Here is a 55,258-nt window from a genome sequence, read left to right as displayed (position 1 = left end):
ACTGCCCTGTTCAAACAACGTCACCTTTTTAGATCGATGGATGGCCCTCTTGCGAAAACCCAAGGCCTGTAAGAGCGCAATCAGCTCGACGGCCTCGTCTTCATCGGTGGCGAATTCAACAAAGCCAATACCCCTGACGACAGCACGTTCCGGCATGGGAACGCCGATCGGCGTCTGCACATTGCGGCGAACCTGGTCGGCCAGATAGATCAGCGAACGATGACCATCCGCGGCGATCGCCCGCGTGGAGCCGCCACGAAACTGGTCATTGAAGATCTCCAGCGAGAAATAGCCGTCATACCCGGTCGACGCCACGGCCTCGGTGAACGCGGTTACCGGCAGATCGCCCTCGCCTGGCATGTTGCGAAAATGGCGGCTCCAATAGAGCAGATCCATGTCGATCAGCGGCGCATCGGCCAATTGTACGATGAAGATCTTCTCCTTTGGAATCGACCGGATCGAGTTGATATCAATCTTGCGCGAGAGCGAATGGAAGCTGTCGAGGATAAGCCCGACGTTCGGATGATGAGCGCGACGCACGATCTCCCAGGCATCGCGGTGGTCGTTGACGTAACGGCCCCAGGCGAGCGCCTCATAACCCACCTTGAGGCCGCGTTTGGCCGCGCGCTCACCCAATTCGTGAAAGTCGGCAGCCGCGCGATCGATGCCTCCAAGCGCTGCCTGCGAGACGTTCGAGCAGACAAGCACCATGTCGGTTCCGAGTTCCTGCATGACGTCGAACTTGCGTTCAGCCCGGTCGAAGGTACGGCTTCGAAGCCCATCCGGCATGCCTTCGAAGTCGCGGAAGGGCTGGAAAAGCGTTATCTTGAGCCCGAGATCGGTCGCCATCGTGCCGACGTCGGCGGGGCTCCCGTCAAAGGCCAGAAAGTCGTTCTCGAAAATCTCGACACCGTCGAAGCCCGCGCGCGCAATGGCTTCAAGCTTGTCGGGTAATTCGCCGCTGAGCGTTACCGTCGCAATCGAGGTCTTCATAATTCAAAACCCTTTCCATCGTCGCACCGGAGCGCCGCCATGGGCCACTTTGCCTGACGCGCCAACTCTCGATCATGGTATTATGCCAAATGTCGTGAACATTTCAAATCAATTGGTCAAATCACAAATCTCATATGATTGTTAAAAACTCTGTTGATTTGTAACAGATCCTCTGGCAAGAGTTGGTCATGCAGTCGGGAGAGGATGACTGTTGGGTCCGAGCGACCGCCAAAAAGGAGGAGGAATCAATGTTCAAATCGCTGCTGACGCGCCGAAATGCGATGCTGGGTGCCGCTGCTGTCGTAGCTGCCATCGGGCTTGCCAATCCGGCTGAAGCCGTCACGCCCGAAGAAATCAAAGCCAGAGGAAAGCTTATCGTTGGCATCCAGGGCGACAACCCGCCGTGGGGCTTTGTGACGAGCGGCGGCAAGCAGGACGGGCTCGATGCCGATATTGCAACGCTTTACGCCAAGGAACTGGGCGTTTCCGTCGAATTCGTGCCGCTGGAAGTCAACAACCGCATTCCGGCCCTGACCACGGGCCGCGTCGACGTTCTCTTCGCAACGATGGCCATGCTGCCGGAGCGCGCCAAGGCCGTTCAGTTCAGCAAGCCTTACGTCGCCAACGCCATCGTGCTGATTGCGCCAAAGTCCATGTCGGTCAAAACGAATGACGACATGGCCAATCTTTCGATTGGTGTCGCGAAAGGTGCGGCTCAAGATACCCAGGTCACCAAGAACGCACCCCAGAGCGCTACGATCCGCCGCTTCGACGGCGATGCACCCAGCGTGCAGGCGCTGGTGTCCGGCCAGGTGCAGGCGCTCGGCGGCAACATCTTCTACATGGACCGTGTCGAGAAGGCCCGTCCGGGCGAATTCGAAAACAAGCTTGAGTTCCAGAAGCTCTACAATGGCGCTTGCACACGGCTTGGCGAGAAGGAGATCAATGCCTCGATCAACGCCTTCGTCGACAAGATCAAGGCCGATGGCGAGCTCAAAAAGATCTATGACAAGTGGATGAAAGTGCCGGTTCCCGAGTTCCCCGAGAGCCTGGACGGCATTCCGTTCAGCGCCAACTGAGCCAGTAACCGCTTGGCAAAAGCAAACGGGCGGGCGTTGCGATGCCCGCCGACGGTGTCGCGACGCCGAAAAGCACGGCTTTGCGCGTTTCGAGGAGCGCGATCATGAACAATACGATATTTGTGCTCAACGGGCCCAACCTGAACCTGCTTGGCCAGCGCGAGCCCGCCATCTACGGCGCGACAACACTCGCGCAGATCAAGGAAAAATGCCTCGCCAAGGCAAATAACCTTGGGTTCGACATCGACTTTCGCCAGACAAATTTCGAAGGTGAGCTTGTAGAGAGCGTGCACCAGGCACGCAACGAGGCCTGCGGCATCATCATCAACCCGGCCGGCTACACCTTCACGTCGATTGCACTCCTGGACGCGCTGAAGACTTTCGATCCGCCGAAAATCGAACTGCATATCTCCAACGTGCATGCGCGTGAGAGCATCTATCACAAGTCCCTTATCTCTCGTGCAGCAACGGCAATCATCATTGGGTTTGGCGCAGCTGGCTATGAATTGGCGATCCAAGCCATGGCCGGGATGGTCGAACGCGACTGAGGAGAGGTGATGAACTACACGTTGGATTTCACGCCGGTCATCGATGGCCTGCCGAGCCTGCTCCTCGGCTGTCTCGGCACGTTGCTGCTCGCCATTTGCGGCATGCTGCTGGCAATCGTGATTGGCATCGGCGGCGTCGCATTGCGCGATTCGCGCTACAAATCGCTGCGCTGGCTGGTGATCGGCTTTGTCGAGCTCATTCGCAACACGCCGTTCCTGGTTCAGATCTTCTTCCTGTATTTCGCCCTCCCCCTTGCCGGCATCCGGCTGGATCCGACGCCAACGGCGATCATCGCTCTTGGGATCAACGGCGGCGCCTACGCCATCGAGATTATCCGTGGCGGCGTCCAGTCCATCTCGAAAGGTCAGATGGAAGCCGGCCTCGCGCTCGGCCTGCACAAGGCGCAGGTTTTCCGCCTCATCATCCTCAAGCCGGCGCTGAGGGCGATCTATCCGTCGCTGACCAGCCAGTTCGTGCTGCTGACGCTATCGACCAGCATTGCCTCGGCCATCTCGGCCTATGAGCTCACCTCGGTTTCGCAGCGCATCGAGTCGGAGAGTTTCCGCAGCTTCGAGGTCTATTTCACTGTGACGGTTTTCTACCTCGTCATTTCCTGGCTGATGATGCGCCTCTTTGCGTTCTTCTCGGCACGTTATTTCGCCTATCCGGTCAAGTAGGAGCAATCGATGGGCAGCGAAGAATTCGTCTTCCTTCTGATCGGTCTGAAATGGACCGTCGTCTTGTCCGCGGTTGGCTTCGTCTGCGGATGCATTGCCGGGCTCGGTGTGGCGCTCGCGCGCACTTCGGAAATTCCGCTGCTGGAGCGACTGATGGCCGGCTACATCGCGGTCTTTCAGGGAACACCGCTGCTGATGCAGCTCTTCGTGGTCTATTACGGACTTGCCCTGATCGGTTTCAAGCTCGATGCCTGGGTGGCTGTTGCCATCGGCCTGACGCTGCATGCCAGCGCCTATCTGGGCGAAATCTGGCGTGGCTCGATCGAAGCGGTTCCGCACGGCCAGACCGAGGCCGCAAGAGCGCTCAGCCTCAAATATGTCTCGCGCATGAGGGACGTCATCCTGCCACAGGCTCTGCGCATCTCACTGCCGGCAACGATCGGCTTTCTCGTGCAGTTGATCAAGGGAACCTCGCTCGCCTCCATTGTCGGCTTCACGGAACTCACCCGCGCCGGCAACATCATTTCCAACCAGATCTTCGAGCCGCTGACGGTCTTCGGGATCGTGGGCGCGCTGTATTTCCTGATGTGCTGCCCGTTGACGATTTTCGGCGCCCGTCTTGAACGGAAGTTCGCCGCCGCATCGCGGTGATCTCCGGCGCCTGCCACGAAAGAGACGGAATTAAACTCATGAACAGTCCTTTGCCCGCATCGACCGCCGAAACCAATATCACCATGGACCACGTGGAGAAGTGGTATGGCGCCTTTCAGGCCTTACACGATATCAACCTGTCGGTTCGCAAGGGCGAGAGGATTGTGCTGTGCGGTCCGTCCGGCAGCGGAAAATCGACGCTGATCCGCTGCATCAATCATCTGGAAACCTATCAGAAGGGGGAAATCCGCGTCGGCGGCATCCTGCTCGCAAACCAAGCGAAGGCAGTCGACGCGATCCGCCGCGAAGTCGGCATGGTCTTCCAGCACTTCAATCTCTTTCCCCATCTGACCGTGTTGCAAAACTGCATGCTCGCGCCGATGCGCGCGCTTGGCGTTGGAAGGGCGGAGGCAGAAGACCGCGCACGTTCTCTGCTTGGCCGGGTCAAGATCCTTGAACAGGCAGGCAAATATCCTGTGCAGCTTTCCGGTGGCCAACAGCAGCGCGTCGCAATCGCACGGGCGCTCTGCATGCGCCCGAAGGTCATGCTCTTCGATGAGCCGACCTCTGCTCTGGATCCGGAGATGGTCAAGGAAGTGCTCGATACCATGATCAGTCTTGCCGACGAAGGCATGACGATGGTCTGCGTGACGCATGAAATGGGCTTCGCCCGACAGGTCGCAAACCGCGTGATCTTCATGGCGAGCGGCGCGATCGTCGAGGAGGCGCCTCCTGGGGAGTTCTTCACCAATCCCAGCCATGAGCGCACACGCAAATTCCTCGGCGAAATCCTGCGCAACTAGGACTTTTGAGGGAATTTTCATGTCAGCACCATCGCAGTCGGCTCCCTTGAAAATCGCGGTGATGGGCGCCGGTCTCATCGGTCAGCGCCATATCGAAGGCATTCTGGCCGAGCCGCGCACGATACTTTCCGCCGTCATCGATCCCTCTGATGCCGGGCGTGACTTTGCGGCAAGCAAGGGCGCTTCATGGTTTTCGACACTTGCCGAGGCGACAGCAGCCAAGCGCCCGGACGGCGTAATTGTTGCCACCCCGAACCAACTTCATGTCGATAACGCCCTGGAGGCCATTGCAACGGAAATTCCCGTCCTTGTCGAGAAGCCGATCGCCGATAATGCGCAAGCAGCGGCCCTTCTCGTTGCCGCCGGCGCAAGGGCAGGCATCCCCATCCTGGTTGGTCACCATCGCCGTCATAATCCCATGATACGGGCGGCAAAACGCGTTCTCGACAGCGGTCGGCTCGGTAAGATCCTGACTGTCCAGGCGACATTCTGGGTCGCCAAGCCGGACAGCTACTTCAATATCGGTTGGCGCCGACAGGAAGGTGCGGGGCCGACCTTCATCAACCTGATCCATGACGTTGATCTCTTCCGCTATTTCTTCGGCGAGGTCGAAGCCGTCCATGCAATGGAGTCAAATTCGGCCCGCCAGCACCTTGTCGAGGACACAGTCGTCATCCTGCTCCGTTTCGCGAGCGGTGTGCTCGCAACGTTGAATGCATCCGATGCTGTCGCCTCTCCCTGGAGCTGGGAGATGACGACTGGGGAGAACCCGGCGTTTCCGCACCAGGATCAATTTTGCTACCAGATCGGGGGGACGGGCGGATCGCTGGCCATTCCCCAACTCGCGCTTTGGACCAATGCGTCGAAGCCAGATTGGCTTGAACCGCTGGTCACGGAACACGTGCCCTTCACTCCGGCCGATCCACTGGCGCTGCAGCTTTTACACTTCTGCGATGTCATTCGTCGTGAAGCAGAGCCCCTTGTCAGCGGCAAGGAAGGTCTTGCGACCCTGCGCGTGATCGAGGCGATCAAGGCATCGGCGCGGTCAGGCGAGACGATCCACCTGGACAACGTCCAGGTTCGACGAGGTCATTGAAATGATTACTGGGACCACCCGGCTAATTGCTCATCTCGGCTATCCGACAGAGTCATTCAAGGCTCCCCTGATCTACAATCCCTATTTCGAAAAGAGTGGCATCGAAGCCGTCGTCGTACCAATGGGTTGCAAGCCCGAAGACTATCCGTCATTCCTCAAGCTCGTCTTCAGACTTTCGAATATTCACGGCGCCCTCGTCACGATGCCCCACAAGATTACGACAATGGGGTTGATTGACGAGGTGTCGACGAATGCGAAAGTGGCCGGCTCCTGCAACGCGGTCAGGCTCGCGCCGGACGGACGGTTGATGGGCGACATGTTCGACGGCGAGGGTTTCGTGAGGGGACTCTTGCGCAAGGGACAAACGATAACAGGGGCGCAGGTATTGATCGTCGGCGCTGGCGGTGTCGGGTCGGCGATCGCTGCGTCACTGGCAGGCGCTGGCGTGCGCCGGATTGCGCTTCATGATGACAACGCTGTCACGCTCAATGGGCTTAGAAGCCGTCTGACGACACACTATCCGACGACAGAAGTGACTGCTGGCTCGAATGACCCGACAGGTTTCGATATCGTCGTCAACGCGACACCGCTCGGAATGGGGAAAGACGATCCGTTGCCTCTTGATGTGTCTCGGCTCTCTGCGTCCACTTTCGTGGGCGAAGTCGTCATGAAGGAAGAAATCACGCCGCTGCTGGCCGCGGCACGCGCGCGTGGATGCCCATTTCAGATTGGCACGGATATGCTGTTCGAGCAGATCCCGGCCTATCTGGAATTCTTTGGATTCCCAACGACAACGGCAGATGACCTGCGGTCGATCGCAAGGCTTCGATGATCGCGCTCCGATCACTTGCGCAGCGCGCCAAGCCTTGCAAGAACCTCGTCGGGGATTTCGTAGCGCTTGATGACATCCCTCCCATTGTGGAGCCCGCAGATCTCGCGTTGAACAAACAACGCCCAAACGGCTTCGGAGGCGTCGTCGAGAAGGCTTTGCCGGTCAATTCTTCGGTCGTCTACTGACCACGCTGCAAGCCTCGCCAACGCGGCTTCCGCTTTCCTGCCCTGACGGCCCAGAGCGTCCGCTCGCGCTGAGGCAAGCTCATATTCCAATGGATTCAAGGCACTCGACTGGCCAGAGAGTGATCGTGGTGGCCTCAGACTCACAATGTCTTCCTTCCCGGATATCCGCTCCATTCTCGTCAGGCAGCGAAGTCGCCGCGTTGCCAACGGGCTTCCTAGATGTATCAACCAACTCGCTCAGTTGGTATGGCATGTTTCCTTCTTCCCATCACGCGTCAGCGTGGCTTCCCGGCCCTTGATCCAGAACTCCATATCACTGTTGGCGTAGCGGCCGCCGTCGGCCGAAACGACCTGCGGCAGATTGATCTTGCCCGATGAACCCGAGAAGACAAGCACCACACTTCCGGGCGAACCACTGGGTGACGAAAAGGCTGCATGGAGACGTGTGCCGGCGGTGCATTCGTATTGTGCCTCGATGGCAACCGTACTGTTTGCCGATACCGCAAGAGCAGCAAGCGCAAGCGTCACGATTGTTTTCGCAGTCATCACGGCCCCTTTGCCAAACTCGATAATCAGTCGGCTCGTTTCACGCCTTGCGCCAGCGTGTCAGCCGTCGGATGACGCCCTGGTCAACAACCAAGTCTAACCCTCAAGCGCTCTTGAAGAAAGGCATCGCGTCTTTGGCCCTGCTTCCAAAGCGTGCTCACGCTTCGTGAGCGGCGGCATGCTGCTTGACGTTCGCGCGTTTCAGAGGCGAGCGAAATTGAACCAGTGACACCGCTATGGCGTCGCCAACAAGCATTGCGATCCGAGCCTTCAAGGCGCGAGCCGCACGATGTTGCATTTGGGCGTGCAACGCACTATCCAGCCGGCTTCAGAATATGGAGAAGCCAAGTCATATTTTCTCCAATGCGGATTTTGGGCTGATTGGATCAGGCCGTCCCCTGTTCATTTCGAGTGCTTCAATGTTGCGTCGCTTCTTCTCCTATTATCGGCCGTATCGCGGCCTCTTCATTCTCGACTTTTCCTGCGCCATTCTGTCAGGCCTGTTGGAGCTTGGCTTTCCCATGGCCGTCAAGCTGTTCGTCGACAGGCTCCTGCTCAGCCATGAATGGCTGTTGATCCTGCTTGCGTCGGCAGCTTTGCTTGCAATCTATGTCGTCAATACCGGCCTGATGACGGTCGTCACCTATTGGGCCATATGCTTGGCATCAATATCGAGACAGACATGCGCCGCGCGGCGTTCAATCATCTGCAGAAGTTGTCTTTCAGCTATTTCGACAACCAGAAGACCGGACATATCGTCGGGCGGCTGACGAAGGATCTCGAAGAGATTGGCGAAGTCGCTCACCACGGCCCCGAGGACCTTTTCATCGCATTGATGACCTTTGCCGGCGCCTTGCTGCTGATGTTCTCGGTCAACTGGCAACTGGCGCTGATAACGGCTGTTGTCGTGCCCCTGGCAGCCTGGGTGACGAGCCATTTCGGGAGCCGCATGACGCAGAATTTCCGTCATCTCTTCGACCGGGTCGGCGACTTCAACACCCGCATTGAGGAAATGTCGGCGGCATCCGCGTTGTGCAAGCTTTCGCCAACGAGAACTACGAGCGCACGCTCTTCGAAAAGGACAATCAGAGCTATCGGCGCGTCAAGCTCGACGCCTACAAGCTCATGGCGGCAAGCAGCTCGCTGAGCTATATGAGCATGCGGCTGACGCAGATGGTCGTGATGATCGCCGGGGCTTATTTCGTACTCTCTGGCAACCTTACCGCCGGTGGCTTCATCGGTTTCCTGCTTCTGGTCGGCGTCTTTTCCGTCCTGTCGAAAAGATCAACTCCGTCATTGAAACCTACCCCAAGGGCATTGCCGGCTTCCGACGCTTCACCGAGCTTATCGATACCGAGCCAGATATCGCCGATGCACCTGATGCCGTCACGGTCGATCATCTCAACGGCGAAATCGCCTATGAGGACGTTTCCTTTGGATACAGTTCGTCAGCGGCGGTTTTCGAGCATGTCAATGTGACGATCCGCGCCGGGGAAACGATCGCATTTGTCGGCCCTTCGGGCGCCGGCAAGACGACGATCTGTTCGCTCCTGCCGCGCTTCTACGAGGTTCGCGGTGGCCGCATCACGATTGACGGCCTCGACATCCGCGACATGGCCAAGGTGTCACTGCGCCAACAGATCGGCATTGTGCAGCAGGACGTCTTCCTGTTCGGCGGCACGATCCGCGAGAATATCGCCTACGGTCGATTGGGTGCCAGCGAGGGCGAGATCGTCGAGGCAGCCCATAGGGCACGCCTGGAAGAGATGCTTGCGGGTCTGCCCGCAGGTCTCGATACCGTCATCGGCGAGCGCGGCGTCAAGCTTTCCGGCGGACAGAAGCAGCGTGTTGCCATTGCGCGCATGTTCCTGAAGAACCCTCCGATCCTGATCCTCGACGAAGCGACATCGGCGCTCGACACCGAGACGGAGCGCGCAATCCAGCGCTCACTTGGCGAACTGTCGCAAGGACGCACGACCCTCGTCATTGCCCATCGGCTCGCGACCATCCAGGGAGCGGATCGGATTGTCGTCGTGGACGGCAAGGGCATCGTTGAGCAGGGCACGCATCAGGACCTCATCGCCAAACGCGGCGCCTATAACCGGCTGCATGATGCACAGATGAGGAACCACTGAAAAACCTGAAACGTCACGATTGATGCGATGCGATAAACTTGATAATTGCACACATGTTTTACAGTTGCAGGACATTGCCATGACATTTCAGCCGCGCATGCAGAACGCGATCGAGGGGTTCTCGGTCGTTGGCGGGCTCAGGCGTCGAAACTGGAACGGCATTACAGCCGACCTGTGGGATGTCGAATGCGGCGCTTATGCAGGCGGACATTACGTCGCGCGCGATCCGCGCCTCTTCATCCTTCTCGACCACCTCGGGCGCGGTCGTCCTTCGGTCAGGCGTTCGGCGACGGCAGCCGGGACACCGCAGGACCGTCGAGCCAGCCCAATTTCCTACATCCCAGCGGAAATGGAACTGTGGGTGGACATCAGAGAGGTTCACCAGATGCGTCATCTCGACGTCCATTTCGATGCCGATGTCATCAGCCAGCGGCTAATGGAAGATATCGATCCGCAAAAACTGAGAGAGCCGCAACTGCTCTTCTTAGACCAGCGGGCAATGGCGCTTGCCGAACTGATTGCCACAGAGATCGCCAGCCCCGTTCCGTTGCATGATCTCTACGGCGATGGTCTTGCGCTCTCACTTGTCATCGACGTGCTGAAGATGGTCAAGACGCCGCCCCGCAAGCGCGGTGAACTGGCATCCTGGCAATTGCGCCGCGCCACCGAGTTCATGCAGGAGCATTGCGGTCGCAACATCCGCCTCAAGGAACTGGCCGAACTGACGGGGCTGTCGCAGTCGCATTTCAGCCATTCGTTCAAGGCCTCTACCGGCCTCACGCCACACGATTGGCAGATGAACGCCAGACTTGAGCTTGCCAAAGAGCTGCTGCGCGATGGCGATCAAGGCCTCACCGCAATCGCCGTGGAGACGGGCTTTTCCGATCAGGCGCATTTCACACGTGTCTTTCGCAAGCACGTCGGCACGACACCGGCGCGCTGGAAGCGGTCTAAGTGTGAGTGATGCATTTTTGCAAAGATTTGCCCACGAATTTTGAAATTGCCCAAAATCGTTCAATCGCCGCTGATCAGGCCAAGCCCGACCTTTAAATTTGAGTTAATCGCTCAGCTTATTGGAGCTGGCGCCTGGCAGGCCGCCGGCGGGCCTGTGAGCGGGGTAGTAGGAATATGCAAAAAGTTGAAGGTTTCCAGGGCGCGCGGCGGGCTCTGCGTGCGAGCGTCGCGCTGATCGGTCTTTGCGCCGCCTGGACGGCGCAGGCGCAGACGGCCGACACCGCACTTGCGCCGATCGTCGTCCAGGGCCAGAGCGCCGACAACAAAGCGATCGGTCCCGTGAACGGATACGTCGCCAAGGAAACCACGACGGGATCGAAGACCGACACGCCGCTCAACGAAATTCCACAGGCCGTCTCCGTTGTTGGAAGGCAGGAAATGGATGACCGCGGTGTCGTCAACAAGGTCGATGAAGCCTTGCGCTATACGCCTGGCGTGACCGCTGCTCCTTATGGCACCGACCCTGACACGGACTGGTTTTACATTCGCGGCTTCAACGCCACGCAAACGGGCGTTTTCCTCGATGGCCTCAGCCTGTTCAGCTATGGCTTCGGCGGCTTCCAGATCGATCCATTCATGCTGGAGCGTGTCGAAGTGCTGAAGGGCCCCGCCTCCGTTCTTTACGGCGGCTCCAACCCAGGTGGCATCGTCAACATGATACGCAAGCGACCGACCGACGAGCCCTATTATTATACCGAGACCGGCATCAACAGTAACGGCAACGGGTTCGGCGGTTTCGACTTCTCGGACAAGGTCGGCAGCAGCGATACCATGAGTTATCGCCTGACCGGCAAGATCGCCGGCGGCGACAACTATTCCGATTTCTCACATGACCTGCGCGGCTTCATCATGCCACAGCTAACGGTCTCCCCGGACGCCTCCACCAATTTCACCGTATGGGCCTACGCTGGCGGGCTCGATCAGGTCCATATCGGCAACGGGTTCCTCCCCTATGTCGGCACCGTGGTGGACGCACCGTTCGGCAAGATACGCCGCGACTTCTTCCCGGGCGAACCGGACAGCGACACCGGTCGCTACAATCAGGAAATGGTCGGCTATGAGCTGGAGCACGCGTTCGACAACGGCTGGAAACTGTCGTCGAACTTTCGCTACGGGCATCTCAACAAGTATGAATTCGGACCCTACCCCTACGGCTATGTCGGGGGCACGCCGACGGCGCCGAACTACGACCTGCTGCGCATCGGTTTTGAGGGTAATACCAGCGCCGACACATTGGCATTTGACAACCGCGTCGAGACCGATTTTGAGCTCGGCGGTGCCAGCCATACCGTCATGGCGGGGATGGACTACCGCTACTATCGCATCGATAATGTTCAAAACTCGCTGTTCGGGACGACGCCGATCAGCCCGGTTAACCCGATCTACGGGCTGCCGCTGCCGCCCAACAACCCGCTTTACAATCAGGTTCTGGCGATGAACCAGCTTGGCTTCTACGCCCAGGACCAGATCCGCTTTAGTGATGGCTGGATAGCCACGCTTAACGGCCGCTACGACTATGTGCGCAGCGAGATGGACGATCGGCTGCCCGCCAATGACGACTTCCGCACCTCCGAAGGCGCATGGAGCGGTCGTGCGGGCCTCGCCTATGAGTTCGCCAATGGCGTGACGCCTTACATCAGTGCCGCAAGCTTCTTCAACCCGTTGGTTGGGCTCGGCGCGCAAGGCCCGCTGCTGCCGGAGGAAGGCTTGCAGTTTGAAGCCGGTGTAAAATACGAGCCGACCTTCATGGACGCGACTTTCACGGCCTCGGTCTTCCACATCAACAAGCGTAACAACGTCGTGTCGATTGCAGTACCACCGTGGCAGGATCAATTGGGTGAAGTCAGATCCCAGGGTGTCGAACTGGAAGGCAAGGTCAACCTCAACGATAACTGGAAGGTTCTCAGCTCAGTTGCCTATAATGATGTCGAGGTCACCAGGAACGATCCCAACCCGTCGCTTGTCGGGAAAACCCCGTACATCGTGCCGGACGTTACAGCCTCCTTGTGGCTCGACTACACCGTCACGACAGGCACACTCGAGGGCCTGAGCCTCGGCGCAGGCGTGCGTTACAAGGGTGAGTCGTGGGCCGACGAAGCGAACACACTCAAGGTTCCCGACGCGACACTTGTTGACGCCGCGGTCCGTTACAAAAAGAACGACTGGGTCGCGTCACTCAACGTCACCAACATATTTGACAAGGTATACGTGGAAAGCTGCGGTGGTGTAGGCGCATGCGGTTATGGTGACGCACGCACCTTCACCTTCAAGCTGAGCAAAGTCTGGTAGCACAATAATTTTGCATATGAAGAAGGCCCTTCCGGACCTTCTTCGCGCGACTGGAGATGAATTTGCGCGCATCACTGCTCACCCGCAGGACTTTTCTGGCTGGAACGGCCACGTTCGTTACGAGTGTGGCGCAAGGCCGGTCGCCAGAACCACGGGTTGCCACGCTCGACTGGGCGCTCTTGGAAACGCTGCTTGCGATCGGTGCCAACGTGGTTGCGGCGACGGAACTGCGCCAATTCAGGCAGATCGCCGTAACACCCGAAGTGCCCGAGACCGTCGCTGATCTCGGGCTGCGCGGAACGCCGAACCTTGAGGTTTTGCGCTTCGCGCGCCCCGACTTGATCTTCAGCTCAAACTTCTACGCCTGGGCCGATCCGCTGATGAGCCGCATTGCAGCGGTTGAAAGTCATGCGATCTATGTGCCCGGAAGAAGTCCTTACGAACTGGCCGAGCAGGCAACACTGGCGATTGGCGAACGCCTTGAGCGCAAGGAGGCGCGGCAGCTGGTCGAGGATCTCGCTGCGAAACTGGATCGCTATAAGTCCCTGTTTGCCGCCAGCGGCGATGGACGCCCCATCCTGCCAATCAATCTCGGCGATGCCCGCCACTGCCGGGTGTTTGGTTCCGACAGCATGTTCGGTGAAGTATTGCAGCAGGTCGGACTGTCTAACGCCTGGAAAGGAGCGACCAGCTATTCCGCCACGGCGCCTGTCGGCATTGAAACTCTGGCGTCCATGCCGGATGCCTGGATCCTCCTCATTCCGCCGCATCCGCAAGACGCGTTCGATGCCCTGACCGGCAGCGCATTCTGGAAGGCCCTTCCGGCCGTACGCGAGGACCGCATCCTGACGACCGGTTCGATCAACCCCTATGGCGCGCTTCCGGCCGCGGGTCGCTTCGCCGACTTTCTCGCCGAAGGATTCTCCCGTGTCCGAAATGGCTAGCCGTTCCATGCCACGCACGCATTCCCGCAGACCAAGCATGCCGGCTTGGGTGCTTGCGGTTGCATGCGTCACCTCCTTCGTCCTTCTACTGCTGCTGCGTCCCCAGGTGCCCGGCGATCCTGAGCAGGCCAAGGCGCTCGACGCGATCCTGCTCTGGAGCAGCCTCATGCCACGGGCTGTGATCGCTCTGATCTCAGGGGCCGCACTGGGCCTCGCCGGGGCGCTCCTGCAGCGCATCCTGCGCAATCCGATCGCCGATGCCTCGACGCTCGGTATCGCCTCCGGCGCGCAACTGGCGCTGACGATCGGTCTTAGTTTTTCGCCCGTCCTTGCCGGTGTCTCGCGTGAGCTCATCGCCTTTGCCGGTGGTCTGAGCGCCGTCGCCCTTGTCCTTGCCTTGAGTTGGCGCCGCGGTCTTGATCCGGTCACCGTGGCCATCTGCGGCATGATCGTCAGCATGGTTGCAGCCTCACTCAGCGTTACGCTGGTGCTGGCACGAGGCGAATATGCCATGTCGATCCACATCTGGGGCGCCGGCGCCCTCAACCAGCAGGATTGGGGTGGCGTAACATCGCTTGCACCTCAGCTCGCTGCTGGTATCCTCGCCGCGCTGCTTCTGCTCAGGCCGCTCAACATCCTGGCTCTGGACGATGCCAGCGCCAAAGGTCTCGGTGTTTCGCTCCACGCCGTCCGGCTTGCCGTTCTGATGCTCGCCGTTTGGCTGTCAGCCTCCGTCACCGCGACGGTCGGCATCATTGGCTTCCTCGGGCTTGCCGCGCCGGCGATCGCACGGCTTTGCGGTGCGCGCACCACGCGTCAGATCATGACGACCGCGCCTCTTGCCGGCGCCGCGGTGTTGTTTCTGACGGATTGCCTGACGCAGCTGCTCGGTCCCGGCTTTTTTGACCTTGCGCCAACAGGAGCAGCCACCGCGCTCACCGGCGGCCCGCTCCTGCTGTTTTTGCTGCCGCGCGTGCACGGGCGGGCGGCGGTTACGGCAAGATCGGCCGGGGCTGTGCGACGTCGATTGCGACCAGCACCGGCGCTAATGCTTCTCGCCGCTGGCTTTCTGCTGGTGTTCGCAGCCGTGCTTGTCGTTGGACCGACCGAGGGTGGCTGGAGAGTAGCCATCGGCTCGCTGCTCTTAGATCTTCTGCCGTTCCGGCTGCCGCGGATTGTCGTTGCGGCCGCAGCAGGCGCGATGCTGGGAGCGGCCGGCTTCATCATGCAACGCGTGACCGGCAATCCGCTGGCTAGCCCCGAGGTGCTCGGCGTCTCCTCCGGCGCCGGGGCTGGACTGACGGTGACGCTATTCATATTCGCCTTCCCCTCGCCTCCAATCATGATCGCCGGCATGGCATCAGGCGCACTCGCTTCATTCCTGGCCATGATCGCCATTGCCCGGCGCGCCGGGCTATCGACGGAGGCACTCCTGCTTGCAGGTGTTGCCATCAGCGCGTTGTGTCTTGCAATCGTCGGCATGGTGCTCGCCCAGGGAGACATGCGAAGCTACATTCTGCTGACCTGGATATCGGGCTCGACCAACCGCGCCGGCACGCTCGAAGCCTGGACGGCAATCCTGTCGCTAACAAGTCTGACAGCACCGCTCTTCCTGATGACGCGCTGGTTCGCGATCCTGCCGCTTGGCACAGGGTTGGCGCGCAGTGTCGGACTGCGCGTCACATCGACACGGCTGCTGCTTGCAGCCTTCGCCGCGCTGATGAGCGCGATCTCTTCCTTCCTCATTGGACCGCTCAGCCTCACCGGCTTGATCGCACCCCACCTGTCAAGATTGATCGGCTTTCAACGGGCCAGCGATAACCTGCTCGCGGCCATGCTGATCGGCGCCGGCCTGCTTCTCGTGGCCGACTGGTTATCGCGTGTGGTTATCTATCCCTACCAGGTGCCGGTCGGCCTGTTCGCCGCCCTGATCGGAGGACCGTACCTTCTCTGGCTCCTCGGTCGAAAGGAAACGCGCTCATCACTCTAGGACCCGACCAATCGGCACTCCGGGAGCGCGCAAGCCAATAGCTAGCGTTTGGGCACGGTCACATTCCGTAACGCAAGGTCGATGCATCCGAGTGCAAGCACGATGCCAGCCAGCTCAGTGAGTAGATTGATTGTTTGATGATTTCGATCACGCTGTGCGTATGTGGATCGACGATCAGGCGTTGCTTGTTGATCCTGCGTAACCGTATGCATCATTGCTGGGGATCGTGTGTATTTCAACTGAAGGCGGCAGTTGCGATCCGACAATGATATCAGTCGTAGGCAACGGACGGTACTTCCTGTCCGGTTATGTAGGTTCTTACCTCGCCAGGCACAGTCACAACAGTCTGGGCATAGCGGTGCCGGTAAACGCAAGTGCTGCTGCAGCAGCTATTGTACGAGCTTTCATATCTGCCTCCATAGATGAAAAGGGGAACTCCCTTTCCACATGAAGGTCCCGCACGAACGAGGTCCAATCGACTTACTGAAGTGTGCGGCTTGCGCCATCGTCGGACGGCACTTCAGCGGTCAAGAGAAGCTTGTCGATTCTACGTCCATCAAGGTCGACCACCTCGAACCGCCAGCCGTTCATCACGAAACTCTCGCCGACGTCAGGCAGATGCTTCATCTCTTCCAGTACGAGCCCTGCAACCGTCTGATAATCCCTGTCACTGTCAATCTGGAAGCCCATGAAATCGGCAAACTCATCGATCGGCGTCCAGCCGGATACGAGATAGCTGCCATCGTGGCGGCGTACGATCGCCTTCTCGCCAATCGAGTCCTCCTGGACCGCGCCCAGGATTGCTTCCAGAATGTCGCCGGAGGTGATGACGCCTTCAAAGTGGCCATATTCGTCATAGACCAGCACCATGTGGCAGCGTGAACGACGAATGGCCTGAATGACGTCGAGAGCGCCGGACAGATCAGATACGATCGGCACTTCCTGCACAATAGCGGTGATGTCGACATGGCCGGACGACGCAAGCGCGTCGTAAAAATCCTTGGTCAAAAGCACGCCGATGATTTCGTCGGAGCTATTCTTGCGCACTGGCAGTCGCGCCTGCGCGGTCCGGCGGAGTTGATCCCGAATCTCGTTGAAACCGTCCTCGACATCGATCACCTCCACCTCCCGGCGCGGTGTCATCAAGGCCCTGGCATTTCGGTCGGCCAAACGCATGACACCAGAGATCATCGCAGATTCTTCCATCTCGATGACGCCAGCGCTGTGCGCCTCTGCCAGGACGGTCTTGATTTCTTCATCGGTCACCACGTCACCAGACTTGCCCGATTGACCCAGAAGTCGAAGGATGGTGCGGCCGGAGAAATCCAACAGCCAGACGAGCGGGGCGGCCAGGCGAGACAGAAGCATCATCGCCGGAGCGACTTTGCTTGCAACCGTCTCGGGGGCGCGAAGCGCGATCTGCTTTGGTACCAATTCGCCAACGATCAGCGACAGGTATGTGATGGCAACAACGACCGAGCCGACCCCGAGTGCATCGGCTGCGGCCTGTGACAAGCCGTGCGCGCCCAGCCAACCGGCCAGTCGCGCGCCAAGCGTTGCACCCGAGAATGCACCGGACAGTACGCCAACGAGCGTAATGCCGATCTGTACGGTCGACAGAAACCGCCCGGGCTGCTCAGCGAGCCGGATTGCCATGGCGGCCCCGCGGCTTCCCTGATCGGCCATGACCTTGAGACGAGCCGGCCGTGAGGAAACGACAGCAAGCTCGGACATGGCGAGGACGCCATTCAAGATGGTGAGAATAACAACGATTGAAATTTCGAGAAGCAAAAATAGGAACCCTGTAATTTCGAAACTACGCGAAACATAGGCATTCTCCCACAGAACACCAGCGCCAAGCCGGTCGCAACGACTGTTTCTTTCGCGTCTTTCAAGATCGCAGCGTTGCAGGGGATCGGATCACCGCAACACAGCTAGGAACCATAGCCAGGCACGCTTCGCCTCATCGCCGCCGCGATCTTTGAGCCATCCTTGGCAAGCATCTTTGGGGCCTGCCAAGCCTCCTTCGGCTCAATTGACGCCAAGCAGTTGGCCGTGAGCGCATGTTGATCGCCCGCTTCTCCTCAAGCGCCCAGGCGAGCCGAACGTTTCGCCACTGCTCGCCGGAAAACAAAGGCACTGACCGGAACAAGGATTGCAACACAGGCCATCGCGATCAACAAATGCAAGTGGAGTTGCAGCCGTCCGAGCAAGGCCTCAACTGCCTGCCCGGCGAGGAACCCAATCGCAGTTATCAGGACGCCCCAAATTAGCGCAGCGATCGCGTTGAGTATGACAAACCTCCGCGTCGAAACCTTCGAGACGCCGATGGCAACGGGGCTGATCGTTCGTATGCCGTAGATGAAGCGAAAGGCGAGCATGAAGCCCGTGGGGTGCGCTTCGAGGAGCCGCGTCACTCTCGCAATCGGTTCCGATCCAAGCAGCTTCTGGACGTAGGACCACTTCGTGGCGTAGCGACCGGATAGAAAGAAGAACTGGTCTGCAACAAACGATCCGAGGCATGCGGCCAGCGCGACCTGCCAGTACGGGATGAGTTGCCTATGGGCGAGAACTCCGCCCAGGAACGCGGCCGTTTCACCTTCGGCTGCGGCTCCGAGAAAAACGGCGAGGACGCCGTACTCACCAATCAGTCTCTCCAGCAATGCCTAACCTCCGGCGGTCCAACGATGCGCAATCTGCCCTGAATTGCGTCCTGCGGCAACGTCGGCAGGACCTCCCAGGGCGGTGGGCAGATGGACAAGCGGCAGCGCGTGGTCGCGCTCGATGTCCGCTCCGACGACCTCAAAACGATCGTGCTTGATGGAAAATCTGCCAGGAAATCGATCGCCGCAGGCGTATGGCCAATCGATGTCATTGGCTCCCATGCGCGCCCGGGAGTAAGCAGAACGCACCACATGGCAAGCGAGTTTGATCTGCCACGCCTTTGACGAACACATTCGGCCGCTGGGCAAGCCCGCGCCGTCCTGCCTTGCAAACGGCCGTGCGAGACGATAATCCCGCTGTCCACGACATGTGCGACCAAAATCGCGCGTTTCGACGGTGCGGGGGGCAATCGGATGGACGTACAGAAGATCGGCTTCATAGGAACAGGGGCCATTGCCGACGCCATGGTCAGAGGCCTGCTGACCAAGCCCGCCGCCGTCTCGCAGGTGACGATTTCGCCGCGCAACGCCGAGATCGCGCAACGCCTGGCGGCCGACTTTGCCGAAATCACCGTCGCCGCCGACAACCAGGCGGTCATCGACGCGAGCGACATGGTTGTCTTGGCGGTGCGGCCGCAGATTGCACAGGACGTCCTGAGCGCACTGACGTTCCGAAAGGGACAATCCGTCCTCAGCGTTATCGCGGCGACCGACCGCAAGACGCTTTTCGACTGGATCGGTGCAGATGTTCACCTCGTACAGGCCATTCCGTTGCCCTTCGTCGCCGATCGCGATGGGGTGACTGCCGTCTTCCCGCCGGACCCTCCCGTTGCGGCGCTCTTTTCCGTGCTTGGCACTGCGGTCGAATGCGAGACCAAGGAGGAGTACGACCTTTTGGCCGCCGCTAGCTCGCTGATGTCCACTGTCCTTGGGATCATGGATGTCTCGGCGGCCTGGCTGGAACAGCGCGGCCTCGCCAAAGGCAAGGGGCGCGCCTTTATCGCGCCGCTGTTTGCGAGCCTTTCGCAAACGGCGCTGCGCTCAGACACCGTTCCGCTCGAAGAGCTCAGCGGCGAATTCGCGACAAAGGGCGGCCTGAACGAACAGGTTCTGTCCGACTTTCACAATAGCGGCGGGCGCGATGCCCTGGTCCTGGCGCTTGACCGTGTTCTGGCGAGGATACAAGGCGCCTAGAAGGTCGGAGGCGTACAGGCGCTGATGACCTCGCACGCGACCGGTCCGACGCATCGGAACCGATGCGGTCGGCGGCTTTCGAAATAATAGGCATCGCCCGGCCCAAGGATCCGGCGCTCGTCGTCGACCGTCACTTCAAGTCGGCCGGAGAGGATGATCCCGCCCTCTTCTCCCTCGTGAACGAGGGGAACCTTGCCAGTGTCTGAGCCTGGCTGATAGCACTCCTTCAGGATCTGCAGGCTGCGGCCAAACAGACTTTCTCCGACCTGCCGATAAGAGATTGCCCCCTTGCCGATCTCGACCAGTTCTTCGGCTGCATAGAATGCCTTTCGCGGCCGCTCCGGTTCGAACGCAAAGAACTCCGCCAGGCCGATGGGAATGCCATCAAGGATGCGCTTCAGCGCGCCGACGGAGGGGTTGGAGGAATTCGATTCGATCAAAGATATGGTCGAATTCGTGACACCGGCGCGCTTGGCGAGCTCGCGTTGGGAGAGATTGTGCATCATCCTCAGATGACGGAGACGATTGCCGATATCAATGGACATGGCGTGTTTTACCTGTTGCAAATATCAAACATATTCGTCTCACACACATAAATTTCAAGTGCTTATGCGCGCACAGAAAAGGACTTGTCCATAGCTGTAAATCACTCAACATTCTTCAAACTCAACGGAGAATAGAGTGATGGACCAGGTAAGCATGTCGAACCGACTTTCTCTCGAGAATTTCTGGATGCCGTTTACGGCAAACCGCCAGTTCAAGGCCGCCCCCCGGCTGCTCGCCTCGGCTGAAGGCATGTATTACACCGATGTCGACGGCAACAAGGTGCTGGACGGCACGGCCGGCCTCTGGTGCGTGAATGCCGGCCACGGTCGAAAGCGCATTGCGGACGCCGTTGCCCGCCAGTTGCAGACGATGGACTTCGCTCCGACGTTTCAGATGGGCCATCCCGTCGCCTTCGACTTTGCCGAAAAGCTCGCAAGGGTCGCGCCGGGCGGGCCGGCCGCAAAACTCGATCGTGTGTTCTTCACCGGCTCCGGCTCGGAGTCTGTTGATACCGCGTTGAAAATCGCAATCGCTTATCAGCGCGCGATCGGCCAGGGCACGCGCACCCGCATCATCGGTCGCGAGAAGGGCTATCACGGCGTTGGCTTCGGCGGCATCTCTGTCGGCGGGCTCGTCAACAATCGTCGGGTCTTTCCGCAGATTCCCGCAGACCATATGCGCCATACCCTCGACATCGAGCGCAATGGTTTCTCGAAGGGGCTCCCGCGGCATGGCGTCGAGCTTGCCGACGACCTGGAACGCCTGGTCGCGCTACATGGCGCGGAGACGATCGCCGCGGTCATCGTCGAGCCGATGTCCGGATCGGCAGGCGTCATCCTGCCGCCGGCCGGATATCTGGAGCGCCTGCGCGCCATTGCCGACAAGCATGGCATTCTCCTGATCTTCGACGAGGTCATCACCGGTTTCGGCCGGCTGGGCACGCCATTCGCGACCGATTATTTCGGCGTCGTCCCCGATCTCGTCACCACCGCCAAAGGCCTGACGAACGGCGCCATCCCGATGGGAGCGGTCTTTGCCAGCCGAAAAGTCTACGACGCATTGATGGTCGGGCCGGAAAACCAGATCGAGCTCTTCCACGGCTACACCTACTCCGGTCACCCGGTTGCCTGTGCCGCCGGCATCGCGACTTTGGAAATCTACAAGGAGGAGGGCCTGCTCACCCGAGCCGCCTCTTTGGCAGACACATGGCAGGAGGCTCTTCACTCCCTGAAGGGGCTGCCCCACGTTGCCGACATCCGCAACCTCGGCCTTGTCGGCGCCGTCGAACTTGCGTCACGCGACGGCGCGCCAGGAACACGCGCCTATGACGTCTTCGTGGACTGCTTCAGCAAGGGACTGCTCATTCGCGTCACCGGCGACATTATCGCGCTGTCGCCGCCACTGATCATTGAGACGGGCGAAATTGAAAGGATCGTCGCCATTCTGGCAGATGCCTTGACGCGCGCGCTATAGCAATCACCTGCGAAGCGTTTCTGTTTGGCGACCAACGGCCAAACAGAAACACAACGCGTTCGCTCGACGAAGAATTCTGCCATCGGCCTGCAGGCATCGCGCCAACTATCCTCGGAAAAGGCGCTTCGAACGGTTTGCTTTTTGATCCCGCCGGGATAAGGATCCCCGGTGTGACCAAGGAGTTTTCCACATCGATGTCGAAACCCCGGTTGAGACGGGAGGCAGATCTCCTTCTGCATCGTGGGACCAGAGCTGCCAGCGGCGACTATCCTGTGAGCCGCGCGCGCAGGCCTGCCGCCGTGCAACGTCTGATCGGTGCATTGGGCAACATCATGCTGTCCGACGCCGCTCCATTCATGGAAAAATTCGTTGCTGGGAAGGTGTTCCACCTGCTGCAGGAGCCGGGCGCAATCGCAACGAAGCCAGCCACGCCTGTGCCCTTGGGGCCTCAGTTGCAGTTTGCACTGCGCAATCTGGCCTCGAAGGGTGAGCCCTTCGCCGAGGTCGCGGCTGCCATCAACGATGTTGCCAAGAGCCTCGAATGGGTTGCGAGCAAGACCGGCCCGTTTGCCAGCATCAACATCGAGCATACACATGCGCATGCGGTGGTGGCGGGCATATCGGGCGTGGAGGAACGAGGCGACGTGGCTCTCGGCCTAACGATAATGGCGCCCTACAGCCGCTTCCCAGATCATATACAGTATCGCTCCCGCGTTTTTCTGGCACTATCCGACTGCGAGTTCTCTTGTGACGACAGGGGCTGGCAGCGCGCTTCCATCGGCTCGATTTTCTTCAACGAAGCGGGCCACAACGTCGCGATGCGGTGCACCGCGCGACCTCTTCTGGCGGCTTGGTGTCACGTCGAGAGATAGCTTGAGCGCCTCCCTGATTTGCCTCTTGCGGTTTGCGCGCCAACTTTTGAATTGTAAAGGCCACTCTAGAGAGGACGAAGCTCCTGCGCAGCAGCAACACATATCCCGAGCCAGGCGAGATGGCCGATCGCATTTATGGCGGTGACTGGGAAGCAAGCGCTCTAGGCCCGCCCTCCTCGTGGCCACTCTGCTTGAAGTCGGCCGTCGACATCATGCTGCCCGCCAAAGCTCAGATTGTCATCTTCTGGGGCCAGGATTTCGTCGCCCTTTACAACGATGCCTATGCGCCCACCATCGGGAGCAAGCATCCTCAGGCCCTCGGCCGCCCGGCCCGCGAGAACTGGAGCGAATTGTGGGGCGATCTGGAACCGCTCCTGCGGCGTGTGCTTGACCACGGCGAAACGGTGGCCGCCAAGGACCGTGCATTCTCTATCGAGCGTCACGGCTATCGCGAGACTGTTCACTTCGACATTTCCTACTCACCGATCCGGGACGAGGAGGGCAAGGTCGGCGGCGTCTTCTGCATTGTCAGTGAGACCACCGAACGCGTTAAGTTTGAAACCGAATTGCGAGAGAGCGAGGACCGGTTTCGTGCAATATTCTCGCAGACGGCAGCGGGTATCGGCCAGTCGGATCTCGCCGGGCGTCTCCTCCTGGTCAACAGCCGCTTCTGCGAAATCGTCGGCTACAGGCAAGCCGAGCTTCAGAAGTTGCGTGTGCAGGACATCACATTTCCCAGGGATCTGGACGACTACGTCCGATCATTCAGGACAATGTTGGAAACCGGCCAGAGCTTTGACATTGAGAAGCGCTATGTGCGCAAGGACGGCAGCCTCGTTTGGGTGGCGAATTCCATCTCACCGCTTCGCGACACGAAGGGAGCGATACGGCAAGCTGTCGCCGTTGTCGTCGATATCACCGAACGCAAGCGCGCTCAGGAAGTGGAGCGTCGCCTTGCCGCGATCATTGCCTCGTCCGACGACGCCATTCTCGGGACCGACCTGAACATGAGAATCACGAGCTGGAACTTCGGAGCCGAGAAGCTCTATGGCTATTCGGCCGAGGAAGCGATCGGCCGCTCAGTCATGCTTCTGGTTCCTGATGACAGAATTGAAGAGGAGCCGGCAATCATCCGGCAGGTCAACGCCGGTCTAAGGGTCGCTCCTTATGAGACCAAGCGGCGACGCAAGGACGGCCGGCTGGTCGACGTCCTGCTCAGCGTTTCACCGATCTTCGACGCGTATGGCAGGATCGTCGGGGCTTCGAAAATAGCACACGACATCAGCGCACGAAAGGAGGCCGAACGGCTCCAGAGCGTTCTCGTCGGCGAACTCAATCATCGCGTGAAGAACGTGCTCGCAACGGTGATGGCCATCGCGCGGCAGACGCTCGGGCGCGAGAAAGCAAACCGAGCGGGCGTGGACGCGTTCGAGGCTCGGCTTGCCTTGATGTCGAGGGCGCACGACCTCCTGACGCACGGCAACTGGGAGCAAGCAGAACTAGAGACGGTCGTCAGACAATCACTTTCTCCCTATCAACAGGACAGGTTTTCGATCTCCGGCCCGAGCATTCAACTTGCGCCGCGCGCCGTCGTGTCGATTTCCCTGGCACTGCACGAACTGGCAACAAATGCCCTCAAGTATGGAGCCCTGTCCACACCGGAAGGCCGCGTTTCGATTGAATGGTCGTTCGAGAGGAATGAACATGCCAGGCTGCGACTGCAATGGCGGGAAACGGGAGGACCGACCGTCACTGCGCCCTCGCGCAAAGGCTTCGGCTCACGCCTGATAGAAAGCCTGCTGGCGGCCGAATTGAAAGGGGAAGTAACGATCGCCTACGACCCAGCGGGCGTGGTGTGTGTGGTCGATGCCCCTGTGGGCGGTGGCTGGGATCACGAGCACCCGGTCGGTTCTGCGCAGTGACATCTGCTCGGCGGCTCGTCCTTCCTGCTCACTTTACAAGTAGCGGGGCCTTGCCTTTCACGCGTTCGTAAAGGTCGATGACGTCCTGATTGAACATCCTCACACAGCCAGACGACGCGTTCTTGCCGATTGACTGCCACTCTGGTGAGCCGTGGATGCGATAAAGCGTATCTTCGCCGTCCTGAAAGATATAGAGTGCGCGCGCACCCAGGGGGTTATTGACACCGGGCTGCATGCCCTGCTTCCACTGTTCGAGTTTTGGATTGCGCTTGATCATCGAAGGCGTGGGGGTCCATGTCGGGAACTTTCGCTTCCACTGAATGATCGCGCGTCCCTTCCATGCGCGACCCTGTGCGCCTAGGCTCACGCCGTAGCGAATGGCTCGTCCATCCTTCAGAACAAGGTAGAGGAACTTTTTCTCGGTCTCGACGACGATGGAGCCTGGCGGCTCGTCGGTTGCGTAATCGACTTCCTGGCGCAGATAGTCGGGATCGACGGCCGTATAATTTATAGCCGGCCAACGAAATTCGCCGTCATCCACTTCGGCATAGGCGAGCGCATAATCCGGCTTTTCGGAAGCAGGGATCACTGGCTGGGTTTGGGGCTGTCGCTCTTGTTGGGGCGCGACCACCTCGACGGAGGGGGACTGGGCGACTTCGACAATTCGTTCCGCCGAAAGCTGCGTGCAGGCTGCAAGAAGTGAGATGCCGGCCGCTGCCATCAGCGGCCGGATCATGAATGTGGTAAGCAATTTCAAAGATTCCGATTCGTGGTCTGATCAGGTGAGATATGCCCTACTCGCTCATACCATGGCTGAAATATGGTTGAGACTGCCGGAAGTTTCGAGCAACGTCTCGCGCAGTCACGACTGTTGGAAGAGTGCAACAATGCCTCTGGCTCAGGCGCGGCTTCCCCCGTTCATTTTCACAGGGCCACCTCGCCCCATGCACTGAACCACTCTTCGCCATCAGTCGGCGTAGCTACGCTGTGATCTGGAACCCGGAGGGTATAGCCGCAGGAGATGCCACTTCCACTTCGACAGCAACGACCGACGCGCCGGGCGGTCCTTTCCAGAATTCCTTCAACATCGCTGAGACGGCCGTCTGCGGGCCGGCGATGAGCGCTTTCACGGTTCCATCATCTTCGTTGCGGACCCAGCCCACCAGACCGAGCTGTTCAGCCCGGGCGCGTGTCCAGACGCGAAAACTGACGCCCTGGACCCGACCGGATATCCGCACCAATACTGCCTTCCGATCCTTCCCCATGCTCGTCTCCATTCGCGTGCCTTGTAGGCAATCTGGAACACCGGGACAGAATTCAAGCACGGTCTGTCCCGAAGCATGCGGCAATCGCCAAGCGTCACCCAGACATCGCGCGATTTCAACGCCATATCCTCTCTCGACGCTGGCACAAACCAAACGGCGCGCTATACTCATAATTGCATCAACATGAAGGGATCTCGATCATGCGCAGGCTTATCGCAGTGACGTCAGTCCTAGTCCTCAGTTTCGCCGGTTCAGCCTTTGCGCAAGCGAATATGGGCATGGATAGCAGCGGCCGCTTCGACGGTTCACCGCCGCTCGGGACTTCCCGCGAAGACGAGGCACCGAGCGGTGGATTCGCAATACCGTTCGACACGTTCCAAACCGGCAGTACGACAGGGTCCGGCAATATACAATGGACGCGATGCCCACCACAGCGCCGTGGGGTCCAAGGCAACAACCAAGCTTGCCTTGAGAGGAACTGAAAGCAAACCTTGCAGCCAACCGCGAGCCTGTTTCCAGGTTCGCGGATCTGCCATTTCTGTGCTAGGGGAACCGCGCAACGCGAGGCACGAATAACATGCTCCCCTGGATCCAGCTTGATTGCGCCCCCATTCCTGAAGAAGGCGGTGAATTGCGTCTCAAACGGCGAGGCAGCGAGTTCTCGATCATGCTGGGCTCGAACGAGCTGATGAACAGCCGCCTGAGTGGCTCCGAGGAGGCGCTCGCAACGCTTTCTCATGAAAGGATCAAAGGGCGTGCGCGTCCGCATGTGCTGATCGGTGGTCTCGGGATGGGTTTCACGTTGCGTGCTGCCCTTTCCGTTTTGCCACAAGATGCATCGATTATCGTTGCCGAACTCGTGCCGGCGGTGGTGAAATGGGCACGCGGGCCAATGTCAGACGTGTTTCAGGGTTGCCTTAACGATCCACGCGTCGCCATCCATGAGGGCGACGTTGGCGAACTCGTACGGCGAAGCAAGGCGCAATTCGACGCAATCCTGCTTGACGTCGACAATGGGCCTGATGGTCTGACGCGCCGCTCCAACGATCGCCTCTACGATTTTGCGGGTTTACGCGCTGCACGCGATGCCCTGCGAACGGGCGGCGTTCTTGCCGTCTGGTCATCAGGTCCCGACGCCGGTTTCACCCGGCGGCTTGGCGACTGCGGCTTTACCGTCGATGCCGTCAACACACGCGCCAACGGCAAGCGCGGTGGCGCGCGTCACGTCATATGGCTCGCCGTCAAATAGATCAGCTTGCCTGGACCCGCCTGGCGGCTGCAATCGCGCTTGCTGCACCCGAACGCAATTGCTGCGTGTCGGCCCCGGCGATAACGAAATCGAAACCCATTTTCAACAGTTCGCCCGCCCGCTCGCCATTGCTGCCGAACACGCAGGCAAATTTGCCGTGAGCCCGGCAACGGGCGATCAAGTGCTTGAGAACGGCGTCGACCTGCGCCGTATCGGGTGCCACCTTCGCTCCATCTGACAGTGCGATCGACAAGTCGGATGGCCCGACGAAGATGCCGTCGATGCCGTCGACACGCATGATTTCATCTGCAGCATCAAGGGCCGCGCGCGTCTCGATCATGGCAATTGCCACGGTGTGCTCGTTGGCGGTCGCGAGATATTCGGTTGCCGAAAGCCCCGTATGGTTCATCGCCAGGGTCGGCCCCCAGCTACGCTCGCCAAGGGGTGGGTATTTGGTGGCCGTCGCCAGGGCCCTGGCGTCCGATGCCGAGTTGATCATGGGCGCAATGATGCCGGAGGCTCCCGCATCGAGAAGACGCGAGGCCGATGCGAAATCGCCGACCGGAATGCGAGCGAGCACCGGTTTGCCGGCAAGCCTCCCTTGGCCAATACCAACAGCGGCCGATCCGATATCCCAAACGCCATGCTGCATATCCAACACAACGGCATCAAAGGCCTCTTGCGCCAGATGATTGACGAAAAGCGGATCGGGAATGCCGATCCACGCGGATATCAATCCGCCCTCACCGCTTCGGATCCGCTTTGCGAAGCCGTCGATTGTCGTTGCGCCACTCATGCCATGCTCCTTTCGCGGTTCAGCCAACCGCGCGCTGCTTTTCTTGATGGAAGTCCTCGACGAATGCCTTTTCATGCAGAATGCCGTCCCACTCATCGGCAAAAAACGATGAATCGTAAATCAAGGTATATGGTCCGCTGTAACCTGCCGTCCGGCACGCCTCCAGGCATTTGCGGTAGTCCGCACTGTCTAGCCCCGATCCGTTGAAATCGGCCTTGGCGTGACAGAGTTCCGCACGACGCATGATGTCGGAAAGCCCCGCGTACTTTGCCGGTGCAGCCCAATTGCCAAGATCGCCATTCAGACCGACCTTGCCTTGCAGAGTATCTAGCAGCCAATTCGTCTCCTTCGCAGAAGCCAGCAGATCGAACCAGTTCTCGGTGACAATGCGAACGCTGCTGTTTTCCGCCTGTTTCGCAAGCCAACCAAGATGGCCCGCTGCCCGCTTGAGGTTTTCTGCCGTCGGCGGCTGCTTACCTGCGATCACCCGCATGTTCTTGGCGCCAAGCGCTTGCGCGATCTCAATCCAGCCGGCGATCCACTGGATATCCCGCTCGGCGGTTTCGCGATGGCTTGGATCCCCATCTTCAACGAGCAGCGTCTGGAGCAGGATCCCAGCGTCGTGAAGCGCGGCGCGCATCTCCGCGAGATAGGAGGGTTCAAGGCTTGGCAGGTGGAACGAGCATATCTCAAGCCGTCCGATGCCACGGTCGGCAAGTTGCCCCGGGATATCGGTCAACGCGGACCGCCCTGGCCCATAGGGCTCCTTGCGCGTGGCACGCTTGTCCGGATCGGGGCTGTAGGGATAGACGGCCCCTAACAGCCGATGCAGCGACCATGTCGAAACTGCAAAACGTCCATTCTCCAAATTGCCTTCAGTCATGTTCTCCTCCCAGCAGCAATAGCGACCGTCCTAAATGAGTTATCCGCGGATAACCTCCTCCACCGAGAGCGCTGCGCTGAGAAGTGCCTCGTCCCGTTTGCCCAAGGCAGAAAGCAGCAAGCCTACCGGCATGTCAGCATCTCCCGTCCCGCACGGTATCGATACGCCGCACCAATCGAGGAAGTTGCCAAGCAGCGTGTTGCGCAACGTCTTCCCGTTGGTTGCGAAAAACAAATCGTCGTCGGCTTGAAGCGGCGCGATTGGCGGCGCCACATGGACGACAGATGGAAAAGCGACGAAGCTGTCGCCGACGAGGCGCTCGACATCGCCTATCAACCTTTCGCGCTTATCGAGGATCGCAAGATAGTTCGCCAGCGTTGTCTTCTCGCCAAGCCTTATGCGCATCACGACGCGGTGATCCATGTCGGCGGCTTGCGGCCCCGCCAACCGTTCGCGGTGAAGCGCAAAGGCTTCGGCCGTGACAAGGGCGCCGTACTGGGCCATGAGCGCCAACAATTCATCAAAAGCCGGGATTTTGATCCGGCTGATCGATGCGCCCTCCGCCGCGAGCCAATCGACTGCCGTCTCGAAAGACGCAACAACCCCGGCTTCCGCACCATCGAACACGACGTTGTCAGGGATCACGATATCGAGCCCCTTGAGCGGCCGGGCAGCAATTGCCGGCGCCGCCGCACCGCGCATTCCAGCGTCGATCCAAACCGCATCCTGAACGGTCCTGCAGAGCGGACCCAGCGAATCCAGACTTTTCGCCAGCGGATAGACGCCCGCCATGGGGTAGCGGCCGCGGGTCGCCTTATATCCGACAATGCCGTTGAAGGCGGCAGGGATGCGCACGGAGCCGCCCGTATCCGTCCCCATCGCCACCGGTACGAGGCCGGCTGCCACCGCAACGCCAGCGCCGGAAGACGAACCGCCCGGAACGCGTGGAACATCGCTGCTGCGCGGATTGTGGGGCGTATCGTAGTGCGGATTGAGGCCGAGCCCGGAGAACGCGAACTCGCTCATATTGGTACAGCCGATCGAGACCATGCCCGCCTGCTTCAGCGTTGCCACGACTGGCGCGTCTGCCTGCGCAGCCGGAGCGCTTGCCAGAACCGTCGATCCGGCGGTCGTTGTGCGACCCTTGATATCAAAGAGGTCCTTCCAGGCGATTGGAATGCCGTCCAGCATGCCACGCGAGCGGCCCTCTTTCATTCGCTTCGATGAGGCTTTCGCCTCTTCCGTCGCGCGATCCTTCAGGATTGTCGTGAAGACCGCCCGATCGGCATGTGCTTCGATGCCATCGATGACGGCTTCCGTCACTTCGATGGGATCGACAGCTGTCGTTTGGATGAGACTGGAAAGCTGCGCGACGGACATGGCGCCAAATGTTTTCGTCATAGGGGTATCCACAATCTGACTGACCTGCCGAACTAAGCCGAATTTGTTCGGCGAGCCAAGCCCTTAAAGTCAAATCAAACCGATTGGTTCGATTTTATGAACACTGCGTTTGTGTATCCGGTCTTCCATTGGGGACCAAGAAAACACACATGGTTTTTGCGTACTGTTTGCCGGCGAAAGGACGATCATATTCCGGTGTACGCATCCGTGTAGGAGTTAACAAAATGACAAACGGCGAGAGTTGGAACACGGCGCGCGGCGACGTGGTGCACCACCACGCAACAGATGACGAGTTGGACGGCATGGGCGAACGCGAATACGTTGAGCATGTGAATGCGCACAAACCTTCAATATCAGAACGCTTCATCGTTCTTGCAGCCTTTGCGCTTCTGGGCATTGCAGGGCTGACGGTCCATTTGACGGCACCCATGGCATCGGGCCTCGACACGGCAACGGTGGGATCGATCTCGGAATCGTTGCCCGCGGTCGATTACTGCCGTGAACACAGCCCGTACCCAGACAGATCCTGCTGAGGATCTGTCGCGCTGCGGGCATGGACAACCCTTCCCTGCGATATAGTTATGCGCAAGAGGAGGATCGTCGATGCCCGATGAGATTGACTATAATCTGGGCCGCTTTGTTGACGCGCAGAATGGGGACTATGAGCGGGCGCTTTCGGAGTTGAGAGCCGGACATAAGCGCTCCCACTGGATGTGGTTCATCTTTCCTCAGATCGCCGGCCTCGGCTCATCATTCATGGCAGAGAAATACGCCATCCGATCAGCGGAAGAGGCCGCTGCCTATCTTGCAGATCCCGTTCTCGGCGGCAGGCTACTGCGCTGCGTCGAAGCCGTCCTTGCTATCGAGGGCAAATCCGCGCACGAAATCTTTGGCTCTCCTGATGATTTCAAGCTGCGCTCTTCCATGACGCTGTTTGCGGCGATCAGCGAACATGGATCGCCTTTTCACAAGGTGATTGACCGGCTCTATCGGGGAGAGTTCGACGATCGCACCATCCAGTTATTGGACGCGAGCAACTAAAATGCGCTCGAATGCTCCAGCGCGTCGATCTCAGCAGATAATTCATTGATCCGCTCTCGCAGCTCTTGATCGGTGCCGTCATCGATCTCTTCGTCGCCGAAGCAACCGCGCGCCTCATAGAGCTCGAGCTTTGCCTCGAGTTCGGCTCGTTTTGCATACAGACGGTGAAGGTAGATGTAATCCATGCCTTTACTTCCCACATCGTCCGAAACGAGTGTAAAGGCGTATGGTTCCCGCCGATCGGCGGGCGCCATCACGCAAAAGCGGTGATGGCAGCGTTGCAGGCCTTGGAGAAATGATTGCAACATGTGTCGTTGCCCATGGCTTGGCGCGTCACGCGAGCGCCCTCAAGAAGGAGCGTCAGCGTGTCGGCCAGCAGTTTCGGTTCGCGCGCACCGGCTGAAAGACAGAGCGCTTCCAGCCTGTCGCGTTGCTCTGCCTTGTGGCGTTCGATCACGCCATAGGCCGGATGCCCCTCTCCTTTGAGCTCGATGGCTGCATTGGCGAGATCACAGCCAACATGTTCACCGCAAAGGCTCTGCGTTCGCGCTTCGACCCACGCCCTGAGCTGCCCTTTCGGATCGCCCGGATGGGCCGTCTCGAGATCGCGCCAGATCGCCTCGGCTTTTTCCGAAGCGCGCCGCAGCGTCTCGCAGACCAGCTCGTCTTTAGAGCCAAAATGGCGGTAGAGCGTCATCTTGTTGGTCAATGCGGCGTCTGCGATCGCATCCACGCCAATGCCGCGGATGCCGTGCTCACGAAACAGCTCGGCTGCGGTCGAGACGATGCGCTCCCGTGGCGGGATTTTCTCGTCAGTATTTGCAGGAGACAGCAGGCTCAATGATTCTGATTTTTTTGCGGACAAGGTCCTTGACATCCATGTGACCGATCGGTAACAAATGCATTGTTACTTACCGGTAACACCACTTCTCGCTGAAGTCAACGTGGTTGAATGATGCGGCCGGGGTGGAACACGGGCTACCGCCCACGAAAGGAGGCAAACCATGAGCAAGACCAGAGAAGACCTGACCATTACCGAAGCCCTTCGCGACCCCCTGATCGCCATGGTGCTCCGCGCCGACGGCGTGAAACTCGACGATTTCAAGCATCTGCTTGAGACGGCCGCCAAGAAGCGCGAACAACGGACCTCTCCAGTGGGCAAATTTCTGAGCGTGATCTCCAACAACCCAGCGGCCATGTGCAGCTATTGCTGAAGTTTCGGGTGCTTCCCTGCCCCTGTGAGAGTCGTCGCTGATCAAGCGGCGGCTCTTTCCGTTTGGGGATCGGGCCGTTTGGGGATCGGCGCCACTATTCTCCCAGCAACTCGTATTTTAGATGACCGAGATACTCGGGGGCGGCAACCGCATCGATCGCAGTGATCTTCTCCTCTTCGAAAGTCAGAAGCAGGACGACGCGCAGTTGTCCACCCACAACAACCACCAGCCCGAATTCTCCATCGATCAGCGCGGGCTGGGCGGCCTGGGCCCGCCCCTTGAAGGTTTGTGCGACGGCATTTGCGCCGTGAAGCTCGCGAACGGAGGGGTTATACCGCATCGCTGTAGCGTCGGGGGTGAAGACCACCTGCGGATCGAGGATCGAGAGCAGTGCCTTGATGTCGCCAAGACGCGAGGCCGCGAGGAACGCGTTGACGATCTGCTTCTTGCGCGCCGCGTTCGCCTCCGGGACATCGGTCCTGCCCTGGACCCGACGGCGGGCGCGACTTGCGAGCTGGCGCGTTGCCGCCGAAGAGCGGTGAATGATCGGCGCAATGTCGTCGAAGGGCAGATCGAACATATCGTGCAGTACAAAGGCGACGCGCTCGGCCGGCGCCAATGTCTCCAGAATGACGAGCAGCGCCAGGCCAACGGAATCGGCAAGGGCCAATTCCCGTTCCGGATCGGTCGCCTTGGACGTATCTGCGACGCGCTCATGAACGGGTAGATCAAACGGCTCTTCTCGCCTCGTCTTTCTTGATCGCAGCACGTCCAGGCAGATGCGTGCCACGACGGTCGTCAGCCAGCCGCCGACATTGTCGATCGTGTCCGCATCAGAACGGCCGAGCCGCAGCCAGGCCTCTTGAACGGCGTCGTCGGCCTCCGCGCGGGAGCCGAGCATACGATAGGCGACGGCGCTGAGATGCGCCCTGTTTGCTTCGAATTCTCCAGCCAGCCAGTTTTTCTTATCCATTGTCACATTCCTCCAGCCTGTTTCGTCAGCTCCATGACGAACGAAACCCGGCCGATGTGACAAAGCACAGCCGGCGGCGTCATTTTGGAAAACACCTCAAGGAGACATATGATGCAAGCAAGAATGGGAAATCCAGCCGTCGTCGTCCCTGAAGCGATGCAGGCTCTGCATGCCCTCGGGACAATACCGGCCAAATCAGGTCTTTCGCCAATCCTGTTGGAACTCGTCAATCTGCGCGCCAGCCAGATCAATGGCTGCAGCGTTTGCATCGACGGGCATCCGCGCATTGCCAAGAAGGCGGGCGAGACGGATGAGCGCCTGTTTGCTGTTAGCGCCTGGCGCGACACGCCGTACTTCACGCCGGCCGAACGGGCAGCCCTTGCCTTGACGGAGGCGGTCACTCGCGTCAGCGATCGCGCCGACCCGGTGCCCGATCACATCTGGGACGAAGCCACGCGGCATTTCGACGGCAAGAGCCTGGCGGCCCTCGTCATCGCCATCGCCAACATCAACGTCTGGAACCGACTGAACATCGCCACCCGGCAGATCGCCGGCGAATGGAAGCCGTAAAACGGGATCGGGCCGCCGTCCCATAGACAGCGGCCCGACAAAACAGCCTTGGGAGGCTTAGGGATCAGATGATGCCACCACCGCTGGCAACCGAAGCCGGACGCTCGGCCGCGACCTTCCTGCGGTAGCCGCTTGCGCGGTAGGTTGCGACCGGATCGATCGCACCGCCAGTACGGCGGCGCGCTTCCGCCAGGATCGGCTCAACGTCAGAACGATAAGCGCGCTTCAGGGCTTCGCTCGCCATCATCGCGTCGTTTTCGTCCTGATAGCCGGCCAACGCCTTGCGGTCGACAAGCAGAGCCTGCGCGTAAGCGCGGCGGATTTCGTTGGCGCTGTTGATCAGGCTTTCGATCGGATCGGTCACATTGTGCGATTGGTCGATCATGTGAGCCGGATTGAAGTCGTTGACGCCACGCTGCTCGGCATCAACCAACTCGTTGAACACCAGGAACAGACGGTATGGTTCGATCACACCGGCATCGAGGTCGTCGTCGCCATACTTCGAATCGTTGAAGTGGAATCCGCCGAGCTTGCCGAACTGGATCAGGCGGGCAACGATCATTTCGATGTTGGTGTTCGGCGCGTGATGGCCCAGGTCGACCAGGCATTGCGCCTTAGGGCCGAGCGTCTGGGCGATCAGGTAGTTGGTGCCCCAGTCCTGCACGACCGTCGAGTAGAAGGCCGGCTCGTACATTTTGTGCTCGGAAAACAGCTTCCAGCCGTCCGGCAGTGCCTCGTAGATGTCGGCCATCGACGCAAGGTAACGCTCGAAGGCCTTGGTGAAGTTGCTCTGGCCGGGGAAATTGGAGCCGTCCCCAATCCAGACGGTCAGCGCCCTGGAACCGATCGCCTTGCCAATCTCGATACATTCGAGATTGTGCTCGACGGCTTGTGCACGCGTTGCGGCATCAGTGTGGCTGAGCGAACCATACTTGTAGGAATGCTTCTGGCCGGGCGCGTCGGAGAAGGTGTTCGAATTCATCGCGTCGAAACCGAGGCCGAGCGCATCGCCCTTTGCCTTCAATTCCTTGGCATCGGTCTTGTCCCACGGAATGTGGAGGGAGACGTTCGGCGTGGCGCGCGTCAGCTCGTTGATGACGGAGCAGTCGTCCAGCTTGTCAAAGATGCCGCGAGGTTCACCAGTGCCGGGAAAGCGCGCAAAGCGCGTGCCGCCAGTGCCCACGCCCCAGGACGGAACGGCGACAAAGAACTCGGATACGCGGCGTGTGATGTTTTCAATGTCGATGCCACGGCGCGAAAGATTGGCGCCAAGTGCTTCGTAGTCGGATTTCAGCGCGGATGCGCGCTTGTCGTTTTCTTGCGCAATCAGATCCTGCGCGATCTTGAACTCGGCCATGGTTTCCTCCCGACATATGTGGATAAGAAGCGGCGGGCATGGCGCCCGCCGTAGCAGTTGGACTTAGCGCGGGAAGCTCTGCGCGTTGCCGGCATCGACGTTGATGATGTTGCCGGTCGATTTCGCCGAGAGATCAGACGCCAGGAAGTAGATTGCTTCGGCGATGTCCTCAGGGAAGACATTGAGCTTCAGCATGGAACGCTTGCGGTAATGCTCCTCGAGCTCGTTGATCTCGATCTTTGACGATGCTGCACGCTGTTCGCGCCACTCGCCGCTCCAGATCTTCGATCCGCGAAGAACTGCATCCGGATTGACGGTGTTGACGCGAATGCCAGCTTCTGCGCCTTCGAGCGCCAGGCAACGGGCAAGATGGATCTCGGCCGCCTTGGCCGTGCAATAGGCCGCAGCGTTCGGCGAGGATGCCAGACCGTTCTTGGAAGCGACGAATACGACGTTTCCGCCGAGGCTCTGCTTGCGGAAAAGACGGAAGGCTTCGCGCGACACCAGGAAGTAGCCGGTCGCCAGAATGTCGATGTTCTTGTTCCACATCGAAAGCTCGGTGCTTTCGATCGGAGCAGACGAAGCGATACCTGCGTTCGAAACGAGGATATCGACACCACCGAATTCGACGCAGGCTTCCGCAAACGACGACATCACCGCGTCTTCCTTGGTCACATCAAGCTTGACGCCGCAAACGGCATCCGCGCCGAACTGCTTGGCGAAATCGGCCTTTGTGCTGTCGAGTGCATCCTGATCGATGTCGGCAAGCACCACGCAAGCACCCTCGCCGATCAGGCGAGCAGCCGTTGCACGACCAATGCCGCCGGCACCGCCAGTGACGAAGGCAACCTTGCCAGCAAGGCTCTTCGGCTTCGGCATGCGCTGGAGCTTGGCTTCTTCGAGAAGCCAGTACTCGATGTCGAATGCTTCCTGCTCGGGCAGACCCTGGTATTCGGAAACGGTCGAAGCCCCGCGCATGACATTGATGGCGTTGACGTAGAACTCGCTGGCGATGCGGGCAGTCGCCTTGTCGCGGGCGAACGACAGCATGCCGACGCCGGGAACGAGGAAGATAACCGGGTTCGCGTCGCGCATGGCGGGCGAATTGGCATGCTTGCAGTCGCTGTAGTAGCGGGCATAGTCGGCGCGGTAGTCTTCAAGCGCCTTGTCGAGACCGGCAACGATCGCATCCACGTCAGGCTTTGCCGGGTCGAAATTGACGATCAGCGGGCGGATCTTGGTGCGCAGGAAGTGGTCCGGGCAGCTGGTACCGAGCGCGCCTAGCGGCTGCAGGTTCTTGGAGTTGACGAATTCGAGCACGGCGTCCTGGTCGTCGAAGTGACCGAGCTTGCGCTCCGCCTTACCGATGCGGCCGCGGATTTCGGGCATCAGGCGGGCTGCAATGGCGCGGCGCTCTTCAACCGGCAGGCTCTGCGTAGCGGCGCCACCGAAGATCGTCTTGCCTTCCGTCTTTTCGGCAAACCAGACGATCGCCTTGTTGATGATCTCGAGCGTCAGCTCGTAGCAGGCCTTGGCATCGTTTGCCCAGGTAAAGAGACCGTGGCTTTCAAGCACGACGCCCTTCGAATTCGGGTTCGCCTTGACGAAAGCTTCGAGGTCCAGGCCGAGCTGGAAGCCCGGACGGCGCCATGGCAGCCAGCCGATTTCGTCGCCAAAAATCTGTTTCGTCAGGTCCTTGGAGTTCTTCGAGGCAGCGATGGCGATGATTGCATCCGGATGCATGTGGTCGACATGCGTAAAGGGCACGAAACCGTGTAGCGGCGTGTCGATCGAAGCAGCGCGGCTGTTGAGGTTGTAAGTGCAATGCGGCAGGAAGCCGACCATGCGGTCCTCATCCTCGACGCCCTTGTAGATCGCCTTCAGCGACTCGAGCTTGTCCTGATAAAGCGTCGCAAATCCGTCGAGCTTGATGGTGCCGACGTCGCCACCGGAACCCTTGACCCAGAGAACCTTTACCTTTTCGCCAGTCAGCGGATCGGTTTCCATCACCTTGGCAGAGGTGTTGCCGCCGCCATAGTTGGTGATGCGCTTGTCGGCGCCAAGCAGATTCGAGCGATACAAAAGCTTACCGGGCTCATCGAGGCCTGCCGCGTGTGAATCGTCCCAACGGTTATCAAGAAGCCGGACGGTTGCCGCCATGTCATCCTCCCATGTAAAATTTCTTGGAAGCGCGAACGACCTCAGCGCTCCTTTGCGGTGACGGTATCGCTCATCGAAATGGACATTGTCAATCGAAAACGATCAACTTCGATTATGTTGCAGCGCACTATGAAATTTTATGATCGTTTTTGATTGACACATTCTCACAACTGCGAAATAAGCAAGCCAGGAGGAACCCCATGCACGAACGCGAACGCCATCGCATCATATTGAGCGCCGTTCAGGAAAAGTCGGTCGTCACGATTCAGGATATTTCCGAACTGACCGAGGCTTCCGAGGCGACGATCCGGCGTGACATCGCGGCCCTTCACGTGCAGGGAAAGATCCGGCGTGTGCGCGGTGGCGCCGAAGCCGTGCACCCGCCGCAGCTCGGAAATCTCGCTGGACGCCCCTTTCGGGTTTCGGAATCAGTCAACATCGATAAAAAGCGCTCAATCGCGCGGGCAGCCGTTGATCTGTGCGACCCAGGCGATGCCATCATCATCAATGGCGGGACGACCACGTTCCAGATGGTGCACTTCATGGCGGCCCATCGCATGCAGGTGATGACCAACTCGTTTGCGATCGCCGAGCACCTGGTCAAGCACTCGAAGAATACGGTGACGGTGCCAGGTGGCGTCATCTACCGCGAGCAGAGCCTGATCCTGTCGCCGTTCGACAACGATGCGATCCGCAATTTTTACGCCCGCCGCTTCTTTATCGGTGCGCAGGGCGTCGGCCCGCTCGGCATCATGGAATCCGACGCGCAAATCATTCAGAGCGAGCAGAAGCTGATGCATCAGGCCGACGAGTTGGTCGTCATGGTCGATTCCAGCAAGTTTCACCGCCGATCGAGCCTCATTCTGTGCCGGCTCGACCGCGTTTCGACAATTATCACTGACGACGGTGTTCCCGAGGACTCCGTCCGGATGATCGAAGATGCGGGCATCAAGCTCGTCATAGCGAGCACTGTCTCGCAAGCGAAGGAGGATTCCTCGTCGGTCGCGTGAGTGGCGCCGTCAGGATGTAGTCAAGTCTTATCAACGTGGGAGGATGAAAGCATGAAACTTGCAAAGACACTCGCAATCGGCGTGGCGTTTGCCGTCGCCATGATGGCCGGCGCGGCTAGCGCCAAGGACGTCAAGATTGGTCTTGTGGTGAAATCGCTCGGCAACGGCTTCTTTGAGGCTGCCAACAAGGGCGCCCAGGAAGCAGCCAAGGAACTCGGCGGCGTGGAAGTGATCTACACCGGCCCGACTTCGACGACGGCCGAAGGCCAGATCGAAGTCATCAACTCGCTGATCGCTCAGGGTGTTGATGCCATCGCCATCTCCGCCAATGACCCGGATGCAGTTGTTCCGGCCCTGAAGAAGGCCAAGCAGCGCGGCATCAAGGTCATCTCGTGGGATTCCGGCGTCAACAAGGACGGCCGCATCCTGCAACTGAACCCGTCGTCGAACGAACTGATCGGCAAAATGTGCCTAACGCTCGCCAAGGACCACCTCGAAGGCGGCAAGGGTGACTTCGCGATCCTGTCGGCCACGACGACCTCGACGAACCAGAACATCTGGATCGACCAGATGAAGAAGCAGCTCAAGGACTTCCCGGGCCTCAACCTCGTCACCACCGTTTACGGCGACGATCTGTCGGACAAGTCCTATCGCGAAGCCGAAGGCCTGCTGAAGTCGAACCCGAACGTCAAGGTCATCGTCGCTCCGACGACGGTCGGCGTTCTGGCCGCTTCCAAGGTCGTCGAAGACAAAGGCCTTGTCGGCAAGGTCTATGTGACTGGCCTCGGTCTGCCGTCGGAAATGGCTGGCGCGATCAAGTCGGGTGCAACCAAGGAATTCGCCATCTGGAATCCGATCGACCTCGGCTACTCCGCAACGCAAATCGCCTACCATCTCGTAAAGGGAGACGCGACTGGCAAGCCGGGCACCGAAGTCGAAGCCGGCCGCATGGGCAAGATCAAGATCGGCGAGAACGGAGAAGCTGCTATGGCCGACCCGTTCGTCTACAATGCGTCGAACATCGACCAGTTCTCGAAGGTCTTCTGAGCCTGAATTCGCTCAAGAAACAGAACCCGGCGGCTAAAGCCGCCGGGACCTTGCAATTCGACACCGGTAACCGCTGATGAACACCGCCCTTCAACAACCCGTCGCAGGCCTCAAGACCGAGGACGCGCCCGCCATTCTGGAAATGCGTGGCATTTCGCAGATTTTCCCCGGCGTGAAGGCGCTCGACAACGTCAGCATCGCGCTCTGTCCGGGCAAGGTCACTGCCCTGATCGGCGAAAACGGCGCCGGCAAGTCAACACTCGTCAAGATCCTGACCGGCATCTATCGGCCAAACGAAGGCGAGATCATCGTTAACGGCAAGCCCACGACCTTCGCCAATGCGCAGGCCGCCATCGACGTCGGCGTCACCGCCATCCACCAGGAAACCGTGCTCTTCGATGAGCTGACGGTTGCAGAAAACATCTTCCTCGGCCATGCGCCGCGCACAAGGTTCCGCACGATCGACTGGAAACTGATGAACAGTCGCTCTAAGGAATTGCTGCATTCGCTTGAAAGCAACATCGATCCGACGATCCGCCTTAAGGATCTCTCGATTGCTCAGCGCCATCTCGTCGCCATCGCGCGAGCGCTTTCGATCGAAGCACGCATCGTCATCATGGACGAGCCGACCGCAGCACTATCGCGCAAGGAAATCGATGATCTCTTCCGCATTGTCGAGGGGCTGAAGGCGCAGGGCAAAGCCATCCTCTTCATCAGCCACAAGTTCGACGAACTTTACGAGATTGCCGATAACTTCGTCGTTTTCCGCGATGGTCGTGCTGTTGGCCACGGCCAACTCAAGCAGACGCCGCAAGATGATATCGTCCGGCTCATGGTCGGCCGTGATGTCGAGAATGCGTTTCCCAAGGTCGACGTGGCCATCGGCGGCCCGGTGCTCGAAGTCGAGAAATACTGTCACCAGACAGAGTTTCGCAATATCTCGTTCACCCTTCGCAAGGGTGAGATCCTCGGTGTCTACGGGTTGATCGGTGCGGGTCGTTCCGAGCTCTGCCAGTCCCTCTTCGGTATCACCAAGCCTGCATCCGGCACGCTGAAGCTTGAGGGGCAGTCGCTTTCAGTCCATTCCCCGCTTGATGCTATCCGAGCCGGCATCGTTTATGTGCCGGAGGAGCGTGGCCGCCACGGCTTGGCCCTGCCAATGCCGATCTACCAGAACATGACCCTGCCATCACTCACGCGTACATCGCGCAAGGGCTTTCTGAAGGCGGCCAATGAATTTGCGCTCGCCCGCAAATATGCCGAACGCCTGGATCTGCGCGCTGCAGCACTCTCCGTTCCTGTCGGAACGCTATCTGGCGGTAATCAGCAGAAGGTCGTGATCGGTAAATGGCTGGCGACATTGCCCAAGGTCATCATCCTCGATGAACCGACCAAGGGCATCGACATCGGTTCGAAGGCTGCTGTGCACGGTTTTATCAGCGAGCTTGCCGCCGAGGGCCTATCGATCATTATGATCTCGTCGGAACTGCCGGAGATCATCGGAATGTCCGACCGCGTCCTCGTGATGAAAGAAGGCCTGATGGCCGGTCTCTTCGAACGCAAGGATCTGACGCCGGAAACGCTGGTTCGCGCCGCGACCGGTAATGCTTGAGGTAATCGGAATGTCCAGACTCCTAAAAAAGCGCGAAACGCTGCTCTTCGTCATTATCGCGGTCATGGTCGCGATCTTCTCGACAAGAGCCCAGGATTTCGCAACGCCCGGCAACCTCGCCGCAATCTTCAATGACACGTCCATCCTTATCATCCTTGCGCTCGCGCAGATGACAGTCATTCTCACCAAGTCGATCGACTTGTCGGTTGCTGCAAACCTTGCCTTCACGGGCATGGCGATCGCGATGATGAATGCCGCCTATCCCGACCTGCCCCTCATCGTGCTCATCCTCGCGGCGATCCTGATCGGCGCCTTTCTCGGTGCGATCAATGGCTTCCTCGTCTGGGCACTGGAAATTCCGCCGATCGTCGTCACGCTCGGTACGCTCACCATCTATCGCGGCATGGCTTTCGTGCTGTCTGGCGGCGAATGGGTCAACGCGCACCAGATGACGCCGACGTTCCTCAACGTTCCGCGCACTGTCGTCCTTGGCATGCCGGTTCTCAGCTGGGCTGCGATCGTCATTGTCGCCCTGATCTACATGCTGTTGAAATACAGCCAGTTCGGCCGTTCCACCTATGCTGCGGGGGGCAATCCGACGGCCGCGGTCTACGCCGGCATTGATGTCGGCTGGACGAAGTTCCTCGCCTTCGTTCTATCAGGCGCGCTTGCCGGCCTTGCAAGCTATCTCTGGGTGTCGCGCTACGCCGTCGCCTATGTCGATATCGCCAACGGCTTCGAACTCGACAGCGTTGCGGCCTGCGTCATCGGCGGCATCTCGATTGCCGGCGGCGTCGGCTCGGTCATCGGCACTGTGCTTGGAGCTCTGTTCCTCGGCGTCATCAAGAACGCACTTCCCGTCATCGGCATCTCACCGTTCACGCAGATGGCGATTTCGGGCACCGTCATCATTCTCGCCGTCGTCTTCAACGCAAGGCGCGAGCGCAATCGCGGTCGCATCATTCTGCGCGACAAGGCCGCAGCAGAGATCCCCGCAGAGGTGGCAGCATGAGCACCGTCGTTCCCACCCCGAGCGAAAAGCGCGTCATCCCCGATCGCCTCGGCACGCCGTTCAAGCGCATCATGTCGAGCTGGGAGGTTCTGCTCTTCGGGGTCGCCGTCTTCATCTTCATCTTTAACTCTCTGGCATCCCCCTACTTCCTGGACGCCTGGAACCTGTCGGACGCGACCTTCAACTTCACGGAAAAGGCGATGATCGCCTTTGCCATGGCGCTGCTCGTCATTGCCGGCGAGATCGACCTTTCGGTTGCCGCCATTATTGCGCTAGCCTCGACAGCCATGGGAGCGGCAGCGCAAGTTGGCGTCGGAGCACCCGGCTTGGTCCTCATCGGCATTGGCGTCGGCCTGCTGTGCGGCATGTTCAACGGCTTTCTCGTCTCCGTCATGAAGCTGCCGTCGATCGTCGTCACGATCGGCACGATGAGCCTGTTCCGCGGTATTTCCTATATCGTCCTCGGCGACCAGGCCTATGGCGGTTATCCGGAGGATTTCGCCTTCTTCGGCCAGGGTTACGTCTTCTGGGTCTTCTCCTTCGAATTCGTGCTCTTCATTGTGCTGGCAATCGCCTTTGCGATCCTGCTGCATGCCACGAATTTCGGCCGCCAGGTCTATACGATCGGCAATAACGACTTCGCCGCCCGCTTCTCGGGCATTCCGGTCGAGCGCGTGAAATTCATTCTCTTCATCCTGACCGGCGTCATGAGCGGCGTTGCCGCCGTCTGCCTGACCTCGCGGCTTGGTTCTACCCGTCCCTCGATTGCCCAGGGATGGGAACTCGAAGTCGTCACCATGGTCGTACTCGGGGGTGTCTCGATCCTCGGCGGCTCGGGCAAGATCGGTGGCGTCGTCATCGCCGCCTTCGTCATGGGCCTCGTCACCTTCGGGCTCGGCCTGTTGAATGTCCCTGGCATCGTCATGTCGATCTTCATCGGCCTGCTTTTGATCATCACCATCGCGATCCCGATCGTCGCACGCCGCCTCAAGGCCATGAGCTCCAAATGACGCTGGAAAAACACGCCTTCAAGATGACGCTCAACCCCGGCATGGAAGCCGAGTACCGGAAGCGGCACGACGAAATCTGGCCGGAACTGATCGATCTGCTGCACCAGTCCGGCGCCAGCGATTACTCGATCCATCTCGACCGCGAAACGAACACGCTGTTCGGCGTTCTGACACGTCGCGCCGATCATACGATGGCAAGTCTGCCCGAGCATCCCGTCATGAAGAAGTGGTGGGCGCATATGGCTGATATCATGGCGACGAACCCGGACAATTCTCCCGTCCAGAGCGACCTCGTCACTGTCTTCCATATGCCATGACACCGAACTATAGCCGCATCGCCGTTCTCGATATCGGCAAGACCAATGCCAAAGTGGTGGTCCTGGACAGCGCGACGGGCGCCGAGGTCGCAGAGGCGAGGACCCCGAACACGGTCCTCAGGGACGGTCTCTATCCGCACTACGATATCGACAGGCTCTGGTCCTTCACGTTGGATGCCCTTTGCTCCTTCGCCAAGGAGCCTGGTTTCGACGCCATCTCGATCACTACCCATGGAGCGTCGGCTGCGCTTCTCGACAAGGCCGGCAATTTGGCCATGCCGGTGCTCGATTACGAGCACGAATATCCCGCCGATATTCGCGATGCCTATGCGCGGCTGCGCCCCCCCTTCGAGGAAACCTTTTCGCCGCACCAAACCATGGGCCTGAATATCGGCGCACAGCTGCATTACCAGAAGACCGCCTTGCCCGATGACTTTGCCAAGGTGGTAACGATCCTCACCTATCCGCAATACTGGACAGCGCGACTGACCGGCATTGTGTCTAACGAGGTAACCTCACTCGGCTGCCACACCGATCTCTGGAACCCGCGTGAGGGCCGCTATTCCTCGCTGGTCGACGCGCTTGGCGTCCGCGATCTCATGGCGCCGATCCGCTCTGCCTTCGATCCGCTCGGGCCGGTTCTGCCTGATATTGCCGAAGCGATCGGCCTCACCCGTGAGATCCCTGTCTATTGTGGCATTCACGATTCCAACGCGTCACTTCTGCCGCATCTGATTGATCGAGCAGCACCGTTCGCAGTTGTCTCGACAGGCACATGGGTGATCAGTTTCGGTGTCGGCGGAGATCTCGATCACCTCGATCCCAAGCGCGACACACTTGCCAATGTCGATGCCTATGGCCGAGCTGTTCCCTCCTCCCGGTTCATGGGCGGACGCGAATTTGAAACGATCTCAGGCGAGATCGGACATGTTGACAAGGAAGAGGTTGCCTCGGCAATCGGGCAGGTCATCGTGAAAGGTCTGATGCTGCTTCCGAACGTTGTACCCGGCTCCGGACCGTTCCCGGGCAAAAACGCACGCTGGCTCAACGCGCAGAGCGCGACCCGCGAAGAGCGGTATGCCGCGCTGTGCCTCTATCTCGCATTGATGAACCAGGCCTGCCTCGACCTGATTGGCGTGCAGGGCCCGGTTATCGTCGAAGGACCTTTTGCACTCAATGATTTCTATCTGATGCTGCTTGCCGCACTCACCAATCGCGATGTCATCGCCATCCCCGGATCGACCGGTACGAGCCAGGGTGCCGCCCTTTTGACCGGCATCAAGCCGCCTGCCGGCGGCGAGCGGCATATTGCGCCGAGCGCCATACCCGGGCTCGGCGCCTACCGCCAGGCTTGGCACGCAGCGGTGGCATAACAGTCTTTCCATCGCGACACCTCGCTCCATCTTAGCGTTAGCTATAGGCTCGCGACTCAAAGAAAATGGAGGAGACCTTATGGCAGCTTCAGCCGCCGCACCCTTTGATCCGCGTGCGCTTGCAGCAAAACTACACGGCCTGCGCCGTTCACAAAGCCAGGCGCCGACGGCGGAATTTGCGCTGCCTGCCGATCTCAGGCACGCAATGGACGCGCAGAATTTTCTTGTCGCCGATGAGGCTATCGAAAGCAATGCCTGGAAAGTGACCGTCTCGCCCGATGGGCAGGCCGTGACCGCGCCACTGCATCCCTATGTGCAAGCCGACTCTGGAGCGCGGATTCCCTGGCAGAGAGGCACAAAGTTCGAGGCAGAGATCGCTGTGCGCCTCGGTCGCGACCTGCCGATCCGCCGCGAGGGCAGCTACAGCCGCGCCGACATCGTCGATACGATCGACGCCGTTCATCTCGGCGCGGAACTTCTGGCGAGCGCGGTCGAGGAGAGCGGCAAGACCTCCTTCCTGCTATTCCTGGCCGATCGGCTTGGAAACAGCGGCTATGTGCTCGGTCCTCGGGTGGAAAAGTCGGCCATCGATGGGGCAAGCGGCACGCCGCTCAAGATAACGTTCAACGGCCAGCCAATCTTTGACGCGCCAGCTCAGCATCCGAAGGGCGATGTGCTGACATGGCTTTTGGCCTACGCCAACGATGGCCTGCGGCCGAACACGTCGCTCAAGGCCGGGGCGCTCGTCACAACGGGCACGCTGTGCGGCGCGATCGAACTCGTCACGCCTGGGGATATTGAAATTGCTTTTGGCGATACTGCCTTTTTCCGTTTCGCCCTCGTCTGAGCCGAGCCGATTGCAGGAAACCAGAAAAAATGTCCCAGCGCCAGACGGCCGATCGCGTCCCCTTCGGCGAACCGGTCTTTCCATTGCGTGAGCGGCACCTTGTTCAGCAGCTCCGCAACCTTGATGTGAAAGGCGTCCCACGTGTCGCCGCTGATGCCCTGCGTATCGTTCAACAAGCCTTCCGGGATATCTTTCAGGTTGAGTTCTTTTATGACCTTTTGGGTGACGTGAACCTACACGATCTGAAGGGTGACATTGCCAAGACGCGCTGCATCCGAGCGCGAGCCTCCGCCATAGATCAAGGCAAGCGCCAAAAGACGACGCGCCTGCGCCGCATGCTTGCTCTTGCGGGCCAGACGCCGAAGACCTTCCGCGTCAAAATCCGCCCGTAATGAGATCGCTGCTCCCATCGCAAACCTCCCCTTTTGCAACAGAGATTCTGATTCATCGTCAATTGGGAAGCTCAAGTGTCTCACTCAGCAAGAGGGCGTATTAATCCCTGTCAGCTTGCCGGATTGCGCGCGGTGACGATCCACGCCGCGCCATCGATCATCACCGACCGCTCACCGGGGCAGCCCGCGAAGGCGGCACGAACCGCAGCCGAAGCGCGAGCGCGGATATCGTCGGGCTGATTGACGAGCGCGCGCGACAGCGGGCCGACTTCGAGTGTCATTTTCACCGCGTCGTCGAGCGCCGCATCCCGCGTCTCCCCCTTGCCGAACGGGATGGAGGCATCGAACGGCGCGATAGCGACATCGGTGAAACCAGCCACCGTTAGAACGCGCGCCACCCGCCCCTGATCGCCAAACGAGAACGGGCCGGGCGCTTCGGGATCGGGCGGCGTCATCGGCGGGAGGATGCCCTTGATCGCGCCCATCGGCAAGCGCACCCAATCGTTCTCGGCCATGGAGCGCCAGCAGACGAAAGCGACCCGCGCGCCCGGCTTGAGCGCACGGCGCATATGAGCGAACGCCCCTGTCGGATCGTCAAAGAACATCACTCCGAAGCGCGAGAACAGGATGTCGAACGCGCCCTCGGGCAACTCGGTGCTGCTGGCGTCGGCCACCTGGAACAGGGCCGGCGTATCCTGCGGCGCTCGCGCGCGCGCTCTGCCGATCAGCGGTGCGGATATGTCCACGCCTAGCACATGGCCCCCCGCGCCGACGCGGGCGGCCAGATCCAGACTGGACGCTCCCGCGCCGCAGCCGACGTCCAGCACGCGTTCGCCGGTGGCGGGCGCGGCCGCTTCGATTGCTGCCTGGCCGAACACCGCCATCATGGCATCGAGCCGGGCCTGGTAAGCGACCCAGCGCTCCCCGCTTTGGCCTTTCCAGTCGGCTACCTGATAAACATATTCCTCTGTCATACCATATCCTTGCTCTGATCCGTTCTTGACCAGGCTATCCGCCCGCGTGGTCGTTGCCACCATGGGCGGCGATGAACATGGCGACGGCCGACCGGCAATAGGATTCAATTTCGTTATCGTCCTCTCCTCTCGCCTGATCGAAGCGTGCGATAATCAGGAGATCGCATCCTTTGAAAAGCGCAGCAAACAAGCGGGCGGACCGGAGGGGATCTGGCACGTTCAGAACCGCCTTCGCGTGCAACTGACGCAACAGGGCCTCGATTTGGGCGATGATATGGGCGGGGCCGGCTTCGTAATGGAGCTTGCTTAACGACCTTTGATTGGTCTTGTCGGCCATGACCATGGCTTCGACACCGCTGACGTCCGGGCGCAACAGCGTGCGAAGCAGGGATGATCCCACCGCCATGAGCTGATCTTCGACCGAACCGTCGACGCCTTCAAAAAGGGACTGTGGTAAAAACTGATAGCAGCGGGCCGTAAAGGCCGCCCCGAACAGCGCCTCCTTGTTCTCGAAGTGCTTGTAGATGCTGAGCTTGGATATCTTCGCTCGCTGGGCGACCTTGTCCAATGTCGTCGCGTGAAAACCCAATTCCGCAAAGAGTTCGCTCGCGGCGTCGACTATCGTTTGGCCAAGCGCCTCGTTGGTGGGCCGGCCGCGCCGGCCCTGGCTTTTTTCGGTCACGGCAATTGCGATCCTTGACAGTATCGTTATTCTTGAATTACGATAACATGCAGTATCCGAAATGTGCAAGCCAAAGAATGGATTTTTACCCTGTCCTCCAAATCACTTTTCCCTGGGCCGCTTGGCGATATCGAATGCGTATCGCTGGACGAAATTTTGCGCCAGACCCAGCCCAACCCCCTCCATCAACAACACGGAGCTTATCACCATGGATGACGTCATCATCATCGGCGGCAGCTTTGCCGGTCTCGCCGCCGCCCTGCAGCTCGGCCGTACCCGCCGCAAGGTCACCGTTCTCGATACCGGCCTGCCGCGCAATCGCTTCGCTGGCCACTCGCATGGCCTGCTTGGCCACGATCACAAGCCACCGCTGGAGATCCTGGCTGAGGCGCGGCAGCAACTGGCGCGTTATCCCACGGTCAAGCTGGTCAATGCGCGGGCCGACAGCATCTCCGGCACCATCGACAATTTCTCCGTCCTCACTGGCGATGGCGAAAGCCTTGGGGCGCGCCGCCTGATCCTAAGCTATGGCGTTGCCGACCAGATGCCTGATGTTCCGGGCTTTGCCGAAAGCTGGGGCACATCCATCGTGCCCTGCCCCTATTGCGATGGCTTTGAAGTCGCCGACCAGCATTGGGGCCTCGTCTGGTCCGGCCCGCAGTCGCACACTTATGTGAGACTGTACCACGATTGGACCGACACGCTGACGGTCTTCGCCGATGGTCACGACATTGCACCCGATATCCAGGCCGATCTGGCGCGCCGCAACATACCTGTCGTTGATGGCCGGATCGCCGAAATCGCCCATCACCGGGGCCATATCACCACCGTTAATCTTGAAAGTGGCCGCAATGCCGCGGTCGATATCCTGTTCGCGCATCCGCGCAACAAGCCGTCCGCAAGCCTGCATGAATCACTGGGCCTCGCCACGGTCAATACGCCCCTCGGCATCGCCCTCAAGGTAGACGAGCGCCGCGAAACCAGCACGCCCGGCATCTATGCTGCCGGCGATCTTGCAAACCCAGCCATGGCCTCGGTCACCACGGCAATATCGCACGGCGCGACGGCGGGTATCTCCGCCCAGCAGTCGATGCTGGTTTGAAAGCACAGATTCCCTTCTCCGGTTGCCGCGGCTCTCGGATTCTGAAGGTTGCGGGCCGGTGTCATCGAAAACCGACTGGCCGGCTGACCCCGCAGTTTACCCGGCGCCTGAGGAGACGCACATGTCCAAAGCCAGAGACACCAAAGCCAGCATCAGCATCTCTGGTCCGACCACCCTTGGAAAAAGGCTGACAGACATGGAGTTCGAACACGTCACCTTCGACCTGCCACACGGCACTTTTCACGCGCTGCAGGGTGGTGATCCCGATGGTCAACCGACGCTCGTCTTGCACGGCTTCCCGGACCATCCGCCGACCGCGACGCCCTTCCTTGCCGAGCTCGGCCGCCGCGGACGTCACGTCGTCACACCCTGGCTTCGCGGTTACGCGCCGTCCCCGACCGCGGGGCCGTTCGACTTCGCAGCCCTCACCAGCGACGTGCTCGCGCTGATCGACCGCGCCCGGCTCAGCTACGCCGGAGCTGGTACATGGGGCTCTTTCAACTGCCGGGAAGCGGCTGGATGGTCACCGCTCGCGATCTCGCCCTCATCGACCGCCTCTCTGGCGTCTGTGTGATCTGGCCCAGTGGCTCTGGGAGGCGCTTCGTGTGTCGGTGAGCGAACAGACGCAGAGCCGGGAGGTGCGTGCCATGGGCTACCGCAAGCTGGCAGCGCGACCGAAACATCATGCGCAGGACCCTCAAGCGAGTGAGGCGTTTCAAAAAACGTCCCCGCCGCAGTGGTAGAGATCGCAAACGGGGCCGCTCAAGGCAAGCGAATAGAAATCTGGTTTCAGGACGAGGCCCGGATCGGTCAAAAGAACAAGATCACCCGCCGCTGGGCAAAGCGGGGCCCAAGGCTGTCCGCGCCGCATGATCAGCGCACACGCTCAGCCTATATCTTCGGTGCCATCTGCCCCAAGCTCGGCAAGGCTGCCGCTCTCGTGATGCCCTGGTATGATACTTACGCCATGAACCAACATCTTGCAGAAATATCCCATCATGTTGCCGATGACGCGCATGCCATCGTCGTCATGGACCAAGCGGGATGGCACATGTCCAACAATCTCGTCGTGCCGGACAACATCACGATCCTGCCCCTCCCGCCTAAGTCGCCGGAGCTTAACCCCGTCGAAAATCTCTGGCTCTTCGTGCGCGAGAACTGGCTGTCGAACCGCATCTTCAAATCCTACGACAATATCGTCGACAATTGCTGCGATGCCTGGCGCAAACTCGAAACCCGGCCTTGGCGCATCATGTCCATCGGGCGCAGAGACTGGGCAAATGGGTTCTGATCAATGAGGATGCGTATAAGCCAGAAGCCACCGATACCCACTGCACCTCGGCCAACAAATTGGAGCCCGTCAACTCTGCAAATGCGTCCTTCGCAAACGCTGATTGGGCGGGAAGCGAACATGGTGAAGACGTCTTCCTCGGCGGAAGTCGCTCGCCCATTTTTGCGGTCGCTTTGCCGAGCCGACTCCAGAGCAGGGCGACGAGATTATCGCCCTTATTATCGAGGCCAACATGCAGTTGCGTGTTGCCGAGGCGAGCGAGCGACTTTGACTACACCGACGCTCGGAAACAACCCGCCTGCCCTATGCGTCCACGAAATCAGTGCTGCGTGTGATGGCCTCCCATGCGTCGATCTCCTCGGCGACGTGATCGATTTTGCTTCGCGCGCGCCGGAGAGCATCGCTTCCCAGTAGGAGATGGAGCGGAGCCTTATCGCAGTCCACGAGAGCCAGGATTGCCTGCGCGGCGAGAACCGGATCGCCGGCCTGTCGGCCATGGGCAGCGTCAAAGGCTGCTGAACTCTTCCCGACCGATTCCGCGTACGCTTCACCGGCGGCATCGCTCTTTCGGATGGAGTGGCCCGATAGGAAATCCGTGCGGAATGCACCCGGGGCGACCGCTGTGACTTTGATACCGAACGGCGCGACCTCCAGCGCAAGGGCCGCCGACATCCCTTCTAGGGCAGCTTTGGCGGCAGAATACATGGCGGTTCCGACGCCAGGGGCGCGGCCTGCGACAGAGGTGACATTGACGATATGACCACGTCCCTGCGCTCGCAAGTGCGGTAGGGCTGCCTTGATGATGCGGAATGGGCCGAAGACGTCGACGGCAAAAAGCCTTGCGACATCCTCGTTGGCTGCCATCTCGAGCGCGCCGAGTAGGCCATAGCCCGCGTTGTTGACGATAACGTCAATCTGTCCCGCGATCTCAAAGGCCCGACGTGTGACAGCCTCCGCGGCCTCGCCGTCGCTAAGGTCGGCCGAAAGAATGTGCAACCGACCCGGACCGTGTTCTATGGGCAGGTCGGTCCCGCGGACCGTGCCAATGACAGTATCGCCCCTTGCTAGCCCTGCCTCGGCCAGTGCTTTCCCAAGGCCGCGTGAAATGCCGGTGATGAACCAAGTGGTCATGAAATGCTCCTTCGCTTTCGACAAGAAGGAACTTGCCACATCGCCTGGCGCTGTATAATCCGCAGGAAAGTGAATGTCCTTGTTAGGCAAACTTAACAATGCAAGACATGTTGGTGGACAAGCTTCCGGCGGGCAACGACTACAATCAAATGCGCGCCTTCATCGCCGTTGCCGAATACCTGAGCTTCAGCCGCGCCGCAGAGGTGCTCGGTGTGTCGCCATCGGCACTTAGCCAGATGATCCGCAGCTTTGAGGAACGGGTGGGAATGAGGCTCCTCCATCGAACGACCAGGAACGTATCACTGACGGAGGTTGGCGAGAACCTGTTCCGACGCGTTCGACCCGCGGCGTTCGAGTTGGGTGAAGCCCTGGCACAGACAAGAATTGCTGGCGAGCGACCGGCGGGCACTGTCCGCGTCCACACGTTCCGCTCGGCGGCGCAGAAGCATATCGAACCAATCCTCACGAGCTTTGCCGAACGCTATCCCGACATCGTGCTCGACATCACGATCGATGATGAGGCGGTTGACATCGTCGCTCGAGGCTATGATGTCGGGCTAAGGATCGGCGAGGTCATTGAACGAGATATGGTCGCTGTCCGTCTGGGACCTGAGTTACGCCAACTGGCTATCGCGACACCTGACTACTTCCGCCGGCATGGTCGTCCCGAGCATCCGCGTGATCTTGTCCACCACCGATGCGTACGGTGGCGCTGGCCTGGACATCGGGCGCCTTATGCCTGGGAATTCTTCGAGAACGACGCATGGTTCAGCGTCGCCGTCAACGGTCCCCTCATCGTGAGCGACAAGGAAACGGCGGTGAATGCTGTTCTTCAAGGGCTGGGAATAGGATTTGCGGTCGAGGACACGGTAGCCGATTATCTTGCGCAGGGACGCTTGATCAGTTGCCTCGAAGCTTGGTCCGCGCCGTTCCCGGGTTGGTTTGTCTGCTACCCGCAGCAGCGGCAGATGGCTCCTGCCCTGCGAGCGTTCATTGATGCCGTCAGGTCTGGGCTGTCCGTTCCCATTGCTGAGCTTTCAGGAGGAGCAAATGTTGTCGGCTGAACAGAAGGACGAGTTTGTCCGCCTCTTCGACGCGCAACTCCCATCAAGTGAAGGCGATGCAGACGCATATCTGGAAGTCGATAGCTTCCGAATGTTCGCCGCTACGGAAAAAGGCGACCTGCTCGCCCGCCTTGCCCTCTCTAGCAGCGAGACGATGGATCTGGCGATCAATCCTCTCTGTGCTGTGCGCCTTGCGGCGACGATCCTCGATCTCGTTGGCAGGTCGGGTGACTTCGTGGTCGATCTCACCCTTTATGATGCCCAGACCGGCGAGCAGATGGTACGGCTACGCCCTTGAGTGGAGGCGTAAGTTCACGCATCCAATATACTGTTGCCCTGCCACGATCCGCTCGATGTCAACCCGCCCGCTGTGCTCATTGCAAGGCAGCCGGACGACGTCTGAGGCTGACCGTGCCCCCGCAGAGACGACAGCCGTCGGCTCAGTAAGATATCTGCGCCACGATGGGGCAATGATCGGAAATGGCGAGCTTTTGATCGCTACCATCAGGTTTGGTTCCCGCTATGCTGCTACCGAGATCGCCGATGCTTAAATGCTTGGCACCTTGTGAATTTTTGACCCCGCGCCCGACAAGGATGTGATCAAGGCCAACCGGGTTGCCGCAACCAAGATATCCTGGCGCGCTTAGCAAAGCGCGCTCTTCGCGGTCCAACGGACGGCTTTCGCTAACATCGCAGAGCAGCGAGCCGACCTCATTCGTCTCGCAGTGTTCGTCGAGTAGGCGCATCACGCTAGTGGCTGGCGCACCGTCAATTAGATCCTCGATCAAGGAATTGGTGAGCGAAGCCGGTATGTGTGGTGATGCTGGCGAACCACCGTCCGTCCTGACGGGCGAGAGATCACGCAGTTCATGCCAAAAGTTTCTGTTAAAGTCGCCCATTAGGACCACTTTGGCATCGTCAGCTGTCTCGCGCTCGATCCACGCTTCGAGCGGCTCGACTTGCTGCTGCAGTATAGGGCAATGATCTCCGGGCGACGCTAGCCTGCCGTTCTCGAAGGGCGAGACGCATCTGGATTTCAAATGGACGGACAGTATCCGGACGGTCGTCCCGTCGATATCGAGGGAGAGGGCCAGGCCGGGCCGAGGCCGCTCACTTTCGGGATTGCCGGGAAGGCTTACAGGGTCCTCGACGGCACAAGAGATCTTAGTTCCCACTGATTTCTTCCACGCAATCACGATACGCTGAACCTTGTATCCAACGACCGCGCAGAAATCGTACTGATTGCCGTGATCCGGAAGGATTTCCCGAATGGAATCCTCTCCGTTGACTTCTTGGAAGGCAATAATGTCTGCGGGCACCGAGGATGCGACGTATCTTGCAAGGCTTTTATGCCGTTCTTGGTATCCGGCAGGTTTTACGAAGACAATCTTGTTGTCCCGATCTCGGTAAACGCCGCAAACGGGAAACCTCGTCGTATCCCAGCCGTCGATTTTGAAAGCGTCGACGAACCAGCCGGGTTTGGAATCCGGACCGCTTCCCTCGCGCCAGACATCAGCCGTGGCATCTTTGACATATCGCTTGCTGCAGAGGTCAATCCACTGGTTGGCCGTCGCCAAATCCATGTGCCAGCCAAGGTTCCAGCTTGCGATCGTAACGTCTTTTGCTTGGGCGCTAAAGCCGCAAGCAAGCATCCATGACAATGCAACTGCGAACCTCAACATGAACGCCCCTTGCTCAGAAGTTGGTTCGCAGAGATAGATACAATTTTAGCTTTGGCGCAAGTACAACGATAGCGATCGGCTATGGCCGGGCTTGCCCGTCAAGCTTCGGCGTTCCGGCGAGCTGACACCGTCAACCAGATCGCGGAAATCAGAAAGTAGAAGGCACCGAAGGCGGCATATGGGGCGACGTCGAGAATGGAAGGCGGCGTGGTACCGAGCGATTGGGTGATCATAAACCCGCCAGCCAGGCAGGACTGGCCTCCGCTCAGGATCATCGCCCACTGCGCACCATAGCCGCGCCACCGGCGGACACCGGTCATCAGCTGGAGTGCACCGGACAGAATGGCCCAAACACCAAACACGGCCAAAATGGCATAGGTGCTTTTCGTCGCGGCCAAGATCACGGTAAGCGTCGTAACGGTGCTGACGAAGATGTTGAGGGTTTGCGAGCTGTTCGCTTTGAAGCCGCCATTTGTGCGGGCGTCGACAAGGTTCGCAACGGCATCCCATGCAGGGTAGATTACGAGTAATCCCGATGCCAAGATCGGGTTGCCGGCGTAGAGAATGGCGGCCGCCACCCAGATGATCGAGAAGGCTGCACGCACGTAGTAATAGGATCGCAACCAGTTGGACTGCGAGGATTGTTGGCTGATCATAGCTGGCTCCGTTTATGTTTTGTCTACCTTCTAGTAGGTAGCATTGAAAATTCTGTCAAGTAGTTATAGATTTCCTATAGAACGTTGACAGGCTTCCTACCAATAGGTAGGAACAGCCATGGAGACAATGCCTTCGACCTCGGACAAGATATTGGACATCGCGCAGTCACTCATCGTGAGAGGTGGCTACAATGGCTTCAGCTATGCCGATATCTCGGGTGCCATTGGAATCCGGAAGGCAAGCATCCATCATCATTTCCCGACCAAGAGCGAGCTGGTCGTGGTTCTCGTTGATCGATATCGTCGGCAAGCATCCGAGGGCCTCAAGGCCCTGGACGAGAGCTTTCCCAACCCGCTCGAGCGACTGAAAGCTTATCTCGGCTATTGGCAGCAATGTATCAAGGACGCATCGGCACCGATCTGCGTCTGCGCCATGCTCGCCGGCGAGATGGCAATGTTGCCAGAGGAGGTAGCCGCGAGAGTGCGTGCGCATTTCCAGCGGTTGGCTCAATGGTTGAATGACGTTTTGAAGGCTGGGGCGGACCAAGGCGCATTCCAGCTCACCAAAAAGCCCGCTGACGAAGCTCAGTTATTCATGGCAACAGTGCACGGCGCGATGTTGTCAGCGCGGGCCCTGGACGATCCCAAGCTGTTCAACGTCATCACAAAACCTCTACTCGACAGATTGAAGGCA

At 59.5% G+C, this 55,258-nt stretch carries 55 protein-coding genes and 4 pseudogenes (2 of these 59 only partly in view); 36 read left to right on the top strand and 23 right to left on the bottom strand.

What is annotated here, in order from left to right; translation table 11 throughout:
- Positions 1 to 993 carry the 5' portion of a sugar phosphate isomerase/epimerase and 4-hydroxyphenylpyruvate domain-containing protein gene (locus tag FHX09_RS01675; RefSeq protein WP_184449167.1) on the bottom strand. 897 nt of this gene lie to the left of the window's left edge, so only the first 993 of its 1,890 coding nucleotides appear in the window; the start codon lies at positions 991 to 993; its stop codon lies beyond the left edge, outside the window.
- A gap of 248 nt (positions 994 to 1,241) precedes the next feature.
- Here FHX09_RS01675 and FHX09_RS01670 point away from each other — a divergent pair, with 248 nt between their 5' ends.
- The 7 genes from FHX09_RS01670 to FHX09_RS01640 all read left to right on the top strand — a co-directional run bounded on the left by FHX09_RS01670 (position 1,242) and on the right by FHX09_RS01640 (position 6,680).
- The gene (locus FHX09_RS01670) at positions 1,242 to 2,072 is read left to right on the top strand and encodes a transporter substrate-binding domain-containing protein (protein WP_183722104.1); all 831 of its coding nucleotides are present in this window, start codon (positions 1,242 to 1,244) and stop codon (positions 2,070 to 2,072) included.
- A gap of 104 nt (positions 2,073 to 2,176) precedes the next feature.
- Entirely contained in the window at positions 2,177 to 2,620 is a 444-nt protein-coding gene (gene aroQ / locus FHX09_RS01665; RefSeq protein ID WP_007795962.1) for a type II 3-dehydroquinate dehydratase, read from the top strand.
- A gap of 9 nt (positions 2,621 to 2,629) precedes the next feature.
- Complete coding sequence (locus FHX09_RS01660) at positions 2,630 to 3,298, top strand: amino acid ABC transporter permease (RefSeq protein WP_007795960.1); 669 nt, start codon at positions 2,630 to 2,632, stop codon at positions 3,296 to 3,298.
- A gap of 9 nt (positions 3,299 to 3,307) precedes the next feature.
- Positions 3,308 to 3,949, top strand: a complete 642-nt coding sequence (locus FHX09_RS01655; RefSeq protein WP_184449165.1) for an amino acid ABC transporter permease — start codon at positions 3,308 to 3,310, stop codon at positions 3,947 to 3,949.
- Positions 3,950 to 3,987: 38 nt separating this feature from the next.
- The gene (locus FHX09_RS01650; RefSeq protein ID WP_184449163.1) at positions 3,988 to 4,752 is read left to right on the top strand and encodes an amino acid ABC transporter ATP-binding protein; all 765 of its coding nucleotides are present in this window, start codon (positions 3,988 to 3,990) and stop codon (positions 4,750 to 4,752) included.
- 19 nt (positions 4,753 to 4,771) lie between these two features.
- Positions 4,772 to 5,848 (top strand): Gfo/Idh/MocA family oxidoreductase, encoded by a 1,077-nt coding sequence (locus FHX09_RS01645; RefSeq protein WP_132587946.1) that lies wholly within the window; start codon positions 4,772 to 4,774, stop codon positions 5,846 to 5,848.
- A 1-nt stretch (position 5,849) separates the two neighbouring features.
- On the top strand, positions 5,850 to 6,680 hold the full coding sequence (locus FHX09_RS01640) for a ThiF family adenylyltransferase (protein ID WP_184449161.1): 831 nt from the start codon (positions 5,850 to 5,852) through the stop codon (positions 6,678 to 6,680).
- A gap of 11 nt (positions 6,681 to 6,691) precedes the next feature.
- On the opposite strand, the gene FHX09_RS01635 is transcribed toward FHX09_RS01640, so the two are convergent.
- Both FHX09_RS01635 and FHX09_RS01630 read right to left on the bottom strand, forming a co-directional pair.
- Entirely contained in the window at positions 6,692 to 7,009 is a 318-nt protein-coding gene (locus tag FHX09_RS01635; RefSeq protein WP_132587948.1) for a DUF6665 family protein, read from the bottom strand.
- 93 nt (positions 7,010 to 7,102) lie between these two features.
- Positions 7,103 to 7,411 (bottom strand): MliC family protein, encoded by a 309-nt coding sequence (locus FHX09_RS01630; RefSeq protein ID WP_183722112.1) that lies wholly within the window; start codon positions 7,409 to 7,411, stop codon positions 7,103 to 7,105.
- A gap of 419 nt (positions 7,412 to 7,830) precedes the next feature.
- Between FHX09_RS01630 and FHX09_RS01625 the strand changes: the two are divergent.
- From FHX09_RS01625 to fhuB, 5 genes and pseudogenes are all read left to right on the top strand, one after another.
- Positions 7,831 to 9,546 (top strand): annotated as a pseudogene (locus FHX09_RS01625) (ABC transporter ATP-binding protein).
- Between the two features lie 79 nt (positions 9,547 to 9,625).
- A complete protein-coding gene (locus FHX09_RS01620) occupies positions 9,626 to 10,510 on the top strand; it encodes an AraC family transcriptional regulator (RefSeq protein ID WP_132587950.1) in 885 nt (294 codons plus the stop codon).
- Between the two features lie 164 nt (positions 10,511 to 10,674).
- On the top strand, positions 10,675 to 12,849 hold the full coding sequence (locus FHX09_RS01615) for a TonB-dependent siderophore receptor (protein ID WP_132587951.1): 2,175 nt from the start codon (positions 10,675 to 10,677) through the stop codon (positions 12,847 to 12,849).
- Between the two features lie 62 nt (positions 12,850 to 12,911).
- Complete coding sequence (locus FHX09_RS01610; RefSeq protein WP_246699366.1) at positions 12,912 to 13,793, top strand: ABC transporter substrate-binding protein; 882 nt, start codon at positions 12,912 to 12,914, stop codon at positions 13,791 to 13,793.
- A 37-nt stretch (positions 13,794 to 13,830) separates the two neighbouring features.
- Positions 13,831 to 15,783, top strand: a complete 1,953-nt coding sequence (gene fhuB, locus FHX09_RS01605; protein WP_245505383.1) for a Fe(3+)-hydroxamate ABC transporter permease FhuB — start codon at positions 13,831 to 13,833, stop codon at positions 15,781 to 15,783.
- A 133-nt stretch (positions 15,784 to 15,916) separates the two neighbouring features.
- Here fhuB and FHX09_RS29560 read toward each other — a convergent pair.
- From FHX09_RS29560 to FHX09_RS01595, 3 genes and pseudogenes are all read right to left on the bottom strand, one after another.
- A pseudogene (locus FHX09_RS29560) lies at positions 15,917 to 16,191 on the bottom strand (DUF1236 domain-containing protein); the annotation flags it as partial.
- Positions 16,192 to 16,263: 72 nt separating this feature from the next.
- Complete coding sequence (locus FHX09_RS01600) at positions 16,264 to 17,574, bottom strand: hemolysin family protein (protein ID WP_132587953.1); 1,311 nt, start codon at positions 17,572 to 17,574, stop codon at positions 16,264 to 16,266.
- A 293-nt stretch (positions 17,575 to 17,867) separates the two neighbouring features.
- The gene (locus FHX09_RS01595) at positions 17,868 to 18,446 is read right to left on the bottom strand and encodes a VTT domain-containing protein (protein WP_184449159.1); all 579 of its coding nucleotides are present in this window, start codon (positions 18,444 to 18,446) and stop codon (positions 17,868 to 17,870) included.
- A gap of 90 nt (positions 18,447 to 18,536) precedes the next feature.
- Here FHX09_RS01595 and FHX09_RS01590 point away from each other — a divergent pair, with 90 nt between their 5' ends.
- Both FHX09_RS01590 and FHX09_RS01585 read left to right on the top strand, forming a co-directional pair.
- Positions 18,537 to 18,731 (top strand): hypothetical protein, encoded by a 195-nt coding sequence (locus tag FHX09_RS01590; RefSeq protein WP_165933021.1) that lies wholly within the window; start codon positions 18,537 to 18,539, stop codon positions 18,729 to 18,731.
- Between the two features lie 129 nt (positions 18,732 to 18,860).
- A complete protein-coding gene (locus tag FHX09_RS01585) occupies positions 18,861 to 19,640 on the top strand; it encodes a pyrroline-5-carboxylate reductase (protein ID WP_184449157.1) in 780 nt (259 codons plus the stop codon).
- Here the strand turns inward: FHX09_RS01585 and FHX09_RS01580 are convergent.
- Positions 19,637 to 20,185 carry a cupin domain-containing protein gene (locus tag FHX09_RS01580; protein ID WP_007795916.1) on the bottom strand — a complete coding sequence of 183 codons (549 nt, stop codon included), beginning with the start codon at positions 20,183 to 20,185 and terminating at the stop codon, positions 19,637 to 19,639. The two genes, FHX09_RS01585 and FHX09_RS01580, sit on opposite strands and share 4 nt — an antisense overlap.
- A gap of 139 nt (positions 20,186 to 20,324) precedes the next feature.
- Between FHX09_RS01580 and FHX09_RS01575 the strand changes: the two genes are divergently transcribed.
- The 3 genes from FHX09_RS01575 to FHX09_RS01565 all read left to right on the top strand — a co-directional run bounded on the left by FHX09_RS01575 (position 20,325) and on the right by FHX09_RS01565 (position 24,453).
- Positions 20,325 to 21,659: an aspartate aminotransferase family protein gene (locus tag FHX09_RS01575; protein WP_184449155.1), complete on the top strand. Its 1,335-nt coding sequence runs from the start codon at positions 20,325 to 20,327 to the stop codon at positions 21,657 to 21,659.
- A 194-nt stretch (positions 21,660 to 21,853) separates the two neighbouring features.
- On the top strand, positions 21,854 to 22,531 hold the full coding sequence (locus FHX09_RS01570; protein ID WP_132587957.1) for a dimethylsulfonioproprionate lyase family protein: 678 nt from the start codon (positions 21,854 to 21,856) through the stop codon (positions 22,529 to 22,531).
- Between the two features lie 119 nt (positions 22,532 to 22,650).
- Positions 22,651 to 24,453: a PAS domain S-box protein gene (locus FHX09_RS01565; RefSeq protein WP_132587958.1), complete on the top strand. Its 1,803-nt coding sequence runs from the start codon at positions 22,651 to 22,653 to the stop codon at positions 24,451 to 24,453.
- 28 nt (positions 24,454 to 24,481) lie between these two features.
- On the opposite strand, the gene FHX09_RS01560 is transcribed toward FHX09_RS01565, so the two are convergent.
- On the bottom strand, positions 24,482 to 25,204 hold the full coding sequence (locus FHX09_RS01560; protein ID WP_246699365.1) for a L,D-transpeptidase: 723 nt from the start codon (positions 25,202 to 25,204) through the stop codon (positions 24,482 to 24,484).
- Between the two features lie 229 nt (positions 25,205 to 25,433).
- Complete coding sequence (locus tag FHX09_RS01555; protein ID WP_183718765.1) at positions 25,434 to 25,718, bottom strand: acylphosphatase; 285 nt, start codon at positions 25,716 to 25,718, stop codon at positions 25,434 to 25,436.
- 577 nt (positions 25,719 to 26,295) lie between these two features.
- Between FHX09_RS01555 and FHX09_RS01550 the strand changes: the two genes are divergently transcribed.
- Positions 26,296 to 26,967, top strand: coding sequence for a hypothetical protein (locus tag FHX09_RS01550; protein ID WP_132587960.1), 672 nt, complete (start codon positions 26,296 to 26,298; stop codon positions 26,965 to 26,967).
- A gap of 1 nt (position 26,968) precedes the next feature.
- Here FHX09_RS01550 and FHX09_RS01545 read toward each other — a convergent pair whose 3' ends face one another.
- From FHX09_RS01545 to FHX09_RS01535, 3 genes are read right to left on the bottom strand one after another with little or no spacing between them, the layout of a single operon-like run.
- Positions 26,969 to 27,763 (bottom strand): aldolase/citrate lyase family protein, encoded by a 795-nt coding sequence (locus FHX09_RS01545; protein WP_132587961.1) that lies wholly within the window; start codon positions 27,761 to 27,763, stop codon positions 26,969 to 26,971.
- Positions 27,764 to 27,782: 19 nt separating this feature from the next.
- A complete protein-coding gene (locus FHX09_RS01540) occupies positions 27,783 to 28,646 on the bottom strand; it encodes a TIM barrel protein (protein ID WP_132587962.1) in 864 nt (287 codons plus the stop codon).
- Between the two features lie 39 nt (positions 28,647 to 28,685).
- A complete protein-coding gene (locus tag FHX09_RS01535) occupies positions 28,686 to 30,047 on the bottom strand; it encodes an amidase (RefSeq protein ID WP_184449153.1) in 1,362 nt (453 codons plus the stop codon).
- 224 nt (positions 30,048 to 30,271) lie between these two features.
- Between FHX09_RS01535 and FHX09_RS01530 the strand changes: the two genes are divergently transcribed.
- Entirely contained in the window at positions 30,272 to 30,580 is a 309-nt protein-coding gene (locus tag FHX09_RS01530) for a hypothetical protein (RefSeq protein WP_132587964.1), read from the top strand.
- A 70-nt stretch (positions 30,581 to 30,650) separates the two neighbouring features.
- Positions 30,651 to 31,088 (top strand): DUF1810 domain-containing protein, encoded by a 438-nt coding sequence (locus tag FHX09_RS01525; RefSeq protein ID WP_132587965.1) that lies wholly within the window; start codon positions 30,651 to 30,653, stop codon positions 31,086 to 31,088.
- On the opposite strand, the gene FHX09_RS01520 is transcribed toward FHX09_RS01525, so the two are convergent.
- Together FHX09_RS01520 and FHX09_RS01515 are read right to left on the bottom strand one after the other, a co-directional pair.
- The gene (locus FHX09_RS01520; RefSeq protein WP_132587966.1) at positions 31,085 to 31,273 is read right to left on the bottom strand and encodes a hypothetical protein; all 189 of its coding nucleotides are present in this window, start codon (positions 31,271 to 31,273) and stop codon (positions 31,085 to 31,087) included. The two genes, FHX09_RS01525 and FHX09_RS01520, sit on opposite strands and share 4 nt — an antisense overlap.
- Positions 31,274 to 31,341: 68 nt before the next feature.
- Complete coding sequence (locus tag FHX09_RS01515) at positions 31,342 to 31,965, bottom strand: TetR/AcrR family transcriptional regulator (protein ID WP_132587967.1); 624 nt, start codon at positions 31,963 to 31,965, stop codon at positions 31,342 to 31,344.
- A 127-nt stretch (positions 31,966 to 32,092) separates the two neighbouring features.
- On the opposite strand from FHX09_RS01515, the gene FHX09_RS01510 reads away from it, so the two are divergent.
- Positions 32,093 to 32,302 (top strand): hypothetical protein, encoded by a 210-nt coding sequence (locus FHX09_RS01510; protein WP_132587968.1) that lies wholly within the window; start codon positions 32,093 to 32,095, stop codon positions 32,300 to 32,302.
- A 94-nt stretch (positions 32,303 to 32,396) separates the two neighbouring features.
- On the opposite strand, the gene FHX09_RS01505 is transcribed toward FHX09_RS01510, so the two are convergent.
- Complete coding sequence (locus tag FHX09_RS01505) at positions 32,397 to 33,275, bottom strand: sigma-70 family RNA polymerase sigma factor (RefSeq protein ID WP_132587969.1); 879 nt, start codon at positions 33,273 to 33,275, stop codon at positions 32,397 to 32,399.
- 111 nt (positions 33,276 to 33,386) lie between these two features.
- On the opposite strand from FHX09_RS01505, the gene FHX09_RS01500 reads away from it, so the two are divergent.
- Positions 33,387 to 33,845, top strand: a complete 459-nt coding sequence (locus FHX09_RS01500; protein WP_007795868.1) for a carboxymuconolactone decarboxylase family protein — start codon at positions 33,387 to 33,389, stop codon at positions 33,843 to 33,845.
- Between the two features lie 64 nt (positions 33,846 to 33,909).
- Here the strand turns inward: FHX09_RS01500 and rhaI are convergent, their stop codons facing one another.
- The gene (gene rhaI / locus FHX09_RS01495) at positions 33,910 to 35,202 is read right to left on the bottom strand and encodes an L-rhamnose catabolism isomerase (RefSeq protein ID WP_184449151.1); all 1,293 of its coding nucleotides are present in this window, start codon (positions 35,200 to 35,202) and stop codon (positions 33,910 to 33,912) included.
- A gap of 63 nt (positions 35,203 to 35,265) precedes the next feature.
- A complete protein-coding gene (locus tag FHX09_RS01490) occupies positions 35,266 to 37,362 on the bottom strand; it encodes a bifunctional rhamnulose-1-phosphate aldolase/short-chain dehydrogenase (protein WP_132587971.1) in 2,097 nt (698 codons plus the stop codon).
- A gap of 200 nt (positions 37,363 to 37,562) precedes the next feature.
- Between FHX09_RS01490 and FHX09_RS01485 the strand changes: the two genes are divergently transcribed.
- From FHX09_RS01485 to FHX09_RS01450, 8 genes are all read left to right on the top strand, one after another.
- Positions 37,563 to 38,372: a DeoR/GlpR family DNA-binding transcription regulator gene (locus FHX09_RS01485; protein WP_132587972.1), complete on the top strand. Its 810-nt coding sequence runs from the start codon at positions 37,563 to 37,565 to the stop codon at positions 38,370 to 38,372.
- A gap of 51 nt (positions 38,373 to 38,423) precedes the next feature.
- Positions 38,424 to 39,419 carry a rhamnose ABC transporter substrate-binding protein gene (gene rhaS / locus FHX09_RS01480; RefSeq protein WP_007795856.1) on the top strand — a complete coding sequence of 332 codons (996 nt, stop codon included), beginning with the start codon at positions 38,424 to 38,426 and terminating at the stop codon, positions 39,417 to 39,419.
- A gap of 76 nt (positions 39,420 to 39,495) precedes the next feature.
- Positions 39,496 to 41,031, top strand: a complete 1,536-nt coding sequence (locus FHX09_RS01475) for a sugar ABC transporter ATP-binding protein (RefSeq protein WP_184449148.1) — start codon at positions 39,496 to 39,498, stop codon at positions 41,029 to 41,031.
- Positions 41,032 to 41,041: 10 nt separating this feature from the next.
- Entirely contained in the window at positions 41,042 to 42,043 is a 1,002-nt protein-coding gene (locus tag FHX09_RS01470) for an ABC transporter permease (protein ID WP_184449146.1), read from the top strand.
- Positions 42,040 to 43,053: an ABC transporter permease gene (locus FHX09_RS01465; protein WP_132587975.1), complete on the top strand. Its 1,014-nt coding sequence runs from the start codon at positions 42,040 to 42,042 to the stop codon at positions 43,051 to 43,053. The genes FHX09_RS01470 and FHX09_RS01465 overlap by 4 nt, the downstream gene beginning before the upstream one ends.
- The gene (gene rhaM, locus FHX09_RS01460) at positions 43,050 to 43,370 is read left to right on the top strand and encodes an L-rhamnose mutarotase (protein ID WP_007795842.1); all 321 of its coding nucleotides are present in this window, start codon (positions 43,050 to 43,052) and stop codon (positions 43,368 to 43,370) included. Before FHX09_RS01465 ends, rhaM begins: the two co-directional genes overlap by 4 nt.
- Positions 43,367 to 44,743 (top strand): FGGY-family carbohydrate kinase, encoded by a 1,377-nt coding sequence (locus FHX09_RS01455; RefSeq protein ID WP_132587976.1) that lies wholly within the window; start codon positions 43,367 to 43,369, stop codon positions 44,741 to 44,743. The genes rhaM and FHX09_RS01455 overlap by 4 nt, the downstream gene beginning before the upstream one ends.
- Before the next feature lie 79 nt (positions 44,744 to 44,822).
- On the top strand, positions 44,823 to 45,590 hold the full coding sequence (locus FHX09_RS01450; RefSeq protein ID WP_132587977.1) for a fumarylacetoacetate hydrolase family protein: 768 nt from the start codon (positions 44,823 to 44,825) through the stop codon (positions 45,588 to 45,590).
- A gap of 260 nt (positions 45,591 to 45,850) precedes the next feature.
- Here FHX09_RS01450 and FHX09_RS01445 read toward each other — a convergent pair.
- The 3 genes and pseudogenes from FHX09_RS01445 to FHX09_RS01435 all read right to left on the bottom strand — a co-directional run.
- Positions 45,851 to 46,000, bottom strand: a pseudogene (locus FHX09_RS01445) (IS630 family transposase); the annotation flags it as partial.
- Between the two features lie 92 nt (positions 46,001 to 46,092).
- On the bottom strand, positions 46,093 to 46,956 hold the full coding sequence (locus tag FHX09_RS01440; protein ID WP_184449144.1) for a class I SAM-dependent methyltransferase: 864 nt from the start codon (positions 46,954 to 46,956) through the stop codon (positions 46,093 to 46,095).
- A 34-nt stretch (positions 46,957 to 46,990) separates the two neighbouring features.
- Positions 46,991 to 47,638, bottom strand: a complete 648-nt coding sequence (locus tag FHX09_RS01435; protein WP_184449142.1) for a TetR/AcrR family transcriptional regulator — start codon at positions 47,636 to 47,638, stop codon at positions 46,991 to 46,993.
- 208 nt (positions 47,639 to 47,846) lie between these two features.
- Here FHX09_RS01435 and FHX09_RS01430 point away from each other — a divergent pair, with 208 nt between their 5' ends.
- The 3 genes and pseudogenes from FHX09_RS01430 to FHX09_RS01415 form a co-directional block, all read left to right on the top strand.
- Positions 47,847 to 48,740 (top strand): NAD(P)/FAD-dependent oxidoreductase, encoded by an 894-nt coding sequence (locus tag FHX09_RS01430; RefSeq protein ID WP_132587979.1) that lies wholly within the window; start codon positions 47,847 to 47,849, stop codon positions 48,738 to 48,740.
- Positions 48,741 to 48,861: 121 nt separating this feature from the next.
- Positions 48,862 to 49,314: a hypothetical protein gene (locus FHX09_RS01425; protein WP_184449139.1), complete on the top strand. Its 453-nt coding sequence runs from the start codon at positions 48,862 to 48,864 to the stop codon at positions 49,312 to 49,314.
- A pseudogene (locus FHX09_RS01415) lies at positions 49,301 to 50,031 on the top strand (IS630 family transposase); the annotation flags it as partial. The gene FHX09_RS01425 and the pseudogene FHX09_RS01415, both read left to right, overlap by 14 nt.
- A gap of 303 nt (positions 50,032 to 50,334) precedes the next feature.
- On the opposite strand, the gene FHX09_RS01410 reads toward FHX09_RS01415, so the two are convergent.
- Positions 50,335 to 51,162 (bottom strand): SDR family NAD(P)-dependent oxidoreductase, encoded by an 828-nt coding sequence (locus tag FHX09_RS01410; RefSeq protein ID WP_132587981.1) that lies wholly within the window; start codon positions 51,160 to 51,162, stop codon positions 50,335 to 50,337.
- 98 nt (positions 51,163 to 51,260) lie between these two features.
- Here FHX09_RS01410 and FHX09_RS01405 point away from each other — a divergent pair, with 98 nt between their 5' ends.
- Positions 51,261 to 52,226, top strand: coding sequence for a LysR family transcriptional regulator (locus FHX09_RS01405; RefSeq protein ID WP_132587982.1), 966 nt, complete (start codon positions 51,261 to 51,263; stop codon positions 52,224 to 52,226).
- Entirely contained in the window at positions 52,213 to 52,524 is a 312-nt protein-coding gene (locus FHX09_RS01400; protein WP_184449136.1) for a hypothetical protein, read from the top strand. Before FHX09_RS01405 ends, FHX09_RS01400 begins: the two co-directional genes overlap by 14 nt.
- Before the next feature lie 142 nt (positions 52,525 to 52,666).
- Here the strand turns inward: FHX09_RS01400 and FHX09_RS01395 are convergent, their stop codons facing one another.
- A complete protein-coding gene (locus FHX09_RS01395) occupies positions 52,667 to 53,908 on the bottom strand; it encodes an endonuclease/exonuclease/phosphatase family protein (protein ID WP_184449133.1) in 1,242 nt (413 codons plus the stop codon).
- Between the two features lie 98 nt (positions 53,909 to 54,006).
- Complete coding sequence (locus FHX09_RS01390; RefSeq protein ID WP_132587985.1) at positions 54,007 to 54,564, bottom strand: DUF308 domain-containing protein; 558 nt, start codon at positions 54,562 to 54,564, stop codon at positions 54,007 to 54,009.
- A 118-nt stretch (positions 54,565 to 54,682) separates the two neighbouring features.
- Between FHX09_RS01390 and FHX09_RS01385 the strand changes: the two genes are divergently transcribed.
- Positions 54,683 to 55,258, top strand: the 5' portion of a protein-coding gene (locus FHX09_RS01385) for a TetR/AcrR family transcriptional regulator (RefSeq protein ID WP_132587986.1). The gene runs 24 nt beyond the window's last position; only the first 576 of its 600 coding nucleotides appear in the window; the start codon lies at positions 54,683 to 54,685; its stop codon lies beyond the right edge, outside the window.

This window comes from Rhizobium sp. BK538 (assembly GCF_014197575.1).
Lineage (GTDB): Bacteria > Pseudomonadota > Alphaproteobacteria > Rhizobiales > Rhizobiaceae > Rhizobium.
This window is presented reverse-complemented; position numbering and strand designations above follow the sequence as displayed.

What these genes read in the sequence shown, in the direction of transcription:
- FHX09_RS01590 (WP_165933021.1), top strand. Translation starts at nt 18,537, where the DNA reads ATGGACAAGCGGCAGCGCGTGGTCGCGCTCGATGTCCGCTCCGACGAC.
- FHX09_RS01575 (WP_184449155.1), top strand. Translation starts at nt 20,325, where the DNA reads ATGGACCAGGTAAGCATGTCGAACCGACTTTCTCTCGAGAATTTCTGG.
- FHX09_RS01615 (WP_132587951.1), top strand. Translation starts at nt 10,675, where the DNA reads ATGCAAAAAGTTGAAGGTTTCCAGGGCGCGCGGCGGGCTCTGCGTGCG.
- FHX09_RS01450 (WP_132587977.1), top strand. Translation starts at nt 44,823, where the DNA reads ATGGCAGCTTCAGCCGCCGCACCCTTTGATCCGCGTGCGCTTGCAGCA.
- fhuB (WP_245505383.1), top strand. Translation starts at nt 13,831, where the DNA reads ATGCCGGCTTGGGTGCTTGCGGTTGCATGCGTCACCTCCTTCGTCCTT.
- FHX09_RS01645 (WP_132587946.1), top strand. Translation starts at nt 4,772, where the DNA reads ATGTCAGCACCATCGCAGTCGGCTCCCTTGAAAATCGCGGTGATGGGC.
- FHX09_RS01520 (WP_132587966.1), bottom strand. Translation starts at nt 31,273, where the DNA reads ATGGATTACATCTACCTTCACCGTCTGTATGCAAAACGAGCCGAACTC.
- FHX09_RS01655 (WP_184449165.1), top strand. Translation starts at nt 3,308, where the DNA reads ATGGGCAGCGAAGAATTCGTCTTCCTTCTGATCGGTCTGAAATGGACC.
- FHX09_RS01425 (WP_184449139.1), top strand. Translation starts at nt 48,862, where the DNA reads ATGTCCAAAGCCAGAGACACCAAAGCCAGCATCAGCATCTCTGGTCCG.
- FHX09_RS01475 (WP_184449148.1), top strand. Translation starts at nt 39,496, where the DNA reads ATGAACACCGCCCTTCAACAACCCGTCGCAGGCCTCAAGACCGAGGAC.
- FHX09_RS01525 (WP_132587965.1), top strand. Translation starts at nt 30,651, where the DNA reads ATGCCCGATGAGATTGACTATAATCTGGGCCGCTTTGTTGACGCGCAG.
- aroQ (WP_007795962.1), top strand. Translation starts at nt 2,177, where the DNA reads ATGAACAATACGATATTTGTGCTCAACGGGCCCAACCTGAACCTGCTT.
- FHX09_RS01505 (WP_132587969.1), bottom strand. Translation starts at nt 33,275, where the DNA reads ATGGATAAGAAAAACTGGCTGGCTGGAGAATTCGAAGCAAACAGGGCG.
- FHX09_RS01670 (WP_183722104.1), top strand. Translation starts at nt 1,242, where the DNA reads ATGTTCAAATCGCTGCTGACGCGCCGAAATGCGATGCTGGGTGCCGCT.
- FHX09_RS01530 (WP_132587964.1), top strand. Translation starts at nt 30,272, where the DNA reads ATGACAAACGGCGAGAGTTGGAACACGGCGCGCGGCGACGTGGTGCAC.
- FHX09_RS01535 (WP_184449153.1), bottom strand. Translation starts at nt 30,047, where the DNA reads ATGACGAAAACATTTGGCGCCATGTCCGTCGCGCAGCTTTCCAGTCTC.
- FHX09_RS01485 (WP_132587972.1), top strand. Translation starts at nt 37,563, where the DNA reads ATGCACGAACGCGAACGCCATCGCATCATATTGAGCGCCGTTCAGGAA.
- FHX09_RS01470 (WP_184449146.1), top strand. Translation starts at nt 41,042, where the DNA reads ATGTCCAGACTCCTAAAAAAGCGCGAAACGCTGCTCTTCGTCATTATC.
- FHX09_RS01585 (WP_184449157.1), top strand. Translation starts at nt 18,861, where the DNA reads ATGGACGTACAGAAGATCGGCTTCATAGGAACAGGGGCCATTGCCGAC.
- FHX09_RS01455 (WP_132587976.1), top strand. Translation starts at nt 43,367, where the DNA reads ATGACACCGAACTATAGCCGCATCGCCGTTCTCGATATCGGCAAGACC.
- FHX09_RS01395 (WP_184449133.1), bottom strand. Translation starts at nt 53,908, where the DNA reads ATGTTGAGGTTCGCAGTTGCATTGTCATGGATGCTTGCTTGCGGCTTT.
- FHX09_RS01620 (WP_132587950.1), top strand. Translation starts at nt 9,626, where the DNA reads ATGACATTTCAGCCGCGCATGCAGAACGCGATCGAGGGGTTCTCGGTC.
- rhaM (WP_007795842.1), top strand. Translation starts at nt 43,050, where the DNA reads ATGACGCTGGAAAAACACGCCTTCAAGATGACGCTCAACCCCGGCATG.
- FHX09_RS01630 (WP_183722112.1), bottom strand. Translation starts at nt 7,411, where the DNA reads ATGACTGCGAAAACAATCGTGACGCTTGCGCTTGCTGCTCTTGCGGTA.
- FHX09_RS01410 (WP_132587981.1), bottom strand. Translation starts at nt 51,162, where the DNA reads ATGACCACTTGGTTCATCACCGGCATTTCACGCGGCCTTGGGAAAGCA.
- FHX09_RS01390 (WP_132587985.1), bottom strand. Translation starts at nt 54,564, where the DNA reads ATGATCAGCCAACAATCCTCGCAGTCCAACTGGTTGCGATCCTATTAC.
- FHX09_RS01500 (WP_007795868.1), top strand. Translation starts at nt 33,387, where the DNA reads ATGCAAGCAAGAATGGGAAATCCAGCCGTCGTCGTCCCTGAAGCGATG.
- FHX09_RS01550 (WP_132587960.1), top strand. Translation starts at nt 26,296, where the DNA reads ATGCTCCCCTGGATCCAGCTTGATTGCGCCCCCATTCCTGAAGAAGGC.
- FHX09_RS01510 (WP_132587968.1), top strand. Translation starts at nt 32,093, where the DNA reads ATGAGCAAGACCAGAGAAGACCTGACCATTACCGAAGCCCTTCGCGAC.
- FHX09_RS01640 (WP_184449161.1), top strand. Translation starts at nt 5,850, where the DNA reads ATGATTACTGGGACCACCCGGCTAATTGCTCATCTCGGCTATCCGACA.
- FHX09_RS01405 (WP_132587982.1), top strand. Translation starts at nt 51,261, where the DNA reads ATGCAAGACATGTTGGTGGACAAGCTTCCGGCGGGCAACGACTACAAT.
- FHX09_RS01430 (WP_132587979.1), top strand. Translation starts at nt 47,847, where the DNA reads ATGGATGACGTCATCATCATCGGCGGCAGCTTTGCCGGTCTCGCCGCC.
- FHX09_RS01555 (WP_183718765.1), bottom strand. Translation starts at nt 25,718, where the DNA reads ATGGGGAAGGATCGGAAGGCAGTATTGGTGCGGATATCCGGTCGGGTC.
- FHX09_RS01580 (WP_007795916.1), bottom strand. Translation starts at nt 20,185, where the DNA reads ATGTCCATTGATATCGGCAATCGTCTCCGTCATCTGAGGATGATGCAC.
- FHX09_RS01570 (WP_132587957.1), top strand. Translation starts at nt 21,854, where the DNA reads ATGTCGAAACCCCGGTTGAGACGGGAGGCAGATCTCCTTCTGCATCGT.
- FHX09_RS01490 (WP_132587971.1), bottom strand. Translation starts at nt 37,362, where the DNA reads ATGGCGGCAACCGTCCGGCTTCTTGATAACCGTTGGGACGATTCACAC.
- rhaS (WP_007795856.1), top strand. Translation starts at nt 38,424, where the DNA reads ATGAAACTTGCAAAGACACTCGCAATCGGCGTGGCGTTTGCCGTCGCC.
- FHX09_RS01400 (WP_184449136.1), top strand. Translation starts at nt 52,213, where the DNA reads ATGTTGTCGGCTGAACAGAAGGACGAGTTTGTCCGCCTCTTCGACGCG.
- FHX09_RS01650 (WP_184449163.1), top strand. Translation starts at nt 3,988, where the DNA reads ATGAACAGTCCTTTGCCCGCATCGACCGCCGAAACCAATATCACCATG.
- FHX09_RS01540 (WP_132587962.1), bottom strand. Translation starts at nt 28,646, where the DNA reads ATGACTGAAGGCAATTTGGAGAATGGACGTTTTGCAGTTTCGACATGG.
- FHX09_RS01465 (WP_132587975.1), top strand. Translation starts at nt 42,040, where the DNA reads ATGAGCACCGTCGTTCCCACCCCGAGCGAAAAGCGCGTCATCCCCGAT.
- FHX09_RS01515 (WP_132587967.1), bottom strand. Translation starts at nt 31,965, where the DNA reads ATGTCAAGGACCTTGTCCGCAAAAAAATCAGAATCATTGAGCCTGCTG.
- FHX09_RS01545 (WP_132587961.1), bottom strand. Translation starts at nt 27,763, where the DNA reads ATGAGTGGCGCAACGACAATCGACGGCTTCGCAAAGCGGATCCGAAGC.
- rhaI (WP_184449151.1), bottom strand. Translation starts at nt 35,202, where the DNA reads ATGGCCGAGTTCAAGATCGCGCAGGATCTGATTGCGCAAGAAAACGAC.
- FHX09_RS01565 (WP_132587958.1), top strand. Translation starts at nt 22,651, where the DNA reads ATGGCCGATCGCATTTATGGCGGTGACTGGGAAGCAAGCGCTCTAGGC.
- FHX09_RS01660 (WP_007795960.1), top strand. Translation starts at nt 2,630, where the DNA reads ATGAACTACACGTTGGATTTCACGCCGGTCATCGATGGCCTGCCGAGC.
- FHX09_RS01440 (WP_184449144.1), bottom strand. Translation starts at nt 46,956, where the DNA reads ATGACAGAGGAATATGTTTATCAGGTAGCCGACTGGAAAGGCCAAAGC.